This window comes from Agrobacterium burrii, from assembly GCF_017313405.1.
In the GTDB taxonomy this organism is placed as follows: domain Bacteria; phylum Pseudomonadota; class Alphaproteobacteria; order Rhizobiales; family Rhizobiaceae; genus Agrobacterium; species Agrobacterium burrii.
The window spans coordinates 228537-280356 of the sequence record NZ_JAFLNA010000009.1; the positions used below are offsets into that span (position 1 = coordinate 228537).

Annotated in this window: 47 protein-coding genes; 33 read left to right on the forward strand and 14 right to left on the reverse strand. The window is 59.8% G+C overall.

Annotated features, from left to right (window positions below):
• Nucleotides 1-290: 290 nt before the first annotated feature.
• Complete coding sequence (locus JZX89_RS17850; RefSeq protein ID WP_207134899.1) at nucleotides 291-947, forward strand: hypothetical protein; 657 nt, start codon at nucleotides 291-293, stop codon at nucleotides 945-947.
• 76 nt (nucleotides 948-1023) lie between these two features.
• Here JZX89_RS17850 and JZX89_RS17855 read toward each other — a convergent pair whose 3' ends face one another.
• The gene (locus JZX89_RS17855) at nucleotides 1024-1482 is read right to left on the reverse strand and encodes a nucleoside deaminase (RefSeq protein ID WP_153513243.1); all 459 of its coding nucleotides are present in this window, start codon (nucleotides 1480-1482) and stop codon (nucleotides 1024-1026) included.
• Nucleotides 1483-1553: 71 nt separating this feature from the next.
• Here JZX89_RS17855 and JZX89_RS17860 point away from each other — a divergent pair, with 71 nt between their 5' ends.
• From JZX89_RS17860 to JZX89_RS17870, 3 genes are all read left to right on the forward strand, one after another.
• Entirely contained in the window at nucleotides 1554-3566 is a 2013-nt protein-coding gene (locus JZX89_RS17860) for a pseudouridine synthase (RefSeq protein WP_207134900.1), read from the forward strand.
• Nucleotides 3547-4104 carry a 16S rRNA (guanine(966)-N(2))-methyltransferase RsmD gene (gene rsmD / locus JZX89_RS17865; protein ID WP_153513245.1) on the forward strand — a complete coding sequence of 186 codons (558 nt, stop codon included), beginning with the start codon at nucleotides 3547-3549 and terminating at the stop codon, nucleotides 4102-4104. The genes JZX89_RS17860 and rsmD overlap by 20 nt, the downstream gene beginning before the upstream one ends.
• Nucleotides 4105-4190: 86 nt before the next feature.
• Nucleotides 4191-5117 (forward strand): patatin-like phospholipase family protein, encoded by a 927-nt coding sequence (locus tag JZX89_RS17870; RefSeq protein ID WP_207134901.1) that lies wholly within the window; start codon nucleotides 4191-4193, stop codon nucleotides 5115-5117.
• Between the two features lie 199 nt (nucleotides 5118-5316).
• Here the strand turns inward: JZX89_RS17870 and JZX89_RS17875 are convergent, their stop codons facing one another.
• Nucleotides 5317-7143 carry a monovalent cation:proton antiporter-2 (CPA2) family protein gene (locus JZX89_RS17875; RefSeq protein ID WP_149898669.1) on the reverse strand — a complete coding sequence of 609 codons (1827 nt, stop codon included), beginning with the start codon at nucleotides 7141-7143 and terminating at the stop codon, nucleotides 5317-5319.
• A 116-nt stretch (nucleotides 7144-7259) separates the two neighbouring features.
• Here JZX89_RS17875 and JZX89_RS17880 point away from each other — a divergent pair, with 116 nt between their 5' ends.
• The 6 genes from JZX89_RS17880 to lpxK all read left to right on the forward strand — a co-directional run bounded on the left by JZX89_RS17880 (nucleotide 7260) and on the right by lpxK (nucleotide 13261).
• On the forward strand, nucleotides 7260-8606 hold the full coding sequence (locus JZX89_RS17880; protein WP_207134902.1) for a TldD/PmbA family protein: 1347 nt from the start codon (nucleotides 7260-7262) through the stop codon (nucleotides 8604-8606).
• 93 nt (nucleotides 8607-8699) lie between these two features.
• The gene (locus JZX89_RS17885; protein ID WP_207134903.1) at nucleotides 8700-9506 is read left to right on the forward strand and encodes a 3'(2'),5'-bisphosphate nucleotidase CysQ; all 807 of its coding nucleotides are present in this window, start codon (nucleotides 8700-8702) and stop codon (nucleotides 9504-9506) included.
• Nucleotides 9507-9567: 61 nt separating this feature from the next.
• A complete protein-coding gene (locus tag JZX89_RS17890) occupies nucleotides 9568-9807 on the forward strand; it encodes a DUF4170 domain-containing protein (protein ID WP_046800695.1) in 240 nt (79 codons plus the stop codon).
• A 216-nt stretch (nucleotides 9808-10023) separates the two neighbouring features.
• On the forward strand, nucleotides 10024-11346 hold the full coding sequence (gene waaA / locus JZX89_RS17895; protein ID WP_149898672.1) for a lipid IV(A) 3-deoxy-D-manno-octulosonic acid transferase: 1323 nt from the start codon (nucleotides 10024-10026) through the stop codon (nucleotides 11344-11346).
• Complete coding sequence (locus tag JZX89_RS17900; protein ID WP_149898673.1) at nucleotides 11340-12077, forward strand: HAD family hydrolase; 738 nt, start codon at nucleotides 11340-11342, stop codon at nucleotides 12075-12077. Before waaA ends, JZX89_RS17900 begins: the two co-directional genes overlap by 7 nt.
• Before the next feature lie 137 nt (nucleotides 12078-12214).
• A complete protein-coding gene (gene lpxK, locus JZX89_RS17905) occupies nucleotides 12215-13261 on the forward strand; it encodes a tetraacyldisaccharide 4'-kinase (RefSeq protein ID WP_207134904.1) in 1047 nt (348 codons plus the stop codon).
• 201 nt (nucleotides 13262-13462) lie between these two features.
• On the opposite strand, the gene JZX89_RS17910 is transcribed toward lpxK, so the two are convergent.
• Nucleotides 13463-13684, reverse strand: a complete 222-nt coding sequence (locus JZX89_RS17910; RefSeq protein WP_149898675.1) for a DUF2093 domain-containing protein — start codon at nucleotides 13682-13684, stop codon at nucleotides 13463-13465.
• Nucleotides 13685-13823: 139 nt separating this feature from the next.
• The gene (gene mutL, locus JZX89_RS17915; RefSeq protein WP_207134930.1) at nucleotides 13824-15656 is read right to left on the reverse strand and encodes a DNA mismatch repair endonuclease MutL; all 1833 of its coding nucleotides are present in this window, start codon (nucleotides 15654-15656) and stop codon (nucleotides 13824-13826) included.
• A gap of 405 nt (nucleotides 15657-16061) precedes the next feature.
• On the opposite strand from mutL, the gene JZX89_RS17920 reads away from it, so the two are divergent.
• Both JZX89_RS17920 and JZX89_RS17925 read left to right on the forward strand, forming a co-directional pair.
• Complete coding sequence (locus JZX89_RS17920; RefSeq protein WP_207134931.1) at nucleotides 16062-17681, forward strand: response regulator; 1620 nt, start codon at nucleotides 16062-16064, stop codon at nucleotides 17679-17681.
• Nucleotides 17682-17821: 140 nt separating this feature from the next.
• Nucleotides 17822-19174, forward strand: coding sequence for a putative bifunctional diguanylate cyclase/phosphodiesterase (locus JZX89_RS17925; RefSeq protein WP_149898677.1), 1353 nt, complete (start codon nucleotides 17822-17824; stop codon nucleotides 19172-19174).
• Nucleotides 19175-19226: 52 nt separating this feature from the next.
• Here the strand turns inward: JZX89_RS17925 and JZX89_RS17930 are convergent, their stop codons facing one another.
• Genes JZX89_RS17930 through JZX89_RS17945 form a run of 4 tightly spaced genes read right to left on the reverse strand, consistent with a single transcriptional unit; the run spans nucleotide 19227 to nucleotide 22447 of the window.
• The gene (locus JZX89_RS17930; RefSeq protein WP_207134905.1) at nucleotides 19227-20114 is read right to left on the reverse strand and encodes an SMP-30/gluconolactonase/LRE family protein; all 888 of its coding nucleotides are present in this window, start codon (nucleotides 20112-20114) and stop codon (nucleotides 19227-19229) included.
• A gap of 4 nt (nucleotides 20115-20118) precedes the next feature.
• Nucleotides 20119-20748 carry a 2-dehydro-3-deoxy-6-phosphogalactonate aldolase gene (locus JZX89_RS17935; RefSeq protein WP_207134906.1) on the reverse strand — a complete coding sequence of 210 codons (630 nt, stop codon included), beginning with the start codon at nucleotides 20746-20748 and terminating at the stop codon, nucleotides 20119-20121.
• A gap of 14 nt (nucleotides 20749-20762) precedes the next feature.
• Nucleotides 20763-21677, reverse strand: a complete 915-nt coding sequence (locus JZX89_RS17940) for a 2-dehydro-3-deoxygalactonokinase (RefSeq protein ID WP_207134907.1) — start codon at nucleotides 21675-21677, stop codon at nucleotides 20763-20765.
• Nucleotides 21677-22447 (reverse strand): SDR family NAD(P)-dependent oxidoreductase, encoded by a 771-nt coding sequence (locus JZX89_RS17945; protein ID WP_246746761.1) that lies wholly within the window; start codon nucleotides 22445-22447, stop codon nucleotides 21677-21679. Before JZX89_RS17945 ends, JZX89_RS17940 begins: the two co-directional genes overlap by 1 nt.
• An 82-nt stretch (nucleotides 22448-22529) precedes the next feature.
• On the opposite strand from JZX89_RS17945, the gene JZX89_RS17950 reads away from it, so the two are divergent.
• The 13 genes from JZX89_RS17950 (at nucleotide 22530) to JZX89_RS18010 (ending at nucleotide 36415) form a co-directional block, all read left to right on the forward strand.
• On the forward strand, nucleotides 22530-23399 hold the full coding sequence (locus JZX89_RS17950) for an IclR family transcriptional regulator (protein ID WP_207134909.1): 870 nt from the start codon (nucleotides 22530-22532) through the stop codon (nucleotides 23397-23399).
• A gap of 209 nt (nucleotides 23400-23608) precedes the next feature.
• Nucleotides 23609-24349, forward strand: coding sequence for a helix-turn-helix transcriptional regulator (locus JZX89_RS17955; RefSeq protein WP_149898683.1), 741 nt, complete (start codon nucleotides 23609-23611; stop codon nucleotides 24347-24349).
• A 78-nt stretch (nucleotides 24350-24427) separates the two neighbouring features.
• Complete coding sequence (locus JZX89_RS17960; protein WP_207134910.1) at nucleotides 24428-25651, forward strand: CmpA/NrtA family ABC transporter substrate-binding protein; 1224 nt, start codon at nucleotides 24428-24430, stop codon at nucleotides 25649-25651.
• A gap of 129 nt (nucleotides 25652-25780) precedes the next feature.
• Nucleotides 25781-26935 (forward strand): Mrp/NBP35 family ATP-binding protein, encoded by a 1155-nt coding sequence (locus JZX89_RS17965; protein WP_207134911.1) that lies wholly within the window; start codon nucleotides 25781-25783, stop codon nucleotides 26933-26935.
• A 338-nt stretch (nucleotides 26936-27273) separates the two neighbouring features.
• Nucleotides 27274-28251: a magnesium transporter CorA family protein gene (locus JZX89_RS17970; RefSeq protein ID WP_207134912.1), complete on the forward strand. Its 978-nt coding sequence runs from the start codon at nucleotides 27274-27276 to the stop codon at nucleotides 28249-28251.
• Between the two features lie 15 nt (nucleotides 28252-28266).
• Nucleotides 28267-30186 (forward strand): potassium transporter Kup, encoded by a 1920-nt coding sequence (locus tag JZX89_RS17975; RefSeq protein WP_149898686.1) that lies wholly within the window; start codon nucleotides 28267-28269, stop codon nucleotides 30184-30186.
• Between the two features lie 165 nt (nucleotides 30187-30351).
• Complete coding sequence (locus tag JZX89_RS17980) at nucleotides 30352-31515, forward strand: cell wall hydrolase (RefSeq protein WP_207134913.1); 1164 nt, start codon at nucleotides 30352-30354, stop codon at nucleotides 31513-31515.
• 270 nt (nucleotides 31516-31785) lie between these two features.
• The gene (locus JZX89_RS17985; RefSeq protein ID WP_207134914.1) at nucleotides 31786-32151 is read left to right on the forward strand and encodes an AtpZ/AtpI family protein; all 366 of its coding nucleotides are present in this window, start codon (nucleotides 31786-31788) and stop codon (nucleotides 32149-32151) included.
• 60 nt (nucleotides 32152-32211) lie between these two features.
• A complete protein-coding gene (locus tag JZX89_RS17990) occupies nucleotides 32212-32961 on the forward strand; it encodes a F0F1 ATP synthase subunit A (RefSeq protein ID WP_006309767.1) in 750 nt (249 codons plus the stop codon).
• A 73-nt stretch (nucleotides 32962-33034) separates the two neighbouring features.
• A complete protein-coding gene (locus JZX89_RS17995) occupies nucleotides 33035-33262 on the forward strand; it encodes a F0F1 ATP synthase subunit C (RefSeq protein ID WP_003494147.1) in 228 nt (75 codons plus the stop codon).
• Between the two features lie 80 nt (nucleotides 33263-33342).
• Nucleotides 33343-33981, forward strand: coding sequence for a F0F1 ATP synthase subunit B (locus JZX89_RS18000; RefSeq protein WP_207134915.1), 639 nt, complete (start codon nucleotides 33343-33345; stop codon nucleotides 33979-33981).
• Nucleotide 33982: 1 nt separating this feature from the next.
• Nucleotides 33983-34468: a F0F1 ATP synthase subunit B gene (locus JZX89_RS18005; protein ID WP_207134916.1), complete on the forward strand. Its 486-nt coding sequence runs from the start codon at nucleotides 33983-33985 to the stop codon at nucleotides 34466-34468.
• A gap of 345 nt (nucleotides 34469-34813) precedes the next feature.
• Entirely contained in the window at nucleotides 34814-36415 is a 1602-nt protein-coding gene (locus JZX89_RS18010) for a hypothetical protein (protein ID WP_207134917.1), read from the forward strand.
• Between the two features lie 223 nt (nucleotides 36416-36638).
• Here the strand turns inward: JZX89_RS18010 and rnhB are convergent, their stop codons facing one another.
• Both rnhB and JZX89_RS18020 read right to left on the reverse strand, forming a co-directional pair.
• Nucleotides 36639-37292, reverse strand: coding sequence for a ribonuclease HII (rnhB, locus tag JZX89_RS18015; RefSeq protein WP_207134932.1), 654 nt, complete (start codon nucleotides 37290-37292; stop codon nucleotides 36639-36641).
• Between the two features lie 337 nt (nucleotides 37293-37629).
• Complete coding sequence (locus JZX89_RS18020) at nucleotides 37630-38787, reverse strand: PA0069 family radical SAM protein (RefSeq protein WP_207134918.1); 1158 nt, start codon at nucleotides 38785-38787, stop codon at nucleotides 37630-37632.
• Nucleotides 38788-39092: 305 nt separating this feature from the next.
• Here JZX89_RS18020 and JZX89_RS18025 point away from each other — a divergent pair, with 305 nt between their 5' ends.
• Together JZX89_RS18025 and JZX89_RS18030 are read left to right on the forward strand one after the other, a co-directional pair.
• Complete coding sequence (locus tag JZX89_RS18025) at nucleotides 39093-39611, forward strand: glycosyl transferase (RefSeq protein ID WP_207134919.1); 519 nt, start codon at nucleotides 39093-39095, stop codon at nucleotides 39609-39611.
• A 161-nt stretch (nucleotides 39612-39772) separates the two neighbouring features.
• Nucleotides 39773-40633, forward strand: a complete 861-nt coding sequence (locus JZX89_RS18030) for a glycoside hydrolase family 75 protein (RefSeq protein WP_207134920.1) — start codon at nucleotides 39773-39775, stop codon at nucleotides 40631-40633.
• 71 nt (nucleotides 40634-40704) lie between these two features.
• Here JZX89_RS18030 and JZX89_RS18035 read toward each other — a convergent pair whose 3' ends face one another.
• The 3 genes from JZX89_RS18035 to JZX89_RS18045 are packed head-to-tail and all read right to left on the reverse strand — an operon-like array spanning nucleotide 40705 to nucleotide 43830.
• On the reverse strand, nucleotides 40705-42135 hold the full coding sequence (locus JZX89_RS18035; RefSeq protein ID WP_207134921.1) for an FAD-binding oxidoreductase: 1431 nt from the start codon (nucleotides 42133-42135) through the stop codon (nucleotides 40705-40707).
• A gap of 48 nt (nucleotides 42136-42183) precedes the next feature.
• The gene (locus JZX89_RS18040; protein ID WP_207134933.1) at nucleotides 42184-43161 is read right to left on the reverse strand and encodes an L-threonylcarbamoyladenylate synthase; all 978 of its coding nucleotides are present in this window, start codon (nucleotides 43159-43161) and stop codon (nucleotides 42184-42186) included.
• Between the two features lie 60 nt (nucleotides 43162-43221).
• Nucleotides 43222-43830: a DUF6656 family protein gene (locus JZX89_RS18045; RefSeq protein ID WP_188355965.1), complete on the reverse strand. Its 609-nt coding sequence runs from the start codon at nucleotides 43828-43830 to the stop codon at nucleotides 43222-43224.
• A 331-nt stretch (nucleotides 43831-44161) separates the two neighbouring features.
• On the opposite strand from JZX89_RS18045, the gene JZX89_RS18050 reads away from it, so the two are divergent.
• The 4 genes from JZX89_RS18050 to JZX89_RS18065 all read left to right on the forward strand — a co-directional run bounded on the left by JZX89_RS18050 (nucleotide 44162) and on the right by JZX89_RS18065 (nucleotide 47881).
• Nucleotides 44162-45406, forward strand: a complete 1245-nt coding sequence (locus tag JZX89_RS18050) for an aromatic ring-hydroxylating oxygenase subunit alpha (protein ID WP_174373134.1) — start codon at nucleotides 44162-44164, stop codon at nucleotides 45404-45406.
• 7 nt (nucleotides 45407-45413) lie between these two features.
• Nucleotides 45414-46496 carry an FAD-binding oxidoreductase gene (locus JZX89_RS18055; RefSeq protein WP_149898697.1) on the forward strand — a complete coding sequence of 361 codons (1083 nt, stop codon included), beginning with the start codon at nucleotides 45414-45416 and terminating at the stop codon, nucleotides 46494-46496.
• Nucleotides 46497-46673: 177 nt separating this feature from the next.
• On the forward strand, nucleotides 46674-47138 hold the full coding sequence (locus JZX89_RS18060; RefSeq protein WP_153513272.1) for a BA14K family protein: 465 nt from the start codon (nucleotides 46674-46676) through the stop codon (nucleotides 47136-47138).
• A 221-nt stretch (nucleotides 47139-47359) separates the two neighbouring features.
• A complete protein-coding gene (locus JZX89_RS18065; protein ID WP_174372997.1) occupies nucleotides 47360-47881 on the forward strand; it encodes a BA14K family protein in 522 nt (173 codons plus the stop codon).
• Nucleotides 47882-47938: 57 nt separating this feature from the next.
• Here JZX89_RS18065 and JZX89_RS18070 read toward each other — a convergent pair whose 3' ends face one another.
• The gene (locus tag JZX89_RS18070) at nucleotides 47939-48934 is read right to left on the reverse strand and encodes a transporter (RefSeq protein WP_149898699.1); all 996 of its coding nucleotides are present in this window, start codon (nucleotides 48932-48934) and stop codon (nucleotides 47939-47941) included.
• Between the two features lie 223 nt (nucleotides 48935-49157).
• Here JZX89_RS18070 and JZX89_RS18075 point away from each other — a divergent pair, with 223 nt between their 5' ends.
• Together JZX89_RS18075 and JZX89_RS18080 are read left to right on the forward strand one after the other, a co-directional pair.
• Nucleotides 49158-50942, forward strand: coding sequence for an acyl-CoA dehydrogenase family protein (locus tag JZX89_RS18075; protein WP_207134922.1), 1785 nt, complete (start codon nucleotides 49158-49160; stop codon nucleotides 50940-50942).
• 10 nt (nucleotides 50943-50952) lie between these two features.
• Nucleotides 50953-51711, forward strand: a complete 759-nt coding sequence (locus JZX89_RS18080; RefSeq protein WP_207134923.1) for a crotonase/enoyl-CoA hydratase family protein — start codon at nucleotides 50953-50955, stop codon at nucleotides 51709-51711.
• Nucleotides 51712-51820: the final 109 nt, after the last annotated feature.

Consider the following 51820-nt stretch of genomic DNA (forward strand, 5'->3'; position numbering starts at 1 on the left):
GTTTTTTTTACTGTTCGTAACGAATGTAATACTATACCGGAAATGTGACGCGATGATAAATGCAATCATAAATTACAGTATTTTTTTAAATTCTCCATAATGTAGTAGAGCGTTGGCTTTGCTAAAAATGCTTGCGGCTCTGGCATAATGAAAATGGCCGGATGAATTGCGCTTTGCCTCTTCATCCGGTACACCTGCCTGAAAATGGCCGGATTTGCACGGCAATGCGGGTTACCGCCTGCCGAAAGACGATGTCTGGCGCAGTGGGACGGACGGCTGGAAGGGTTTTTATGACGACGATGAAGGCTTTTGGGCAGGTTAATGCGCAGGGTTTTGGCATGTTTCGCACGGTTGCAGGCATCACGGCCATAGGCGTGCTGCTGGGCGCCTGCACCAGCCCGACCTACGGGACAGGCAAGACGTCGGCGGAACAGCTGGTCGACGATCTCGGCAATGCGACCTCGATTACCGGCAACGACCAGGAAAAGCGCAACCTGAAATACAGCCCGCGCCCGGGTCTTGTCGTTCCGGCCCAGTCCCGCGCCGAACAGCTGGCCTCGCCGCAGCAGAACATGGCCAACCGCGAATCTAATCCGCAATGGGTCGAATCGCCGGAAGAAACCCGCGAACGCCTGCGCGATGAAGCGGATGCCAACAAGAACAACCCGCATTACCGCTCACCGCTGCTCGCCGGCAATGGCACGGCTGGTCAGATGACCGAAACCCAGAAATGGGAAGCCTTCCGCAAGGCCAAGGCCGATGCCCAGGGCGGCTCCGTCGTCAACAACCAGCGCAAGTTCCTCACCGATCCGCCGGCCGAATATCGCAGCGTTCCGCAGGATCAGCTGACCGATCTCGGCGAGCCGGAACAGAAGAAGGAAAAGCGCCGCAAGAAAGAAGCGGCCGTGGCAAACACCGGTAAGAGCTGGTGGAACCCTTTCCAGTAAAAGCTGGCCAATAAAAACAGGCCAATTAAAAAATGGCTGATGGTCGGCGGGAGGCTTTGTCTTTCCCGCTCGCCGCTCAATCCTCGAGACGTTTGTCGCGAAAGAACTGTCGCAGAATGTCAGCACTGTCGCTTTCCGCCAGTCCCGAATAGACATCCGGCGCATGGTGGCATGTCGGCTGGCTGAAGAAGCGCACGCCACTCTCCACCGCGCCGCCCTTGGGGTCTTGCGCGCCGTAATAAAGGCGGCGAATGCGGGCAAAAGAGATCGCCGCCGCGCACATGGTGCAGGGCTCCAGCGTGACGTAAAGATCGGCACCGGGCAGGCGTTCCTGTTCCAACGCCTCGCATGCCATGCGGATCACGGCGATTTCGGCGTGCGCCGTCACATCGTTCAATTCACGGGTGCGATTGCCGGATCGGGCAATGACGCGGCCGTCCAGAACCAGTACGGCGCCGATCGGAACCTCCTGTCGCTCAGCCGCGGCACGGGCTTCCGCAAGCGCCAGTTCCATGAAATGCGTCGTTTCGGCCATTGCGTTTCAATTTCCTCTTAACCCTCGTGCTTGGACCTGATAGGACAGCCCAAACAACAGGCAAACAACAAATGACTTTTAAAGACAAGCCGAAGCGTGACGGTGGCAAGACGTTTAGCCGCGACAACAAGCCGAAAGGCCCCGGTAAACCCGCTGCAGAGCGTGAAAAGAAACCGGCGGAAGCCAAGGCTGCCCCCGTGGGCGAGATCGTTGGCGGCACCAAGCCGGAACGTATTTCCAAGATCATGGCGCGTGCCGGTGTCGCTTCGCGACGCGATATCGAGCGCATGATCATGGAAGGTCGCGTGTCGCTGAACGGCGTTCTGCTGGACAGCCCGGTGGTCAACGCCACGCTGTCCGACAAGATCGAAGTGGATGGCATGCCGATCCGCGGTGCGGAGCGCACGCGCCTGTGGCTGTACCACAAGCCCGCCGGTCTGGTGACGACCAACTCCGACCCGGAAGGCCGCCCGACCGTTTTCGACAATCTGCCCGGTGAATTGCCGCGTGTCCTGTCCATCGGCCGTCTCGATATCAACACCGAAGGCCTGCTGCTGCTGACCAATGATGGCGGCCTTTCCCGCGTTCTGGAGCTGCCGACCACCGGCTGGCTGCGCCGTTACCGCGTGCGCGCCCATGGCGAGGTCGATCAGGCCGCACTCGACAAGCTGAAGGACGGCATCGCCGTCGACGGCGTGCTTTATGGTGCAATCGATGCGACGCTCGACCGCACCCAGGGCCACAACGTCTGGATCACCATGGGCCTGCGTGAAGGCAAGAATCGCGAAATCAAGAACGTGCTCGGTGCGTTAGGTCTCGAGGTCAACCGCCTGATCCGCATCTCCTACGGTCCGTTCCAGCTTGGCGATCTGCCCGAGAGCAAGGTGCTGGAAGTGCGCGGCCGCATGCTGCGCGACCAGCTGGGCCCGCGCCTGATTGAAGAGTCCGGCGCCAATTTCGATGCGCCGATCTACACCAATGCGCCTGCCGAAGACGAAGAAGACAACGCGCCCAAACGCGCGCCGAAGTCCGAATGGGCAAAGGGCGGCGACGCGCCGGAAGGCAAGCCGCGTTTTGAGAGATCGGCCGGCAAACCGGAAGATCGCCGCGAAAAGGCGCTCGGCCGTCTCGACACCAAACGCGGTGATAAGCCAGCCGGCAAGTTCGGCGCGAAGCCTGCCGGAAAATTCGCTGGCAAGGGCCGCAAGGAAGATGACGGCGAAGAGCGCCGCAGCCCCCGCCAGCCCGCCGGCACCAGCCGCACCGCCAATGTGTGGATGGCGCCCGGTGCAAGGCCGACCCGCGACGGCAAGGAGCGCAAGTCGTCTGCCCGCGCCGAAGCCGAAAACCTGTTCAAGAAGCCGTCCGCCCAGGACGAAGCGCGCCGCAGCCTCGTGCGCCATGCCGATGAAGAGGGTGAGTGGATCCGCTCGGAACCCACCCGCGAGGATGATCGCGCCCCCGGCCGTGGCGACCGCTCGGCACGCGGCGAAAAGAGCTTTGGCGATCGCGGTGGACGCGGCGGCAAATCCTTTGGCGGCAAACCGTCCGGCGACCGGCCTTTCCGGGATCGCCCCCGTGAAGACGGCGACCGCCCCCGTGGCGAGCGTCCTGCACGCAGCGGCGCAAAGAGCTTCGGTGATCGTCCGGCGCGCGGCGACAAACCCTTCGGTGACCGGCCGTTCCGGGACCGGCCTCGCGAAGATGGTGATCGCCCGCGCAGCGACCGTCCGCGTGGCGAGAAGAGTTTTGGCGATCGTACCGCGCGTGGTGAAAAGCCATTCAGCGAACGGCCGTTTCGTGACAAGCCCCGCGAAGAAGGGGATCGTCCCGGCAGCGATCGTCCCCGTGGCGACCGGCCTTTCGGGGACAAGCCCCGTGGTGCAAAGCCGGGCGGCAGGCCCGCATCCGGCAAGCCGTCCTTTGGTAAGTCGGGCGAGCGTGGCGAGCGTTCGGGTTTTTCGGGCAAGGGTAAAGGCCCCGGCGGCAATGGCCCCGGCGGCGGCAAGCCGGGCGGCAAAGGCCCGGGTGGCAAACCGACTGGTGGCAGGGGAATGACACGTAATGCGGATCGTAGGCGGTGAGTTTCGCGGCCGAAATCTGGCCGCGCCGAAAACAAATTCCATTCGTCCGACCATCGACAGGACGCGGGAAAGCCTTTTCAACATTTTAAGTCACGCCTATCCGGAAAGTCTTGATGGTACGCGCGTTCTGGACGTTTTCGCCGGAACGGGCGCGGTGGGGCTGGAGGCTTTGTCGCGTGGCTGTCGTGTGGCGCTCTTCGTCGAAAACGGCGTTGAGGGCAGGGGGCTGCTCTGGGAAAACATCGATGCGCTGGGGTTGCACGGGCGTGCCCGTATCCTGCGTCGTGATGCCACCAAGCTTGGTGGCGTCAACAATATCGAGCCCTTCGATCTTCTCTTCGCCGATCCGCCCTATGGTCAGGGCCATGGTGAGAAGGCTTTCGCTGCCGCCCATGGCGGCGGCTGGCTGGCGCCCGGCGCGCTCGCCATTCTGGAAGAGCGCGGCGATGTCGCGGTCACCGTCGATGCGGCGTTCAAACTTCTCGAAAGCCGTATCTTCGGCGACACGAAAATGCATTTCTACCGCTACGAACCCTGACGGGAAGGCCTTCCCGTCACGCCACGGTCTTGTCTTGTTTGCGCAATAGGCAGGATTTTTTCTGCGGAAAGAATTTGGGTATTCGCATGGAGCAGGGTGTAAACGAGGGTGTCACGATCGTGCATGCCGGGGAAGATGTCCTCGAAGGCGCCGGCGCGGGTGGCCATGAGCCGACATTCGGACTGGCGCTCGGCGGTGGCGGCGCACGCGGTATCTGCCACATCAACGTCGTCGAGGCCTTCGACGAACTCGGCATCCGCCCGGTGGCGTTGTCCGGCTCCTCCATCGGCTCCATCATCGGCGCGGGTATGGCGGCCGGCATGAGCGGCCGGGAAATCCGTGAATACACCCTCGAACTCATGGGGCGCAAAGGCTCGGTTGCAAACCGGCTCTGGAGCCTCGGCCCAGCCTCGATGCGCCATGCGGTCGATGGTTTTCGCCTCGGCCAGTTCAATCTCGAACTCATCCTGCACGCCCTGATGCCGCAGGCCCTGCCGAAGGATTTTTCGGAACTCGCCATCCCGCTGAAGGTGCTGACCACGGATTATTACGCCCAGACCGAAGTGGTGGTGGAAACCGGCGAAATAATCCAGGCGCTGGCGGCATCCGCCGCCATTCCGGCGCTGTTCATGCCGGTGCGTATCGATGGTCGCATCATGATCGATGGCGGCATCTTCAATCCGGTCCCTTATGAACATCTGCTGGACAAGGCCGATATCGTCATCGGCGTCGACGTTGTCGGCGGCCCGGAAGGTGACGGCACCACCATGCCCAACCGGCTGGAAAGCCTGTTCGGCGCCAGCCAGTTGATGATGCAGGCGGCGATTGCCCTGAAGCTGAGACTACGCCCACCCCACATTTTCCTCCGGCCGCCAGTTCACCGTTTCGGCGTGCTGGATTTCCTGAAGTCCGAAGAGGTGCTGAACGCCTCCGCGAGCATCAAGGACGATCTGAAGCGGCAGATAGAGATGCAGGTAGAACTGTTTCATCGCGGGCAGGGCGTGGAGGCTTGAGCGCTACTCCCTAAGTATTCGGGAGCGAGCGGGTGCCACGTGTTTCTTCTCCCCGTCGGGGAGAAGGTGGCCCGAAGGGTCGGATGAGGGGGCAACGTTGCCGTATCTCACTACCCTTGCCCCCTCGTCCCGCTGCCGCGGACTTCTCCCCCTTGAGGAAAAGAAACAAGCGGGCCCCTCTTAGCCAGTGCCGCGAAGTTCACAACGACACTTCCGTCTCGCTGTCCTCCATATCCTCTTCCTCCCGCTTCTCCGCCTTGTTCTTCGGCTTCATCAGCGGCTCCGGCTTCACCTCCCGCACTGGCTTGTTGTGCAGCATCTGCCGGCCGGCGGCGAGGCCTTCCACGGCTTGAAGCTGCAGCCGCTCCTCGTCGCGTTCACGAATGTCGTCGGAGATCGCCAGCGCCCGCTCGCCATCCATATCCAGCCCCTCCAGAATGCGTCGGCCGAATAGCAGGCCGGATTCCAGCGTCTCGCGCAGTTCATATTCCACGCCCTTTTTTCTGAGATCGAGGGAGTGCACGCGATCATAAGAGCGGGCATAGATGCGTACGCTTGGAAATTCCGACTGGATCATGTCGATGATGCGGTCGGTCACTTCCTTCTTATGGGTGCAGACTGCCACCAGATCGGCCCGTTCGATGCCGGCGGCGATCAGCACGTCCTTGCGGGTGCCGTCACCGAAAAAGATGCGGAAACCGAAACGTGCGGCCTGACGCACGCGGTCGGCGGAACTGTCGATGACCGTCACGTCACGCCCGCCTGCGAGAAGGATCTGTGAGGCGATCTGGCCGAAGCGCGAAAAGCCGATCATCAGCACGTCCGCGCCAGCCCCGTCGAAATCTTCGTCCAGCGTGTCTTCGGCGGCGTCCTCCGCCGTCAAACGGCGCGATATCACCGCCAGAAGCGGCGTCAGCGCCATGGAAAGCGTGACAATGGCGACGAGGATTGAGGCGGTCGCCTGTGGAAACAGCCCGGAGGCGGCAGCGGTGGTGAAGAGCACGAAACCGAATTCGCCGCCCTGAGCCAGAAGCAGCGCGATACGGCTCGATGCATAACGCGAAGAGCCGGCAATGCGGCAAAGGCTGTAGATCACCGCTGCCTTCACCGCCATCATTGCCGGCACGGCGATCAGGATGAGAACAATATGCTCATAGACGATGTTGACATGCAGCGACATGCCGACGGCCATGAAGAATAGCGCCAGCAACAGCCCACGAAACGGCTCGATATCCGCCTCCAGCTCATGCCGGTAGGAAGATTCCGACAGCATCAGGCCCGCAAGCAACGCCCCCATGCCCATCGACAGCCCGACAGCCTCCATGATGGCGGCAGCGCCGATGACGACGAAAAGCGCCGCCGCGATCATTACCTCGCGTGCACCCGTGCGGGCAATGATCTGGAACATCGGCGTCAGCAGGAAGCGTCCGGCCAGCACCATGCCCGCCACCGCAACGACCGAGGCGACGAGATCGTAAACCATCGAATCCGACGCCACGTCCGGCCGGTTGGAAAGAATGGTGACGAGGGCGAGAAGCGGCACGATGGCAAGATCCTGAAACAGCAGGATCGAAAACGAGCGGTTGCCGTGCCGCGTGTTCATGTCGCCGTCGTCTTCGAGGATTTGCAGCGCAAAGGCGGTGGAGGACAGCGCAAGGCCGAAACCGGCGACGAGGCTGCCGCGCGCGTCGATCAAGCCGGCCCACCAGGCAATCGCCGCCAGCGCGCTGCCCGTCACCAGCACCTGCGCCAGCCCGAGCCCTAAAATATCGCGGCGCATCTGCCAGATGCGCGATGGCTTCAGTTCCAGACCGATGATGAACAGCAGGAAAACCACGCCCAGTTCCGAGACATTGAAAATGTCTTTCGCATCTGTGACCAGATGCAGGAACGGCCCGATGATGATGCCGGCCACCAGATAACCGAGCACGGTGCCAAGCCCGAGCTTGCGGAAAACCGAGGCCGCGATGACCGCGCCGGCCAGAAGCAGCAATGGTTCGGAAAAGAGAGCGTCGTGCTCGGTCATGCGGACGGACTTTCGAATATGGTGGCGATAGAGCCTTGCCGATTGAGAAAGCGGCGTTTCGCCCTTGATGCGGGGTTGCTGGCACAATAAATGGAACAGGAATGAAAGGCCAACTCATGTCCTCAGAAATAGATTCTTCCAAACTTCTCGATCGCGCCAGCGAACTTGTCGATCTTGCCCGCGCAGCGGGCGCGGATGAGGCGGATGCCGTTGTCGTCCGCTCCCGGTCTCAATCGGTCGGCGTGCGGCTTGGCAAGGTGGAAAGCACCGAATCCTCCGAAAGCGATGATTTTTCGCTCCGCGTTTTCGTCGGGCGGCGGGTGGCCAGCGTTTCGGCCAATCCCGGCTTCGATCTGAAGACGCTGGCCGAGCGGGCGGTGGCCATGGCCAAGGTTTCGCCGGAAGACCCCTTCGCTTGCCTCGCCGACAAGGAACGGCTGGCGATTTCCTATGATGATCTCGAGCTTTTCGATGCCACCGAGGTCTCTGCCGATCAACTGCGCGAGGCGGCACTGGCTTCGGAAGAGGCCGCACTTGCCGTCAAGGGTGTCAGCAACTCTTCCGGCGCCGGTGCATCGAGCGGCATGGGCGGCCTCGTGCTCGCGACCTCGCACGGTTTTTCCGGCAGCTACATGGGCAGCCGCTTCAGCCGCTCCGTCAGCGTCATCGCTGGCGAAGGCACGAAGATGGAGCGCGACTACGATTTCGACAGCCGCCTTTATTATGCCGATCTGGATGCAGCCGAAGAAATCGGCCGCCGCGCCGGTGAAAAAGTCGTGCGGCGGGTAGGACCCCGTCAGGTCGATACGGGCAGCAACATTACCGTGGTGTTTGATCCGCGCATCGCCCGTGGATTCGTCGGTGCGATCGCCGGCGCAATCAACGGCGCTTCGGTCGCCCGCAAGACCAGCTTTCTGCGCGACAAAATGGGCCAGCAGGTTCTGAAAAAGGGCCTTTACCTCACCGACGATCCGCAGATCGTCCGCGGCCCGTCCTCCCGTCCTTTTGACGGTGAAGGTGTCCGGGGCGAGAAGATGACGATGATCGAGGACGGGGTGCTGAAACACTGGTTCCTCTCCACCTCGGCGGCGCGCGAACTCGGGCTTGAAACCAACGGGCGCGGCGTGCGTGGCGGCACGTCGGTATCGCCGTCCTCCAGCAATCTGGCTCTGGAACCGGGCGATATCTCGCCTCAGGATTTGCTGCGACAGGTTGGAACCGGCTTTTACGTCACCGAACTGATCGGCCATGGCGCTAACATGCTCACCGGTGAATATAGCTGTGGCGCGAGCGGCTTCTGGATCGAGAACGGCGAAAAGACCTTCGCGGTGTCCGAAGTGACGATCGCCTCGAACCTCAAGGACATGTTCATGCGGGTCACGCCGGCCAATGATATTGACCGGAAATACGGCGTCGCCGCACCAACGCTTGCCATCGAAGGCATGACGATCGCCGGCAAGTAAGGCGACCCGCGGGTTGTTTTCGTCGGTACTTTGTGTGCAAGTGCGAAGAGAAAAGCAGGCGCGCCGTTTGAGGCGCGCGGAAAAGACGGCAAAATGAACGATATGGCTGAGGCCCGCTGGGCCTCCGATTTGCGGCTGGTCCTCGAAGCCGCGCGCAAGGCGGGCGAGACGGCCCTCGGTTTCTTCCGCAAGGACCCCGAGGTCTGGTGGAAGAATGGCGGCCTCTCACCGGTCAGCGCCGCCGACTACGCCGCCAACGAAATTCTCGAAACCATCCTGCGTTCCGCCCGGCCGAATTACGGCTGGCTTTCGGAAGAGACGGATGATGACACGGACAGGCTTTCCCGCTCCACTGTCTTCGTCGTTGATCCCATCGACGGAACCCGCGCCTTCATCGGCGGCAGGGATACCTGGTGCGTCAGCGTTGCTGTTGTGCATGAGGGTCGTCCCGTGGTTGGCGTCCTCGTGGCGCCAGCGCTTGCCGAGGAGTTCACCGCGCTTGAGGACGGTGAAGCCCTGAAGAACGGAGAGCCGGTTTTCGCCGTGCGTGAAAATGCCGGCATCTTCCATCTGGCTGCGCCGGAAGATGTGATCACCCATCTGCCGGAAGAGGTGCGTGCTGGCGTCAAGCGCATTCCGCATGTGCCTTCGCTCGCCTACCGGCTGGCGATGGTGGCGGATGGCCGTATTGACGGAACGCTGGTCAAGGCCAATTCGCACGAGTGGGATTTGGCCGCCGCCGACCTCATTCTGGAAAGAGCGGGCGGGCAGCTTGTCGGCCTCGATGGAAAACCTCTGATGTATAATCGTCGTGAGGTGAACCACCCCGCATTGTGCGCCGCAGCAAATTATGCGCTGCCAGCGCTTTTGAATGCGTTTTCACATCTCTCCGACGGTTGACGTTTGCCCGGAAATCCCGCAGATGAAGGCCTCTCTCAGCGTTTAAGAAAGAGATAAAGACATGACGGAATCCGGCAAACCAAAACAGCTGCTGCACCTCGTCTTCGGCGGCGAACTGGAAAACCTTCAGGATGTTCAGTTCAGGGATTTGAATGCGCTCGATATCGTCGGCATCTATCCTGACTATGCTTCAGCCCTCACGGCATGGAAATCCAAGGCGCAGATGACGGTCGATAATGCCCATATGCGTTATTTTATCGTGCATATGCACCGTCTTCTCAATCCCGACGACAAAAATTGAGTCCTTTTGCCCTTGCGTTGTAATACTATTGGGTGAAGGCGAGCTTTTCCGTGATTCCTGCCATTCAACGCAGGCCGGCAGTTCCGGCACGAGAAAATGTGATCGCGCTTTCGTTTCCGATGATAAAAAATGACGCAATTTAAGAAGAAGTAGGCGGCGACAACAACAACAAGAACAGGGGCAGACTTTGCGCGGAATGATCAAGGGCAGAATGTCATGAGCAGCCGTATCGCACGTTTCGCTCTTTCGGGTTACCGGATCGCCGGTATCGCCGCCTATCCCTTTGCCCGACCCTATCTTTCCTGGCGGGCTGCGAAGGGCAAGGAAGACAAGCGCCGCCGCTTCGAACGTTTCGGTTACGCCAGCGCCGAGCGCCCGCGCGGGCCGCTCGTCTGGTTCCATGCCGCAAGTGTGGGCGAAACGCTTGCCCTCATCCCGCTGATCCGCGAAATTCGCAAGCGCGATATCTTCGTGCTGCTGACCACCGGCACCGTCACCTCGGCCGAACTGACCCGCACCCGGCTTGGCGACGATGTGATCCACCAATATGTGCCGCTCGACATCAAGATCGCGGTCAACCGCTTCCTAACCTATTGGGCACCGGATGCCGCCATCACCGCTGAATCGGAAATCTGGCCGGTGACGATGATGGAGCTGGAGCGCCGGCACATTCCGCAGATAAGGGTGAATGCCCGTCTGTCCGACCGTTCCTTCGACCGCTGGAAAAACCGTCACGATATTGCGGAATCGCTGTTTTCCAAGTTGGCGCTGGTTGTAGCGCAATCCGATCTCGATGCCGAACGTTTCCGTGATCTTGGCTCCTGGCCGGTGGTGATATCAGGCAATCTCAAGGGCGATACCGACCCGCCGCCCTGCGACGAGGCGCTGCTGGAGACCTATCGCAAGCAGGTAGGCAATCGCAAGACATGGGCGGCGATCTCCACCTTCGATGGTGAGGAAAAGGCCGCCGCCACCGTGCATGCGGCGATCAAATCGCGCAACGGCCAGTTGACCATCATCGTGCCGCGCCATCCCGAGCGTGGCGATGATGTGGAAGCCATGCTGAAGGGCATGGGGCTGACGGTGGCGCGCCGTAGCCGCAACGACGTGATCACGCCGGAAACCGATATTTTCCTTGGCGATTCCATCGGCGAGATGGGACTTTACCTGCGGCTGACCGAGCTTGCCTTCGTCGGCCGCTCGCTGACGGCGGAAGGCGGGCAGAACCCGCTGGAGCCGGCCATGCTCGGCTGCGCCGTATTGTCGGGCGCGCATGTGCAGAATTTCCGCGAGGCCTATCAGAAGCTCATCCGCGCCGGCGGCGGGCGCATCATCCGCGATGTCGAGATGCTGGCGAAGGCCGTGCATTATCTGCTGGTCAACGACAATGAGCGTTACAAGATGATCGATGCCGGCAACCGGGTCATTCAGGATATGCGCGGTGCGCTTTCCTCCACCGTCAAAGCGCTGGAGCCCTATATCAATCCGCTCACCGTTTCGGCCAAGCTGCAACCGCGGAGCGCCATCGGTTCATGGTAGCGGATATCAAAATTGACGCGACGCCGTCGATTGCCGCGGTGCTTTTCGACAAGGACGGAACGCTTTTAGGTTATGACGCCAGCTGGGGACCGGTAAACCGCGAGCTTGCGGCGATCGCAGCCAAGGGCGACGCGGCGCTTGCCGACCGGCTTCTCATCGCCTGCGGCATGGACCCCATCACCGGCCATGTGGTGCCCGACAGCCTGCTGGCCGCCGGCAATACGGCGGAAATCGCCGCCGGTCTGGTCGCCGCCGGCTCGCCCTGCGATGTCGGTGAACTGACAAAGCGCCTCGACCGGCTCTTCACCGAGGCCGCGGATAAATCCGTGCCCGTCACCGATCTCAAGGCGTTTTTCGCAAGGCTCAAGGCACGCGGCTACAAGCTCGGCATCGCTTCCAGCGACAATGAAAATTCCATTCGCCAGACGGCGATCCGCTTCGGTTTCGAGAGCGATATTGATTTCGTCGCGGGCTATGACAGCGGTTATGGCACGAAGCCGCAGCCCGGAATGGTTCTCGGTTTCTGCGAAGCAATCGGGTTTCCGCCGGAACGTGTAGCCGTGGTCGGCGACAATAACCACGATCTGCATATGGCGAAAAATGCGGGTGCGGGCCTGCGTATCGCCGTTCTGACGGGAACCGGCTCACGCGAAAGTCTCGATGCGGATGCGCATTATTGTTTCGATGATATTACCGCGCTTGAAGCGCTGCTGCCGGAACGGGTTGTTTGAGCCTGGCCCTGGAAAGCGGAGAGTTTATTCGATCCGTCTATTCCAATTTTGCAATTTACGGTTTTTTCTGGCAAACAACCCCTGACGTGTAACATCCGAACGAATGCCGTGGGCGACGCGGCCGGGAGCGGGCATAGATGGTTTCTGAAGCGCCGCCATTCTGGTGGCAGAAAGCGGGCTGGCAGGCATGGCTCCTGTCGCCTTTCTCGCTTCTTTACGGCAAGGTCGCCGGACGGCGGATGCGGACGGCAAAGCGGGCAAGCGTATCCGTTCCGGTGATCTGCATCGGCAATTTCACCGTCGGCGGAGCGGGCAAGACACCGACGGCGATGGCAATCGCCCGGGCTGCTACCGCTAAAGGCCTCAAACCCGGTTTCCTCAGCCGTGGTTATGGCGGCACGCTCGATGTCACCACCCTTGTTGATCCGCAGCACCATCGCTCCGCCGATGTCGGTGACGAGCCGCTGCTTCTGGCGCGCGAGGCGGTGACGGTCATTTCGCGCCGACGTGTGGAAGGGGCTCACCGGCTGGTGAAAGAGGGTGTCGATCTCATCATCATGGATGACGGTTTCCAGAGCGCCCGCCTGACGCTGGATTATGCGCTTGTTGTCATTGATACGATGCGTGGCATCGGCAATGGCCATCTTGTGCCGGGCGGTCCGGTGAGAGCGCCGCTTGCCGAACAGATGCGGCAGATGACTGGTCTTCTGAAAGTGGGCAATGGCCATGCCGCCGATCCGCTGGTGAGACGGGCGGCAAAGGCCGCCAAACCCGTCTTCGTCGCGGCGATCACGCCGCAGGAGCCGCAGGATTTCAGGGGAAAGCGCGTATTGGCCTATGCCGGCATCGCCGATCCGGCCAAGTTTTATCGAACCGTCGAGGCGCTTGGCGGCGACATCGTGCAGCAGCGTTCCTTCCCGGACCATCACCACTTCAGCGACGACGAGGTCGCCGATCTCCTGCAGGATGCGGGCAAGGAGAACTTGCAACTGGTGACGACGGCCAAGGACGCCGTGCGGCTCAACGGGCATCATGGTCGGGCAGAGGAACTGCTGTGGAACAGTCAGGTTGTCGAGATCGACATGGTGTTTGACGACCCCAATGCGGCCGCGACGATCATCGATGCCGCGATCCAGCATTGCCGCGCCCGCCTGCTGCGGGAAAATGCGCGGACGTCATTCTAGAGGTTGTCAGAAAGGTCCGGAAACCTCTCCTCCGTCATGCTCGGGCCTGTCCCGAGCATCTGCAACCTATCGATTTATGAGACATCAGCAGATCCTCGGCACAAGGCCGAGGATGACGTCGAGTGAGGGTATCAGCCGCCTCTGCAACTGCTCCTGAGAAAGCCGCTTGGCATGGAAACGCTTCAGCAGGCCGTTTCCGGCTCACGCCGGCAGATTGCCGGCCTTTCGTTCAGCTTCCAGCGAAGCGGCCGCGTCCACATAGGCTTCCTGCCGCGCCACGCTCCAGTAGCGTAATTCGTCGAGCGGAATGGTCTTGCCGGTCAGGGCGCAGACGACATGCGAGCCGGTTTGCACGATCCGGAAGTCACCGTCGAGGTATTCGATGACGGCGAGACGATTTCCGCCTCCCTCAAATCTGTTCATCCGTTTTCGTCTCCTGCTCTGTCCTGTCCGCGCACCCAGTCCGAAACGGCGTAGCGTTTTCCTGAACAATCCGGATGCTCCAATGTCCTAGATTTATATCGTTCGGCGCGGCTCAAGGCCAGCCCTGCCGGGTTGCACCTCAGCTTCGGCCGAAGAGCCGTTCTATATCGGAAAGTTTCAGCTCGATATAGGTTGGCCGGCCGTGATTGCACTGTCCCGAACCAGGTGTGTTTTCCATCTGCCGCAGAAGCGCGTTCATCTCCTCCGGCCGCATGCGCCGGCCGGAGCGCACGGAACCGTGGCAGGCCATGGTGGCCGCGACATATTCGAGCTTATTGGCAAGCGTCGAGGCGGCGTCCCATTCGGCGATCTCGTCGGCAAGCTGCCGCACCAGCCCCTGCACATTGACCTCGCCGAGCATCGCCGGTGTTTCCCGAACCGCAACCGCTCCCGGCCCGAAACGCTCGATGACGAGGCCCAGCGCATCGAAACCGGCGGCATGATCCATCAGCCGGTCGCAATCTTCCTCTGGCAGATCGATGATCTCGGGGATCAGCAGCACCTGCGACGGCGGACGCCGGGAATGCAGGGCATTGCGCATTTCCTCAAACACCAGCCGCTCATGTGCGGCATGTTGGTCGACGATGACGAGGCCGTTTTCCGTCTGCGCGATGATGTAGTTCTCGTGCAGTTGCGCCCGTGCCGCTCCAAGCGGATACAGCACCGACTCCGGTGAAGGGCTTGCGGAAGCCTCATAGGTCTCACGCGGTTCGGCCCGCGCCGTCGGCATGGTAATGTCGGAAAAGCGCGATTGCACCGCTTCCGCAAATTGCATGTCCCCGGAAACGGCGAGCGGCCGTGAAGGCGAGGTGGCGGCGGACCATGGCGCGGACGCCGGCATGGAAGGGGAGGGCCGCAGGCCGGACGGGCTGTAGCCGGGGCGGAAGGCGTTCATCATCTGGCTCGCACCCGTCGTCGCTGCCCTGTCGCCGTCGCGCGTCAGCGCCTGTCGGATCGCGCCGACGATCAGCCCGCGAATGAGGCCGGGATCGCGAAACCGCACGTCGGATTTCGCCGGATGCACATTCACATCCACAAAAGCGGGATCGAGCGTGATGGAGAGCACCGCGACCGGATATCGCCCGTGCGGCACGGTTTCGGCATACGCGCCGCGAATGGCGGATAAAAGCAGCTTATCCTGCACCGGGCGGCCGTTGACGAAGACATATTGATGCGCCGAGTTGCCACGGTTGAAGGTCGGCACGCCGGCAAAACCGGAAAGCGTCACATCCTCGCGCCCGGCATCGATCTCGATGGCGTTATCCTTGAAGTCCGCGCCGAGAATCTGCGCCATGCGGGCCAGATGATCATCGCCGGTCGAGGGGATTTCGAGCGTCGAACGGTCGGTGCCAGACAGCACGAAGCGGATATGCGGAAAGGCGATCGCCATCCGCTTGACGACCTCGGTAATGGCGGCTGCCTCCGCCCGTTCCGTCTTCAGGAATTTCAGCCGTGCGGGTGTTGCGAAGAACAGGTCGCGCACCTCGACGATGGTGCCGGCATTCGAGGCGGCGGGGCGCACGTCCGAAACCTTGCCGCCGGTGACCGAAATCACTGAACCCTGTTCCGCGCCCTGTTGGCGGCTGGTGATCGAAAGCTTGGCGACCGAACCGATGGAGGGCAGGGCCTCGCCGCGAAATCCAAGCGTGCGGATGTCATCCAGCGTCGTGGATATTTTCGAGGTGCAATGACGCCTCACCGCAAGCTCCAGATCGGTGGGTGACATGCCGGAACCGTTATCGGTAATGCGCACCAGCCCCTTGCCGCCGCCCGCCGTGGCGATCTCGATCCGGGTCGCGCCGGCGTCGATGGCATTTTCCACCAGTTCCTTCGTGGCGCTGGACGGTCTTTCGATGACCTCGCCGGCGGCGATCTGGTTGATGAGGGTTTCTGAAAGCTGCTTGATGGCCATGATCGTCATTTTCGCGGATTCGCCATGGCTTCGAAAGCAAAAAACGCCAATTGCGGCACTTTGCACATGTTTTGTGGACTTCCGGGCATTTGATCATTTCCGTCAACATCTGGGTAAGCGTTAATCCGCTTTTAATCGGCCCTGATTATGGTGGGGCGGCTTGAAATGACCGCAGGCAAGAGGCCCCCTTTTTGGGTGGTGTGTGACGTCGACTATGGGTGAACGTCATCTTCTCCTCAAGACTGCTTCAAGTGGCGAACCCTGATGTCTCTTTTTCGGAATTTGTCGTTTCATCCCGGCATCTGCCCTGAACGATTCCAATAGAAACATAAGCCTGACCCATTAACAGGCGGGAGTTTGCAGTTGAGTGATTTGGCGCCCACCGGCGCGGGCGTTCATACGGTGATGCTTGATGCCCTTTGCGACGCGCTTGGCGCGGCGATCGTCGTCTACGACCGTAACGATCACATTATTTTCGCAAGCCGGAAACTGTTGAATTTTTTCCCGCTGGAAGAGGCCGTTGTCGGCCCCGGTGCGCGGCTGCGCGACTATCTGAGCGCGCTTTACGATTGTTATCTGCTGGAGACGGAAAACCTCGCCGCCAATGCCCGCCAGCTCGGGCGGGACGAATGGATCGGCGAGCGGCTGGCGCTGCACTGGAAGGAAAGATCGGAAAAAACCGAACGTCTGAAGGGCGAGCGTTTTCTGCGTTTCGTCATGAACCGCCTGCCATCCGGGCTCGGTATCAGCGTCATCGCCGATATTTCCGAACAGAAGAAGAGAGAAGAACAGTGGCGCATCGACCTTGAGCGCGTGCAGCTGATCGAGGACATTCTCGACAATCTGCCGTTTCCCGTCTTCGTCAAGGATCGGAACATGGCCTATGCGGCCGTCAACAAATCCGCCTGCACCATGGTTGAAACCAGCGCCGAGAGCATTCTCGGCAAGACGGTTTTCGATCTGCATTCACGCAAGGTCGCCGCGCAGATCGATGCGGCCGACCGCGCGGTCATGGACAGTGGCACGCCGAGCCTCATTCCCGAAAGGGTGAAACGCCTGAATGGCGAAGAGGTGCTGACGATTACCCGCAAGCAGCGCGTGGGCCGCCCGGGCCGGCATTTTCTGGTGACGACCATGGAGGATGTCACCGCACTTGCCACCGTCGATGCGGACGGCAGGCCCGTCATCCCCTCGCTCGAACATGTCGCCTTCGTCGCCTCCTCCTATGGAAAGGACGAAGGGGACGCGCCGGCCAAAGAGCTGCTGAAAAGCAAGGCGGTGCTGGTCGTCTCCGAAAGCGGGCGTTTTGCCGAAGCTGCCGGCCGCCGGTTGACGGCAGGCGGCATGGATCATGCGGCAGTGACGAGCGAGGAAGAACAGCAGGCATTCATCGATATCGCCACCTCCGCCGGCGTGGACATCGATGTCGTCGTGGTCGATGCCCAGATGAGCGTCATATGTCTCGATATCGCCGCTGCGCATGACCTGCCAGTCGTCACCATCGAGGAAGAGGACATCGACGCATCCCTGCTGAATTACGTCGCCATTGGTCTCAGTTCATCTCCTGGCGAGAAATCGCCGGAGGAAGACTGGGAGATCATGACGGAAGACCTGCCCAAGACCCTCAAGACGGGCGGTGTCTGCGAGATACTTCTCGTTGAGGACAACCGGGTCAACCAGATCGTCTTTTCGCAGATACTCGAGGGACTGGGGCTTTCCTGGCGGCTGGCCACCTCGGGTGAGGAGGCCTTGCGGCTTTTTGCGGAGCAGGCGCCCACCGTCGTGCTGCTCGACACGACGCTTCCCGATATCGACGGTTTCGAGGTCGCCCGCCGCATGCGGGAACTGGCCGGGGACCAGAACATTCCCATCGTCGGGGTCATTACCCACGCCTTCGAGGGCGATCTCGACAAATGCCTGGCGTCCGGAATGAACGACATGCTGCTGAAACCCGTCAGTCCTGACATGGTCGAAGCGGTTTTCCTGCGCCTTTTCGGCACGGATGCGGTGCGGCTGCAGGCCTGAAAGCCCACTGACCGGGCCGTTTTTCGCAAGCTGTAGACTTTCCGAAAATGCCGCCGCGTTTTTGGTTCGCGACTCTATGGTTTTTTTAATACTTGCCCTGCATTGTGAGCGCGTTCACACAGGATTAACGAGATGCAGGAATGAAACGGGCAGAACCGCAATCGTTGCAGGTCAGCCAGAACGAGCTGCAGGCGATGGCCTACAGCGACCCTCTGACGGGGCTCGGCAACCGTTACCGTCTGCGGGACAAGATCCGTATGCTGGCAAGCGAACGCTCCAGCGACCCCGCGCCCTTCACCGTCGGCATCGCCAATATAGACGGTTTCAAACCCATCAACGATCTTTTCGGTGTGCAGGCGGGCGATGAAATCCTGTGTCAGGTCGCGCACCGGCTGAAGGCCTGCATTCCCGATGGCGCCATCGTAACGCGCCATGACGGCGACGAATTCGCCTTCGTGCTGCCGCTGGTGTTCGAGCGCACCGGCGCGGAGCGCATCGGCAACATGATCAAGGATGTGCTTTCGGCCCCTTACGATCTTGGCGACCGTAACGTCCGGCTTTCCTCCTCCTTCGGTTTTGCCATCTATCCCTTTGCCGGCGATGACTTCGAGGATCTGCTGAAAAGTGCCGAGACGGCGCTTTACCGGTCGAAGCGGCGTGGTCGCGGCCAGATAACGGTCTATTCGCGTGAGATCGCGCAGGAAATGAAGCGCGCCACGCAGCTGGAGCAGGCTCTGCGAAACGCCATCATCACCGATGCGATCGATGTGCATTTCCAGCCCATCGTCCGGCTGGAGGAGGCGAAGGTCATTGGTTTCGAAGCGCTGGCCCGCTGGAACGATCCCGATCTCGGCTTCGTGTCGCCGGCCGTCTTCGTGCCGCTCGCCGAAGAACGGGGTTTCATCGACGCGCTGTCGGAAGCCCTGCTCCGCAAGGCGGCGGAAGCAGCACTCTTCTGGCCGCGCGAGCTGTTCCTGTCTTTCAACCTGTCTTCCGCGCAATTGATGGACCCGAGCACCGCCGACAATATTCTTTCGATCCTCGCCCGCGTTGGTCTCGATCCGCACCGGCTGGAGCTTGAAATCACCGAAACGGCTGTCATGACGTCCGCCGAGACCGCGCAACGCATCATCAGCGAGTTGCAGAGTGCCGGCGTTCGCATTTCGCTTGATGATTTCGGCACCGGTCAGTCGAGCCTCGGCCGCCTGCGCGATTTCTCCTTCGACAAGGTGAAGATCGACCGCGCCTTCGTCTCGCGCATCAGCAGTGACCGCCCCTCGGAACACATCATCAAGGCCATCGTCGCCATGTGCGACGGACTTGATCTCGAAGTGGTGGCCGAAGGCATCGAGGAGCGGGTGGAAGAGGAAAAGCTGCGCGCGCTCGGTTGCGCCATGGGGCAGGGCTATTTCTACGGCCGCCCCGCCGATGCTGCCGCGACCCAGCGTTATCTGCACGAAAACTATCGCGAAATCCTGTCGGATATTCCCTGAGACATTCCGGGTGTTCGACATTCGCGGGCTAACCGCGAATGTCTGAAATGCTCTAGAGCCGGTAAAGCGGCTCGAACCGGCCCTTGACCTCAATGCCGAGGTCGAAGGTCAGGCCATGCTGCGGATTGGCGGCAAGCGCGTCGGCATCCAGACCTTCCCGTGCCGAGGTGACGAGCAATCGCGATGCGTCGGGGCCGATGAAGGCCGGGCAGGTCGTCTGTCCCGCCGGGACTTCATAACGGGCGATGTGCTTGCCGTCGGTATCGTAGCGATCAACCACGCCGATGCCCCAGCGGGCATTCCAGATATGCCCTTCGGCATCACAGACCGACCCGTCGATGCCGCCTTTGACGCCGGCGGAATCAATGAACACCTCGGCCTTGCCCGTTGGAAGGCCCGTTTGCGCATCGAGCGGCACCCGCATCAGCTTGTTCACCTTGGTATCGACGTAATATCCCGTCGCGCCATCCGGTGAGAAGCAGATCGAATTGGGAATGCTGACCTCGGCAAACAGCTTCGTCACGACGCCTTGGGCAACGTGATAGATGCTGCCGGCACCCGTTTCCGCTTTCCTGCCCATGGTGCCGATCCACAATGCACCGGAGGCATGCATGCGCCCGTCATTGGAGCGGTTGCCGGGCAGGTCTTTTTCCAGTTCCGCATGCAATGTCAGCACGCCGGTCGCCGTATCGCGCAGGAAAAGCCCGTCATCAGAGGCGATCAATTGCTTGTGGTCGCTGATCTTTGCCAGTGCGCTGCCCATGAAGGGCAGGGCGTAAACGGTTTTGCGGCCGGAAGCGAAATGCAGTTCGTGCAACTCGCGCTCGACGATGTTGAACCACCAGGCGGTGCCGGTCGCGGGGTCGAAGGTCGGGCCTTCGCCAAGCATCATCGGCGTTTCGTCAAGCACATGTCCGGCAAAGGGAAAAACGGTTGCCAAGCTCTTATCCTCCGATGGCTGCGTCATAGGCCGATAGCGTGACGGTAGCGCGCTCACGCACCTCGGCCGCCGTCATGCCCGGCTTGTAGAGGCTGGTTCCAAGCCCGAAAGCCAGGATGCCGGCCGAGGTATATTCGGCAAAATTTTTGTCGGAAACGCCACCCACGGCGGCAATGATGAGATCCTTCGGCAGGATCGTTCTGATTGCATTGATGCCGGCGGGGCCGATGATGCTGGCGGGAAAGAATTTCAGCCCCGTCGCCCCGGCCTTTGCCGCCACCAGCGCTTCGGTGGGGGTGAGAACGCCGGGCATCGTCACCATGCCCTTGACGCGGGCGGCGACGATCACCTCGGCATCGGCATTGGGGCTGACCATCAGCTTGCCGCCGGCGGCGTCCAGCTTATCCACGTCTTCTACGCTCAGCACGGTGCCTGCGCCGATCAGGCAATCGGCCGGCGCCATTTTCGCGGCGATCTCGATCGAGCGGAACGGATCGGGCGAGTTGAGCGGGATTTCGATGGCGCGGAAACCGGTCTCGATCAGCGCGCCAACGACGCCTTCGGTTTCCTCAGGCTTCAAACCGCGCAGGATGGCGATCAGCGGATATTTCATGGCAGGGAAGGGGATACGCATGGTGGGTCTTTCTTTTATGACCAGATGGTATTGGCGGCGGCCAGCAATCCGCGCCGCACGGCCTCGTCTGCGTCGATGACCGTATATTGGATATCAAGGGCCGTGAAGGCGCCTTCGTAAAGCGCACCAAGCGCGCCGGAGCCGATCAGCACGACAGGCGTATCCCGCCGCGCATTGGCATGCGCGCCGGCGATTTCCAGCCCGATCATGATGCCGGAAAGCTTGGCCTTGGCATCTGTCGCGGTGAGGCCATGCAGCAATTGCCCGGAGCGCAGGGTAAACAGCCGGTTGGTGGCGAGCTGCGGATTGGCGTAGATGTCGCGCACGGCAGCCCTGAAGGTCTCGTGTTCGCCGGTGAAGGCATCAGCTTCGGCCACCGCATGAGAAAGGATCGTCTGCTTGGAGACGACCTCGAACAGTTCGCCGGTCATGAAGGTGGCAAAGCCGGTCACGTCGCCGCCTTTGACCGTCACCCATTTGGAATGTGTGCCCGGCATGCAGACCAGCTTTTCACCGGCGTCGGTGGAGGCGAGTGCGCCGAGCAGCTGCGTTTCTTCGCCGCGCATCACGTCGGGTGCATTTTTATCCCGCTGCGCCAGCCCCGGCAGAATGCGCACATCCCGCGCCTGACCCGGCACGCGAACCGCGCCGTCGAGAACCGCTGAAAGCGATGCCGGCACGTCGATATAACCCGCCTCAACCCAGCCCTGCCGCGCCCCCGCCATGCCGCAGACGAGAACCGGCAGATTGTCCGGCGCGCCGATGGTGTCAAGATGCGATTGCAGCACCTCGGCAAAGCCGGTGCGCATGGCGGTCGTCATGCCTTCCGCGCTTCTGCGCTCAGCCAGCACCGCGCCCGAACGGCTCAGAAGCCAGAGCCGGAAACTGGTTGTGCCCCAGTCGACGGCGATAAAAGCGGGTTCAGACATTATAGAAGGCCTCCGTCTACGATGATGGATTGCGCCGTGATGGCGCTTGATGTCGATGATGCGAGAAACAGGCACGGCCCGGCGAGATCGGCGGCGACGAGCGTGCGCTTGAGACATTGCCGCGCCGTGGTTGCGGCGATGCCCTCGTCGGTCAGCCACAGTTCTTTCTGCCGCTCCGTGACGATCATGCCCGGCAGGAGCGTGTTGACGCGGATATTGTCAGGTCCCAGCCTGCCGGCAAGGCTCTTCGTCAGTCCGATAATGCCGGCCTTGGCCGCCGCATAGGACGGTAGATCGCCCATGTTCAGCAGAAATGAGATGGATGAAAAATTGACGATGGATGCGTCCTTCGCCTGTCTGAGATAGGGCAGCGCGGCCTGAACGGTGAAGAACATCTGCTTGAGATTGACGGCCTGATTGGCGTCCCAATAGGCTTCCGTCACCGTGTCGATGTCGTGGCGGTCATCCCACGCGGCATTGTTGACCAGCACCTTGATGCCGCCGGTGGCGGAGGCCGCCGCATCCACTGTCCGCCCGATGGCGGGAACGTCGCTCAAGTCGGTCTTGAAAAAATGCACCGGATGGGGAGCCACTCCTGCGAGCCGCTGGACAAGTGCGGCGCTCGGTTCCTCGGCGATGTCGATGAAGGCGACCCTCGCCCCCTGCATCGCGAAGGCTTCCACCAGCGATGCCCCGATGCCGGAGCCGCCACCGGTAATGAGCACGCCCGCATCCTTGAGGTCGGGAAATTGGGCTTGCGTCATCGACATCGTCTCATCCATGAGGGCTTGATTGTTCCAATATATGGAACTAGATTTTACTAAATGGAATTATTCTCTTGGCGTCACACTTATGTCAAGGCAGATGACGGTGGATGTTGCCATGCCCGATAATAAAACGCCCAATGCTCAGCAACGTGACCCCGTTCCCGGTCACGCCCGAAAAACGGAAAGCGAGACCGGCACTCTTGGAAAGGCCGTCTCGCTTCTGGAGCTTATCGCCTTTGCGGAAAAACCGATGCGTTTTACCGATGTGGTCGAGTCGAGCGGCCAGCCGCGCGGCACGGTTCATCGCCAGCTCGCCCATCTTCTCGCCGAAGGCCTGATCGACCATGCCCCCGACCAGACCTATGCCGTCGGCCTGAGATTGTTGCAATTTGCGGCGAAAGCCTGGAGCGGCAATGATCTGCGCAGCGTCGCCGCCCCGCATCTGGCCGCGCTGCAGGATGCCACGCAGGAATCCGTGCATCTCGCCGTTCTGAACGGCGGGCAAGTCACCTATCTCGACAAGATCGAGGGCAGACATACCCTGCGGATGCATTCGCAGGTCGGTAAAACCTCGCCGGCCTATTGCACGGGCGTGGGCAAGGCGGCGCTGTCCCTGCTGTCTGCTGTTGCGCTGGCAGACCTCGCTGCCGGATTGGCGTTCCACCGCTTTACGGAAAACACGATCGTAACGCCGGAGGCGCTGGTAACGGATGTGTCGGCCATCCGCGTGAATGGTTATGGTTTCGACCTTCAGGAACACGAGATCGGCATTCATTGCGCCGCCGCGCCGGTCCATGCGCCGGGACGCAATTTCCTTGCGGCGATTTCCGTCACCGGCCCCGCCTATCGGGTGGATGTGGAGCAGCTTTACAAATGGGCGCCGCTCGTGCGCGAAACCGCGGACAAAATTTCAGCGGAGCTTGCCTGCCGATTATCGCCGGTTGCCGATGGTTGAGGAAAAATGCAGGCGCTGCTCCGTTGTTTTCGCGGCCGGGCAGACGTGTTTAACGTCAAATTGCGCGAGTTAAATCTTATTTTCGACTATTCTGAATTAAGTTTTCAACTTTTGTTTGCATGAATCATTTTGGTGAGTAACATCCCCGGCAATTTCCGGGCAAAGGTGGCCTTTGCGACGGCATTTCTCATTCTCGAAGAACAGCTTTCATGCAGAAAACAGAGACGGACGCCGTTCAGGCGATTGGTGTTGATTGCGTTCGCGAGATCGCCGGTCTGAACACGCAATTCGACATATTCCGGTTCTTGAAACGGTTGACGGAGGCCTGGGAGTTCAGGGCCTTTATGGTGCTTGACCTGTCATCCGAACTGGCGAGCGAGCTGTCGCAATATACCATCATCACCAGTTGGCCGGCCGAGCTTCTGCAGCGGTACGACGAAGAGGGGATGCTGCAGAACAGCAAGGTGATGGCGCAGCTGAAAAAATCGACGGTGCCCTTTTCCGTTGCCATGGATTTCCTGGATGGAGGCAACGAACCGATCGCCAAAAAGAACGTGATCGGCCTGTTCGAGCGATTTGAGATGATCAACTCCGTATGGTTTCCCGTTCACGATGTCACCACCACCCGGGGCGCGGTGTCTTTCTCCGGCAACAAGACGATTTTGCCGGCAAGCCGGCTGGCGGAACTGTTTTACATTTCCAGCCATGTCTTTGCCCGGCTATCGGAAATCCGCCGTCTTGATCTCAGGGTTCCCGAAACATTGAGCGAGCGGGAGATCGATTGTCTGAACTGGACGGCGGCCGGCAAGACCAGCGCCGAAATCGCTGAAATCATGATGTTGTCGGAACATACGATCAATCATTACCTCAACCGCGCGACCAAAAAACTCGACACGGTTAACCGCACCCAGGCTGTCGCCAAGGCATTGCGGGTCGGTTTGATAAAATAGCGAAATCGTAATTTTATCATTGTGATAAACCCTTTCCTGGGCGATCCTTCTTTCGAATCACCGGAAAGGAGAAATCGTTTGCCGGAACGGCATAAGGTAAAAGCGGGATTTTCTCCGACTGTCGATTGCGCCGTGCTGATAGTCGCTGCCGAAAAAGGCTTTGCTGCCGATGAAGGCATAGAACTGCAACTCGTCCGAAAACAATCCGCACGCGCTGTTTTGACGGCACTTGCCGAGGACGAGGTTTACATCGCCCATCTGCCCGCTCCGGTGCCGGTCGGTTCCGCAGCCGGCCTCGATGAGCTGCCGGCCGATATTATCGGCGTTTTCACACTTTCCCTCGGTGGATCGGCAACTACCGTTTCGCACGAATTTTACGATGAGCTTTACCGCGAAGGCCTGAAGCTTCCGGACCCTGCGGCCTTCGGGCGAGCCATGGCCCGCGTCTGCACGGCGCGGCGGGCGGCAGGTAAAAACCCGCCGGTCTTTGCGGTCGAAGATATCGTGTCCACACCGTTTTATATGTTGCGTTATCTGCTCGGCAGCTGCGGCGTGCTGCTTGGCCGCGACATGGAAATTGTCGAAGCCCTGCCGAAAGCCATGCCCGGCCTGCTGGAAAGCGGCAAGGTCGATGCGCTCTGTACAGCCGAACCCGCAGGCAGCGCCGCCGTGCTCGGTGGTACGGGACGGATGGTGACGACCGGGGCGCTGATCTGGCACAATGCGCCGGAAAAGATACTGGCCGTGAAGCGGCAGTGGGCTGAGGAGAACGCCACCCTGCTGGAAGGGCTGCTGCGTGCGCTCTACCGCGCTGGCGAATGGTGCGCCAATTCCGCCAATATCGAGGAATTGACCGGTATTCTCGCTGCTCCTCATTATATGGACGAAAACGGCGAATTCCTGCTGCCGGCGCTGACGGGCTATATTTCCACCTCGCAGAAGGACATGCGGCGTTATCCGGAATTTTTCGTGACCAGCGCCAAGGCTGCGAATTTTCCGTGGCAGAGCCAGGCGCTGTGGTTCTTCAGCCAGATGTTGCGTTGGGGCGAGGTTCCCGCCGAATGTCGGTTCGACGCGGCCGTGGTGGAGGCCGCGCGCAACGCCTATCGGCCGGATATTTTCCGCAAGGCGATGAAGCCGCTTTTCGTGCCGGTGCCGGGCGCCAACCTGAAACTCGAAGGCACGCTCCGGGAGCCGGTGCATGTCGGTGCGTCGCGCACGGGTCTGGTCCTCGGTCCTGACTGTTTTTTCGACGGCCGGGTCTTTGATCCTGAAACGCTCGATATGGACGATGAAATCTGAAATGGCAGCGGTGAATCGTCGCTAATCTCTTCTGTTTGCGCTTTGCCATTGGCGAAGCGCTCCCGCTTGTCTATGGATGGCGCGGAAGAATGCCCATATCCGGCCGGACCATGTATACGGAGTAAGACAATGGCAGAAGTCAGCAAGAACCAGGTGGAAAAGGCTCTGGAAGCCGTCATCTATCCCGGCAGCGGCAAAAGCATCGTGGCGCTCGGCATGGTCTCGGAAATCTTCATCGCCGATGCGAAAGCCTATTTTTCAATTACCGTTCCGTCCGACAAGGCAGCGGAGATGGAGCCGTTGCGGCTCGCAGCTGAAAAGGCGGCCAAGGGTGTTCCTGGCATCGTCGGGGCAGTCGTTGCGCTGACGGCGGATCGCAAGCCCGGTCAGCCGCAACAGTCGGCACCGGCACGCCCTGCGGCGGCAGCCGGTCGGCCCGCCGCCGCAACCGGCCGGCCCGCCGCGCAGCCCGGCTCCTCCAAGGTCGGTGTTCCCGGCGTCGGCGCCATCATCGCGGTGGCCTCGGGCAAGGGCGGGGTCGGCAAGTCGACAACCGCCGTCAATCTGGCGCTCGGCCTTCAGGCGCTCGGCCTCAAGGTCGGCATGCTCGACGCCGATATTTACGGCCCGTCGCTTCCCAAACTCCTGAAAATTTCCGGCCGCCCGCAGCAGCAGGAAGACCGCATTATCCTCCCCATGGAAAATTACGGGCTGAAGGTCATGTCCATGGGTTTTCTGGTGGATGAGGAAGCGGCAATGATCTGGCGCGGGCCGATGGTGCAGTCCGCCCTGATGCAGATGCTGCGCGAAGTCGCATGGGGCGATCTGGATGTGCTGGTGCTGGACATGCCGCCCGGCACGGGTGACGCGCAGCTGACCATCGCCCAGCAGGTGCCGCTCGCCGGTGCTGTCATCGTCTCCACGCCGCAGGATCTGGCGCTGATCGATGCGCGCAAGGGCATCACCATGTTCCGCAAGGTGGAAGTGCCTTTGCTCGGCGTGATCGAGAATATGAGCTATTTCATCGCCCCGGATACCGGTGCCCGCTATGATATTTTCGGCCATGGCGGGGCAAAGGCCGAAGCCGAGAGGATCGGCGTGCCGTTCCTCGGCGAGGTGCCGCTCACCATTTCCATCCGTGAAACGTCGGATGCCGGAACGCCGGTCGTCGCCGTCGAGCCGGATGGCCCGCAGGCGAAAATTTATCGCGATATCGCGCAAAAAGTCTGGGCGCGCATCGGTGCGGGTGAGAGAAAAGCCGCGCCGAAGATCGTTTTCGAATAACGCAACGGCTTTCGGCATAAACCGAAGAGGCGTCTGTCGATCTTGAATAGTCTTTTTAAAACAGAAGATTAATCGTCAGTATCAGGTAAGTTTTCTGGATTTGAACATCGAGAAATGCTTCGCCTGCAATGCTGTCGAGAAAAAATATTGCTTGATTGCATCTCGCTTTGGGCGCATACGCCTGCGCCGTTTGGCTCTTGGTCCATCGGGCTGGCGAGATATGAAATCCCGCTCGTTCCGGCGTGCCCTGAAGTGTCGTCCAAAGGTTTGCCGACCGCAAACAGGATATGTTAAGCAGCATTGCGGCTGAAGCTTGCGATGTGGACCGGAGAAGCGGATTGATAAAAGCCTATCGCGCCAATTGCGAGGCGATCAGCCTGTCGCCAGACGACGGCTCCGGACAGATTCCCGACGACATCGTCTGGATCGACATCGTCAATCCCGACAGGGCGGAAGAGCAGCATGTGGAAAAACTGCTGGGGCTCGATCTGCCCACCCGTGAGGATTTGAAAGATATCGAACCCTCCAGCCGCCTGTATATGGAAGACGGCAATGTCTTTATGACTGCCTCTCTGGTGTGGAAGGCGGATTCGGATGATCCACGCCTCACGGATGTCGCTTTCATTCTTGCCGGCAAACGCCTCGTGACGATCCGTTATGCCGAGCCGAAGTCCTTCCACCTCTTCATCGCCGCCATTACCCGCGTGCCGCACGAAATGCGCAGCGGCACGGCCCTGCTTTTAAAACTGCTGGAAACCATCGTCGACCGCACGGCGGAAATTCTCGAAAACTCTGTCGCCGGCATCGACAATCTCGCCGCCGACATTCTCGGCAGTCAGGCCCGGTCCAAACGCAAGGCGCCGCGCTATCTCGAAGACCGCCTGACCAACATCGCCGCCTATCACCGGCTGATCTCGAAGGTCCGCGTCAGCCTCGCATCGCTGGCGCGCCTGCAGACCTTTCTGTCCACCAGCGATCAGGCTCGCGGGGACAAGGAAGCGCGGGAACAGGGCAAGTCGATCGGGCGCGATATCCAGTCGCTGAACGAACATGCCGCCTTCGTTTCCGGCAATCTGACCTTCCTGCTGGATGCGTCTCTCGGCATCATCAATATCGAGCAGAACGGCATCATCAAGATATTCTCCATCGCCTCGGTGGTGTTCCTGCCGCCGACGCTGGTGGCCTCGGTTTATGGAATGAACTTTCAGCTCATGCCGGAGTTGAACTGGACATTTGGTTATCCACTCGCGCTCGTCATCATGCTGATGTCCGCAATCATTCCGTTTCTCTTTTTCCGTTGGAAGGGCTGGCTCTGAGGAGCCAGAATCAACATGTCTCAGATCGTTGACAAGGATCTTGCCGAGAAACCGGATGCGGACGACAAACATCAGAACAAGGGGCTTTATGCCGCAATCCTTGGTTCGATCGGTGTCGTATACGGCGATATCGGCACCAGCCCGCTTTACGCCTTCCGCGAAGCCCTGCGGCCGATCGCCTATGATGGCGTGACGCGAGAGGAAGTCATCGGCCTGACATCCCTGATGCTCTGGTCTTTGACGATCATCGTGACGTTCAAATATATCACGCTTCTGTTGCGCGCCGACAATGACGGCGAAGGCGGCACGCTCTCGCTGCTGGCGCTGCTGATGAAGACGGCGGGCACCCATCGCGGCGTTCTCATCGTGCTCGGTCTCATCGGTGCGGCCCTGTTCCTCGGTGATGCGATGATCACGCCAGCACTTTCGGTGCTGTCGGCGGTGGAGGGTCTCAAACTCGTCACGCCTGCCATGGATGACTTTATTATTCCGATATCCGTCTGCATCCTCATCGGCCTCTTCGCCATCCAGTCGCACGGCACGGGAGTGGTGGCGAAATTCTTCGGGCCGATCACGGCCGTCTGGTTCCTCGTCATGGGTGTGGTGGGCCTCGTTCATATCGCCGATGATTTCGGCATTCTCTTCGCCTTCAACCCGTGGCACGCGGTCGAATTTCTGGCGAATGAAGGCTTTTATGGCATCGTTGTGCTCGGCGCGGTTTTCCTGACGATCACGGGTGCCGAAGCGCTTTATGCCGATCTCGGCCATTTCGGCCGCCGCCCTATCCAGTGGGCGTGGTTCTGTCTGGTTTTTCCGGCGCTGACGCTGAACTATCTCGGCCAGGGCGCGCTGGTGCTCAAAGACCCGGCGGCAATGTCCAATCCGTTCTATCTGATGTTCCCGCAATGGGCGATCCTGCCGGCCGTCATTCTGGCCACCGCCGCCACCATCATCGCCAGCCAGGCGGTCATCACAGGCGCATTTTCGCTGGTGCGTCAGGCCATCCATCTCGGCTACCTGCCGCGCATGGAAATCCTCTTCACCTCGGAAACCAATACCGGGCAGATCTACCTGCCGGCCGTCAACACCATCCTGCTGTTCGGCGTCGTCGCGCTGGTGCTCACCTTCAAGAGTTCCGATGCGCTGGCCACCGCCTATGGTATTTCCGTCACCGGCGCCATGGTCGTCACCAGCTTGATGTTCTTCGAATTCGTGCGCAAACGCTGGCAATGGTCGGTCTGGCTCGCCCTTGCCGTACTGGCGCCGCTTCTGTTGCTGGAACTCGTGTTCCTCGGCGCGAATCTGCTGAAGATTCATGATGGCGGCTACGTGCCGGTGATGCTGGCGATTGCCTTCACCATCATCATGACCACCTGGCAGCGCGGTTCGAAAATCCTCTTCGCCAAGACCCGCCGCAGCGACGTGCCGCTGAAGGCTTTCGTCGCCTCGGTGGAAAAGGAAAGCGCCCATGCGCCGGTGCGTGTGCCCGGCACGGCGATTTTCCTGACCGGCGATCCGGAGGCAGCGCCAGCGGCCCTGCTGCACAATCTCAAGCACAATCACGTCCTGCATGACAAGAATGTCATCCTGACGATCCGCACAGAGGATCAGCCGCGCGTCCGCCCGGAGAACAGGTACACGCTGACGAAACTCAGTGATCGTTTCGCGGTGGTGGAACTGCATTTCGGCTTCATGGAAACCCAGAACGTCACGCAGGCGCTGGGTTATCTCAGGCGCACCGGCTACAAGTTCGACATCATGTCGACGTCGTTCTATCTCGGTCGCCGCAAGCTGGTGCCGGATCCGAAATCCGGCATGCCGGGCTGGCAGAACCGCCTGTTCATCGCCCTTGCCGAAACCGCCGCCGACCCGTCGGACTATTTCCGCCTTCCGGCCAACCGTGTGGTGGAGCTCGGTTCTCACGTCGTCGTGTGATTATTCGCTTGTCTTTTGACTATTAGAAGGTGGTTACACATTAACGTGAAGCCACGTCCGCTCGCGGCGTTAACCAAGCATCAAGGTTAATAAGAGATTCTCGAACACCTGTAGAAAATTGTGTTGTCGGTGTTCGGAGTGCTGGTTTTGCGTTCGAAAAGTGTAATGCGTCGTCGGTCCCCTGCGTCCCTTCAGGCATGGACCGCCAGATGGGCCTCACCCGTCGTCTTCGGCCTTGCCGCCTGGCTCGTCTTTCCTTCTCTCGCCGCGCGCGCGGATCTGGCCTCGCTCTTGGCCGGGCTGGATAATGGCGGCGAGCAGTGGCGCATGGTGCTGACCGCCTCTCCGGCCGGTTCGGTGCACAACGCCTCGCTCACCTTCAATGATGCGGCAGGCGAGGCGGCGCTGCATGGCAGCGGCATGACCCTGCCCAATGGCAGCAAGGTCGCCTTTGTTACCAACAAGAGGGGCGAGGCCACGACGCCGGACAGCGAGCGTGTCAACCGGGCCGCCAAGAAGGGCCGCATCGTCGCAACCGAAATCATGCAGCCGCCAAAGGCTTTCACCGCCGGTTCGGTCCTTCAGCGGACCAGCATGCTGGATATAGAGCCGCTGAAGCGCAAGGACCGCACGGCTTTTGTGAAGCCGAAACGCGGCAAGGACGTAGAACTCGCCTCCTTCTATTTCCGCCGCGACGAAAAGAAGGCAGACAAGAGTGTGTCGCCGATGCTGGCGGAACTCATCACCAACCGTACCCCCGACATTCTCGCCACGGCCTACGCGCCGGCCACGCCGGATTTCGCCCGCGAATCGCCCTTCGACGCCATTCTCAAAAAGCCGGAGGCCGGCCGCTTCGTGCCGCAGATAAGCCCGGAAGATCACGCCTGGGCGGCGACCCCGCTGCCGGCGGAGGTGTTTTCTGCAGCCGAGCAGCAATGCCTGGCATCCGGCATCTATTTCGAAGCGCGCGGTGAATCGGTCAAAGGACAGGCGGCAGTGGCGCAGGTCATCCTCAACCGTGTGCGTAACCCTTCCTATCCGAAAACCATCTGCGGCGTGGTCTATCAGAACAAGGACTGGCGCAACCGCTGCCAGTTTTCCTTCGCCTGCGACAATATCAAGGACCGCGTGAATTCCGAACGCCACTGGAAAATGGCGCGCGAAGTGGCCATGGCCACCACCGCCGGAAAAATCTGGCTGAATGAAGTTGGCTCAGCAACTCATTATCATGCCGTCTATGTACGTCCCGCCTGGGGCCGGACGATGAAGAAGGTCGGCCGCATCGGTCTGCACGTGTTTTACCGTACCTATGGTGGCGGCTGGAGCTGATACCACCGCCAATTTGTCGCATTTTGCGTGTCAAAAATGCCGATTCCCTCGCGAAACATCGCCGCCAAACAGCGATTTGGCATCAAGTCATTGTTTTTCAATGATTAATTTGTGTTGAAACAAGCTGCCGCAGCGCCTTGACTAGAGAAGCCCCTAAAACTATGTTGCGCGCGACTTCAGAGCGGGCTGGAACAGGCTTAATCCGTCACCGTTTACAACTCCAAAGGGTTCTGGCATGGCTGGAACGGAGAAAATGGGTGGGATTCTAAGATGACTGGCAACCGTGACGATAGTCTGGACGAGCGTCGCAAACGCCTTGCTGATGAGTTGGCAAAGGTGAAAGCGGAGGATGAGGCGGACGTGAGGGCGGAGACCAACGCTGCGGAAAACCGGAAAGGTTTTGCGATGGCGGTGAAGCTCTCATCGGAGTTCATTTCGGCCATCGTGGTCGGCGCTATGCTGGGTTATCTTCTGGATTATTTTGTCGGCACGACGCCGTGGGGGATGATCGTTCTTCTCCTTCTCGGTTTCTGCGCAGGCGTATTGAATGTGTTGCGCTCGACCGGCGCGGTGGCCAAGCCGCCGCTGCTGGACAAGGCGGACAGGCAAGACGAGGGTGGAAAAGGCGGCGTTTAAGCTGTTTTTTCTTGCAGTTGAGATGCCGCCAGGTGCGGCAACAGGTAAAAAGGGCAGCCGGTGGCAAACGATCCGACCCATCAGTTCTTGGTGCAGCCGATCATTCCGATCGAAATTGGCGGCGTTGATTTTTCCTTCACCAATGCGTCGCTTTTCATGGTTGCGACCGTGGCCGCCGCATCCGGTTTCCTTTATTTCGCAACGTCGAACCGCGGTCTGATCCCGACCCGCATGCAGTCCGTTGCTGAAATGTCCTATGAATTCATCGCCTCCATGCTGCGCGAAGGCGCCGGCAAAAAGGGCATGGTGTTCTTCCCCTTCGTCTTTTCGCTGTTCATGTTCGTGTTGACGGCAAACCTTCTCGGCATGTTCCCGTATTTCTTCACGGTCACCAGCCAGATCATCGTCACCTTCGCGCTCGCCTGCCTCGTCATCGGCACGGTCATCGTTTACGGTTTCTACAAGCACGGGCTGCATTTCTTCGGCATCTTCGCCCCCTCGGGCGTGCCGAAAGCGCTTTTGCCGCTTGTCGCGTCCATTGAAATGATTTCGTTCCTGTCGCGTCCGATCAGCCTTTCCGTTCGTCTCTTCGCGAACATGCTGGCCGGCCACATCACGCTCAAGGTTTTCGCGGGCTTCGTCGCCTCCATGGGTGCGCTCGGCGCGCTCGGCGTCGGCGGCGCGGTCCTGCCTCTCATCATGACGGTCGCAATGACCGCTCTCGAATTTCTCGTTGCCTTCCTGCAGGCTTATGTGTTCGCGGTACTGACTTGCATGTACCTGAACGACGCCGTGCATGGTGGTCACTGAGAAGTAAAGTCGCTGGCCCCGGCAACGGGCGCCAAAAAACAGCCGCAACAACCAATATCTCAAGGAGTCTCACATGGAAGCGGAAGCAGCAAAGTACATCGGCGCAGGTCTCGCATGCCTCGGCATGGCTGGTACGTCCCTCGCACTCGGCCGTATCTTCGGTGATTACCTGTCCGGCGCACTGCGCAACCCCTCTGCTGCCGACAGCCAGTTCGGCCGTCTGGTATTCGGCTTCGCCGTTACGGAAGCTCTGGGCATCTTCTCGCTGCTCGTTGCTCTCCTTCTCCTGTTCGCTGTCTGATATCGGCATCAGGTCTGGATCACGGCCCGCACTGTAGCGTGTCGTGATCCTTCGCATTTGCAGTCCCCCTGGAGGTGAGCATGTTCGTGACCGAGGCTTTTGCCCAGTCAGCACCGACCGTAGGTGAAACGCATACGGAAACTCCGGCTGTTGGCCAGCCACAACCGGCAGCCACGCACACGGAAACCGGTGTCGCACATGGTTCCGAAGGTGCTTCCGGCGTATTCCCGCCGTTCGATCACACTACTTATGCATCGCAGGTCCTTTGGCTGGCGATCACGTTTGGCCTTTTTTATCTGCTCATGCAGAAGGTCATCGTTCCTCGCGTCGGCGGTATTCTCGAAAACCGTCATGGACGCATCGCACAGGATCTCGACGAAGCAGCACGGCTGAAAAGCGAAGCTGACGCAGCCGTCGAAACCTATGAAAAAGAACTCGCGGCAGCCCGCGCCAAGGCAAGCTCGATCGGCTCCGCGGCACGTGACGCCGCCAAGGCCAAGGCTGATGCCGACCGCGCCACCATCGAGGCAGGACTTGCTGAAAAGCTGGCCGCCGCCGAAAAGCGCATTGCGGGCATCAGGGATCAGGCTTTCGCCGATGTCGGCGTCATTGCCGAGGAAACCGCGACCGCGATCGTCGACCAGCTGGTTGGCGCCAAGGTCAAGGATACCGACGTCAAGGCCGCAATCGCCGCCGCTTCTAGCGTGAAGGGAGCCTGACATGGCATTTGATGCATCATTTTTCGCTCTCGTCGGTCTCGTCCTTTTCTTTGTCCTGATCGCCTATCTCAAGGTTCCGGGCATGCTCTCCAAGTCTCTGGACGAGCGCGCCCAGAACATTCAGGACGAGTTGGCCGAAGCCAAGCGTCTGCGCGAAGAGGCCCAGCACCTGCTGGCCGAATATCAGCGCAAGCGTAAGGAAGCCGAAGCCGAAGCGGCGGGCATCGTTGCCGCCGCTGAACGTGAAGCTGCTGCCCTGACGGAAGAAGCCAGGCAGAAGACGGAAGAATTCGTTGTCCGCCGCACGGCTCTGTCGGAACAGAAGATCAAGCAGGCCGAAGAAGACGCCATCGGCGCCGTCCGCGCCGCCGCCGTCGACATTGCCATTGCCGCTTCCGAGAAGCTACTGGCGGAAAAGACTACGGCTGCCGCAAAGGCCAAGCTTTTCTCCGACACGATCGGTGAAGTGAAGTCGAAGCTGAACTGAGATTTATCTCGGTATTGTTCAAAACCCCTCCGGCGGGAGCCGTGAGGGGTTTTTTCGTTTAGGCTTTAGAGGCCAGTTTAGGATGCGTCGCCAGGGCAATCATTGGCAGCTCCTTTTGCGCTCCCAATGCGTACATCCAGTTACACCTCCGCTTTGATCCCTCATTTCAGTCGCTGCCTAGTACTTAAAATGCTTGGAGCAGAGTTGTTATGCTACCGTTGATATACGTGATCGGAAGGAAGCGAGCTGTGGAGCCTATTAATCTACTCGCGAACGCGGCAAAAATTGCAATCTTCCGGCTATTTCAGTAAGCAGACTGAAATCTGAAATTGCATAGAGTTCCTCATGCTTAGCTTCTTCAAGAAAAATATCTGGCCTCCTAACAAACAGAACCCACCTTGGGGAAGCGCTGCGTCTATCTATGCCCATATCGCTACACATATTGATCCGGAGAAACCGACAGGCTTGTCGGAAGAGGGTTATCGGCTTCCCGATGAGCCCGCTGGTAATCCGAATGAAATTTCATTCGCACCGGGTGCCATGGACGGGGTGATGAGCCATCATGGCGCTTCCAAACCGGAAGGCCAGATTGTCTCAGAACTATATGCGGCCTTGAAGTTAGCTACTGAAAATGCGTCAGAAAGTAACATAAGAGCCTTGTATTTACTGATCAAGGACGGCTCGGCCCTTAGCGTCATCGATCCACTCGTCGAGAAAATGCGGCTTGAAAGGGCTTTGGACGCTGGCCGGCTGTACGAGATCGCGCATTGGTTCACGACGCACGCCGCTCACAGAGAGCCAGTGAAGTTCTCAATGGCATTGCTGGGCCTGTTAAGGGACAGCGATGAAACGGTTACTTTTCTGACTCTTGGTCGGCACGACGAGTTTACACTTTATGCGGCAGCAGCAATCTCTGGTAACGATAGCTACGGCGAAATAGTACTGTGGAAATTGGCCGAGGCCGCTGAAGGATGGGGACGAATTCACGCAGTCGAACGGCTTGTCGGTACAGTTGATCCCGAGATCAAGGGTTGGCTAATTCGTGAAGGCTATAAGAACGCAGTAATGTATGAATATCTGGCTTGTATTTGTGCCAGAGCGGGTGACCTTCACATTGCACTTCAGGCGGCGCAAATAGATGACGACTTGCTCAATTCAGCCTGCGAAATCGTCGATACCCTGATACTCGGTGACGGTGGGCCGGCTGAGGGATTCTCTGACTACGAACACGGTTGCGCGGTCGTTGGTGCACTGTTGGAGCATGGAAAAGAAAGATTTGATTCCGTTTCACACTATTCTTTCATTTCTCGGCTTCGAGACAGGCTCGATGAGCATTATTCCGGTGAACGGAAACTGCAGCACGATTGGTCCGCCGACGCGGTCGATCACGTATCCAGAAGTGTCTCTGACCTGCTCGCGAAAGATCATTGGAAGCCCGCGATATGCGGTGCTTTGGACGTCGGTGACAGGCAAGAATTCTGGAACGCAAGCAGGGTAAGCCAGAAATTTGGTATCGATCCATGGCCTTACTTCTATGCTCGCACGGAAGCGGGTGAGGAATATTGGTGGGATTTGATGCGTAGCTCCGATGTAGATCGTATTGATCAAGTGCTCAAGCTTGGCTTGAAATGCATTCCTCTCGGTGAAATTGCGAAAGGCCCGAGCACCGAAATGGGCCTCGGCCCAGGATACTCAGCGCATGCCGCTTTAGATTTCATTTTACAGGATCTTGGAAAATTTCCCGGAAAAGGTTGGGCCTTCATTTCTGCCGGCTTGCAAAGCCCAGTGGTAAGAAACCGTAACATGTCAATTCGGGCTCTATCCAGTTGGGATCGAAAACAATGGCCGCATGAAGCACTTGTTGCATTAAGGCGGCTGAAGGAACTTGAGACGGATGATGACATAAGGCAGCGGATCGAAGATCTGTTAGCGGCAAAAGAGATTTAATAGACCACAGACAGGACCATTAAAAAAACCTGTTTCATACCTGAGAGGAAATTTGCAGAACTGAACTTCTTAGTCGAGGGAATCATAGCCAGTCGAAGGCAATGGGCCGGAAGTGGTTGTTGCGGTGAATGACGACCAGTTCTTCTTCGGTGCTTAAAACCGGACCGCAGAACAGCGATCTAATAACGGAGGTTATAGCTTGACCTCAAATTCCCAGTCCGAATCAATCCCGCTTCAACGGCCGAAAGCTCATCCTATGCAGCGCGCAAGGGCCGTGGCTTTCAATGGCGCGCAAGTGGGCCGGTGTGCCGTAACCCGCATGGCCCTCAAAGCCATAGGACGAATGCACCACGCCGGCGCGCTCCATCATCCGGTCGCGGGTCACCTTGGCGATGATCGAGGCGGCGGCGATGGAGAGGGAGCGGGAATCGCCCTTGATGACGGCTTTGGCTTCGCAGGTGATGCCCGGCGGCTTGTCACGGCCGTCGGCGAGCACGAGGGCGGGGGAGGTTTCGAGGCCGAGTACGGCACGGCGCATGGCGTCGAGACTGGCGCGCAGGATATTCATGGTGTCGATCAGGCCGGGGCCGGAGGAAGCGACCGATACGATCGATGTTTCCATGATCTGGACGAAGAGGCTTTCCCGTTTCAGCTTCGTCAGCTTCTTGGAATCATCCATACCCTCAGGGATATTGTCCGGATCGAGAATGACGGCGGCCGCAACCACCGGGCCGGCGAGCGGCCCGCGGCCCGCTTCATCCGTGCCTGCCACGGGCCAGAGGCCTTTCTTTTTTGCCTCAAGCTCGAAAGAGAAATCCGGGCCGGTATCGGCAAGATCGAAGAGGGCAGGAGAATCGGGTGCGGTGCGGCGTTTCATGCGGCGAAACTTGCACACACACCCGATCTCCTGCAAGCCCCCGGAGGCGGGCGATGACAGCACGGTGAGCCGGGTCGAGGGGCATGGCTCACTGTGCCTTCGAGGTCATCATGACCTTTGATCCTCCAGCGGGGCGGCGGAGGAAAAATGATCGCACGCGAGGCGGCGGTTCCGGGGGGGCGATGTCCGGCTGGCCAGGGAAAACCCGCCGGGCATTTCATGGGGAGTGTGGCCGCTAGAAGGGAAGAGGCCAGCGCTCCTTGTCGTGTTCTGCCTGATATCGCCGCACGCGCTGTGTGGTGCTTCGATCAGGCAGGATGTTTTCAGCGTCCGTTTTTCAAAGCAGCGACAATTGCACCCCTGCACCGCCCGGCGGCACAAAGAGATCGTCGCGCAGGTGAATGCCTCGGCGGATGAGGCCAAGCCGTTTCGTCGCCATTTCGAAACGCCTGCCGATCTGCCAGGCGTAAGGGCCGGCGCCCTTCATGCGTTTCCCGAATTCCGCGTCGTAGTCCTTGCCGTCGCGCATGGAGCGCACCAGTGACATGACGTGACGATAACGGTCCGGATAGTTGCGCAGCAGCCAGTCGCGGAAGAGCGGGCTCACCTCCAGCGGCAGGCGCAGCAGCACGTAAGACGCCTCGGTCGCGCCGGCGGCCTTGCCGGCTTCCAGGATCCGTTCGATCTCATGATCGTTGAGCGCCGGAATGACAGGCGCCATCATCACGGCGACCGGAATGCCGGCTTCCGTCAGCGCCTTGACCGCTTCCAGCCGCTTCTCCGGGGTGGCGGCGCGTGGCTCCATATTGCGCGAGAGCTTGCGATCCAGCGTCGTCACGGAAATGCCGACCTTGGCGAGACCCTTTTTGGCCATCGGCGCCAGAATGTCGATATCCCGCTTGATCAGCGCCGATTTGGTGACGATGGCGACGGGATGGTCGGCCTTGGCCAGCACTTCCAGTATCTGCCGCATGATGCGCCACTCGCGTTCGATCGGCTGATAGGGATCGGTATTGGTGCCGATGGCGATCACCCGCGGCTTGTATCCCGGTTTCGCCAGTTCTCTTTCCAGAAGCTTGGCCGCATCCGGCTTGGCGAACAGCTTCGACTCGAAATCCAGCCCGGCTGAAAGACCCATATAGCTGTGTGTAGGCCTCGCGAAACAATAGATGCAGCCATGTTCGCAGCCGCGATAGGGGTTGATGGAGCGGTCGAAGGGGATGTCGGGGGAATCGTTGCTGGTGATGATGCTGCGCGGCTTTTCCACCTGCACCTCGGTGCGGAATTCCGGCATGTCTTCGAGTGTCTGCCAGCCATCGTCGAAAACCTCGCGCTGCAGGGCCTCGAAGCGTCCATCCGGATTGATCCCGGCACCACGGCCGCGACGACGGTCGATCTCGATCCGCAGGCCCGATGCATCGGCCAGCGCATTGGCAATATCTGGCATATGGCTCGGCTGGAAGGCAGCCTGCCTCGAAAGCGTATGGTTTCTCATCTGGATGCTCCCGAGCGCCGCGCGCCTGAAGGCCCGCAAAACACCCTAAACCGTTTCCGTTCGAGCAGGCTTTCATCACCTCTTCGATGATTAAATTCCTAACTCAAGAATGAGAACAATACAAGAACAAAAAACACAAATCCGCTCTCATTCCATATTGTGTCAGAGATGCCCCATATTGTGTGCGAGATGCATTGCGGGCTGATCCAGCAGGTGGGTGGGATGGTGGTCCGTATGGAAAATGGCGGATTTTACCGTGACGGGTGCAGTGGCAATTTATTGTGCGATGCGTTAGAGCTATGCATATGTTGACAGTCATAATGGAATGCCGGGATCAGGAACCGGAGTTGGCGCATACCTTGTCTGCGCTTGTAACCGGTGCCGTGGAAGGGCTTGTAAGCGATGTGGTGATCCTTGATCACGGTTCGCGCGATGGATCGTCGCGTGTCGCCGATGCCGCCGGTTGCCGCTTTTATGGGCAATGGGACATTGAAGATGTCATGCGCTCTGCGCGTGGACAGTGGATATTGCTGGTGGAGCCGGGTGGGCGGCCGCAAAGCGGCTGGATTGAGGAAATACTGGAATATGTGACGGTATGTGCGGAACCGGCGCAGTTTTCCCCGTCCCGTTATCACAAACGTCCGTTTTTCAGCCGAATCATGCGCCGCCCGCCGCCGTTGGAATATGGCTACCTGATGCCCAAGAAACATGCGGTGGCGATTGCCAAATCCGGCATGGGCCTGACGCAGTTCGTCCATGCGCAAAAACCTCGCCGCCTGAATGCGGAACTGGTTCCCGCCTGGACCGCCCGGCCGTCGGGCTAGCCCGCAATCCTGAAGCTTCTGGAAGAAGTAATTCTGAAGAGCTGAAGATTGAAACGGGCGGAAATGGCGTGGAGACACCAGATTCTGACCCTGAGTAAGACTGGACTCGACTTCTGAATGAATAAATGCAACCTATACATGTTTTGTAGGGGGAGGGTTGCATGTCATACGGATTTTTCAAGTCGAATTCTTCGAAAATTCACGCTGTCTTTTGCGCTGCCACACTATTGGCGCTGCCAACGACTGCCCTGTCTCAGGCCCTGTGCGGAACGGGAGGCGTCGTTTTTTCCACAAAGGAACTCAAGGTCGATGCCGATGGGGCGCCCAACTCTTATCTCGTGAACGGGGAGGGGCTGTCTTATACTTGCGACGGGCTGACTGCTGTCGGTTCAACGCCCGATACGGACCCGAAGGGATGGCAAAAAAAATGCCAGGATGCCTGGAAGAAAGCCGTTGCCACGGGCGATTATTCGAAGGTCAGGATATTTGGCTTTTCGAAAGATGAGAACAATAAGCCGATAATTCAAAAAGCTGGCGATCCCTTGCCGGGCAAGGCTTTTATCACCGAAACATCTGTTTCGGTTCCCGATGGACCGGCAGGAACACAAAGGCATTGGGTCGATGCCAACGAAATTCCCTATGTTGTTTTGTCCAGCAGCTTCGTGAAGAAATATGGCGTGAAGGACGGCGATATCGCCGTGGTCTATCGCCCGGCGACCAAGCGCTTCGCTTACGGGGTTTATGCTGACGGCGGCAAGCTCGGTGAGGCTTCCGTGCGCTTCCATCAGGATATCGGCAACAATCCGCTGGTGAACAAGGGTGGCGTTCTGAGAGCGAAATCGGGCATTGCCGACCAACGCAAAAATAAAGATCCAATCCCGGTTATTACGGTGGTGTTTCCCGGAAAGACGTCTCATCCGACCGTTGACGCTAAAAAATGGCGGGCTGAAATTGCAGCAATGGGAAAAACGCATTTCGACAATTGGGGCGGTCTTCAGAAATTGATCGAATGCGCCCGTTAGTTTGAACTGGCCCTATCGTCACGAAAAGCGGGCGGCGAAAACCGCCCGCGTCAACCCTGCCAATCGCCTATCTACCCGGCGGCAAGCACCTTGCCGGGGTTCATGATGCCGGCGGGGTCAAAGGCGTGTTTGATGCGCCGCATCAGGTCCATTTCGATGCCGGGCCGAATGGCGGCCAACTCGTCGCGTTTTAGCTGGCCGATGCCATGTTCGGCGGAAATGGAGCCGCCAAGCGACAGAACGATACCGTGGACGATCTCGTTCATGTCCCGCCAGCGGCCGAGGAACTCGGCCTTGTCGGCACCCACCGGCTGGGAAATATTGTAATGGATGTTGCCATCGCCGAGATGGCCGAAGGCGCAGACGCGGGCACCGGGAATAGCGGCAATCACCGCTTTTTCCGCCATTGCCATGAATTCCGGTATTTTCGAGACCGGGACGGAAACGTCATGCTTGATCGAGCCACCTTCCGGCTTTTGCGCATCCGACATGCTTTCGCGCATGTGCCACAGCGCCTGTCGCTGGGCTTCTGACGCGGCGATCACCGCATCTGCCACCAGCCCAGCCTCAAAACCGCGCTCCAGCAGCGATTGCATCATCGTCTCGGCTGTCTCCGCCGAATCGGAGGTGGAGATATCGATGAGCGCGTACCAGTCATGCGGCGTTTGCAGCGGGTCGCGCACGCCGGGAATATGTTTCGTAGTGAATTCGACGCCGATGCGCGGCATCAGTTCGAAGCCGGTCAGCGCCGTGCCGCAGAGGTTTGAGGCCATTTCGAACAGCTTCAATGCGTCTTCGGTGGAGCCGAGCCCGGCAAAAGCCACCTGATGACCGAGCGGCTTGGGGAACAGCTTCAGCACCGCGCCGGTGATGACGCCGAGCGTGCCTTCCGAACCGATGAAGAGATCGCGCAGATCGTAACCCGTATTGTCCTTTTTCAGCCGGCGCAGCCCGTTCCAGATTTCGCCGGTCGGCAGGACGACTTCAAGCCCGAGGCACAGCTGGCGCATATTGCCATAGGCAAGCACCGCCGTGCCGCCGGCATTGGTGGCGAGATTGCCGCCGATGCGGCAGGAGCCTTGCGAGCCGAGCGACAGCGGGAACATCCGTTCCACCGTCTCCGCTGCCTTATGGATGTCATCGAGAATGCAGCCGGCATCGGCGACGATGACATTGGCGACCGGATCGATATCGCGGATGCGGTTCATGCGCTCCAGCGACAGGATGATGTCGGTGCCTTCCGCCCGGGGTGTCTGGCCGCCGACAAGCCCGGTATTACCGGTCTGCGGCACGATGGGTGTGCCGGTCTCGCTGGCGAGCTTCAGGATGGCGGCAACGTCTTCAACCGAACCGGGTTTCAGCAGCAAGGGTGAGACGCCGCGATAAAGCCCGCGATTTTCCACCAGACGCAGCGCCATTTCCGCCGGGTCGCGCACCGCATTTTTCTCACCGACAATGGCGGTGAAGCGGTCGAGGATGTCGGAGGAGGGGATGGTGGTCATGGGCGTCTCGCTGTCGTTTGAAACATGGGCGAAAGGGGTTGAGTGCCGTCAGCCTCTCGGCGCGGCGGCGCGGGAAAGGCGGTCGTTGATAGCCTCTCCGAGACCATGCGTGGGAATGGCGGTAATGGCGATGGTTTTCGCGCCGGTCGCATCGGCGGCTTTCAGATAATCGAACAGATTGGCGGCGGCCTCGGCAAGATCGCCGGCGGGGCTGAGATCGAGAACGGTGCGGGCGGTCTCTTCGCCTTTAACGGCAATGCCGCCGAACCGGATCAGTGCTTCACCGGGGAAAACCGATGCGGCATCGAGGCGCACAGTGGCGCCCGGCGCATAGTGCGACGCCAGCATTCCGGGCGCTTCAATGGCGGCAGAGGCTTTTTCGGGCCGTTCCAGCCGCAGGCCGGCAACGCTCTCGATGTCTTCGGTGACGATACCGCCGGGACGAAGCAGCCGCACCCGGCCATCCTCTTCCACCTTGACGATGGTGGATTCGACGCCGACGGAGGCTGCCCCGCCATCAAGAATGAGATTGATCTTCTGGCCGAGATCGGCCTCCACATGGGCGGCACTTGTCGGGCTGATCTTGCCGGAACTATTGGCGCTGGGGGCGGCCAGCGGCCTGTCGAACCGGCGGATCAGGTCACCGGCGAAACCCTGCGGCACGCGGATGCCGACCGTATCAAGCCCGGCCGTCGCCAGCGAGTGAATGCCGCTTTCCGGTTTCAGGGGCAGAACCAGCGTCAGCGGGCCGGGCCAGAAGGCCTGCGCAAGCTTCAGCGAAATGGGGTCGAAAACCGCATAACGCTCCGCCATGGCAATATCGGCCATATGGCAGATCAACGGATTGAACTGCGGCCGGCCTTTCGTCTCGTAAATGCGGGTGATGGCAGCCGGATTGGTCGCGTCGGCGGCAAGGCCATAGACGGTTTCCGTCGGCAGGGCGATCGGTTGGCCGTCTGCAAGCTCCGCCACGGCTGCCTGCAACGCGGTTTCCCGCTCGTTTTCGATGTTGATATGACGCGCCATGATGCTGCCTTTCAGCGCGCTCAATAGCGTATTTCTGGCCGGGATGGAAAGCGCTATCGTTTATATCGCCTTGATGATCCTGCGCATCTCCTCCGAGCGCGCACCGAGCAGCAGCACATTTTTCAGCGCCACGCGCGGATCATGCGTCTGGAACAGCAGGCCACCGCGATGGAAGGAGGTATCGACGGCAAATTCCTTATCGGGAAGCGCATTGATGGCGACGGCAAAATACATCCGCGAATAACGCGCATCGATATTCTCGAAGAAGTTTTCGGCACCGCTCAACTCGGCGAAGAAATTCGCGAAATAGAAGGACCAGAGCACGTGGCGTTCAGCGTCGAAACTGGTTTTCGCCGCCGTGACATGACAATAACCGAGATGCGGCCGGTCGTTGAGCAGATGGTGGGAGACCATCTTGGGAAAACGGATGGATTGGTGAAAGGTGTTGAGGCGGCTATGGGTCGCATCGGCGGCGGCTTCGAGCTTGCGCCCGGTCATCGCCGCCACCTCATCATGGCTGTAATAAACGCGCTCCCTCGGCAACCAGCGTTCTTCATAACGGCTGATCCGGCCGGTGCGCAGGAAATCCGAATGCGCGGTCTTCGACCGTATCGGCATGATCGAATGTCTGGCCGCATCGAAATAACGTATGCGTGTCGCCTTCTCCACCAGGAACGCCCTCGTTGCCTTTGATCAGGCAAGATAATTTAGTTCGCGTTAATACTCCGTTGCGCCGCACCCCCTGTTTTTTGATGGGTGGACAGGCAATTGCGCACATCATGCGTCATATTGCGACGTGGTTTTGTTCACCGAATAGCTGCCGGATTTAGCAGCGGAATGGGCTGTGGCAGGCATTCGCGCATGTCGCAATTTGTCGCCAATGCGGAAGCCGATGTCGCTGTCTGTGCTGCTGCAAATCACCGCCGGTGTTTAGATGGGATCATGGTTCCGCAGCCCGGTAAATGGTGTCGGGCAGGGCGGTTTGATCGAGGATTTGGCCATGGAATTGCGTGAGACCGTATTGCGCCAGCTGAAGAACCGCCGCGAAGGCTTCAGCCTGGAACAGCCTTTCTACACGGACCAGGATTATTTCAAGCTGGATATGGAAACCATCTGGTATCGCGACTGGCTGTTCGTTGGCCATGATTGCGAAGTGCCCAAATCCGGCAATTATTTCACCGTTCAGGTCGGCTCCTATTCCGTCGTCATCGTCCGGGGACGCGACGGCGAGATCCGCGCCCTTCACAATTCCTGTCGCCATCGCGGTTCCCGCGTCTGCTCCGCCCACAAGGGCCAGTCCGCCCGTCTCGTCTGTCCCTATCACCAGTGGACTTACGATCTGGACGGCAAGCTCTTGTTCGCCCGCCATATGGGCGAGGAGTTCGACAAGGCGGAATTCGGCCTGAAGCCGGTCGCCTGCGAGACCGTTGCCGGTTACGTTTTCATCTGCCTTGCCGACCAGCCGGCGGATTTCGCGCCCATGCGGGCCGAAGTCGAAAGCTACATGGCCCCGCACCGTATCCGGGAAGCCAAGGTCGCGCATGAAAGCACGATCATCGAAAAGGGCAACTGGAAGCTCGTCTGGGAAAACAACCGCGAGTGCTATCACTGCGCCGCCAACCACCCGGAACTCTGCCGCACCTACCCCGAAAACCCCAGTGTCACGGGCACGGATGGCGGCGCGAGCGACCCCGAGATCGGCGGCCACTGGGCGCGCTGCGAGGCCGCCGGCCTGCCGAGCCGTTTCAAGATGGATCCGAATGGCCAGTTCCGCGTCGCCCGCATGCCGCTGATCGGCGAGGCGGAAAGCTACACCATGTCGGGCAAGCGCGCCGTGCGCCGGCCGCTGTCCGAAGATGTCAGCATCAGCCATATCGGCGCTTTGCTGCTGTTCCATTATCCGACGACCTGGAACCACTTCCTTGGCGACCACACCATTTCCTTCCGGGTGCTGCCGCTCAATGCCAATGAGACCATGGTCACTACCAAATGGCTGGTGCACAAGGATGCGGTGGAAGGCGTGGATTACGATCTGGAAGACCTGACCCACGTCTGGAACGAAACCAACGATCAGGACCGCCGCATCGTCGAGGAAAACGCCTTCGGCATCCGTTCACCTGCGTACCAGCCCGGCCCTTATTCGATGGAAGACGAGGGGGGCGTGATGCAGTTCGTCAACTGGTATTCCGATTTCATGATCGACCGGCTTTCCGGCGACAAGGCCCGGCTTTCGGCAGTAGCGTGACGCGAAGATGAATATGGTTGTGACCTATAAGCACATAGACGAGATGAAGCCGTGGAGCGACAAGCTCCAGCTGCTGGAGTGCATTTCGGTGACACCCGAAACGCAGGATGTGATGACGTTCCTGTTCCGCTCCGAAGACCAGAACTGGTTCCGGTATCTGCCGGGCCAGTTCGTCACACTGGAACTGCCGGTGGGCAAGGAGCCGCTCTATCGCACCTACACACTGTCCTCCAGCCCGTCACGGCCCTATGCGCTTTCGGTCACGGTGAAGGCGCAGGCCAACAGCATCGGCACGCGCTGGATGTTCGACAATCTGAAGCCCGGCATGAAAATCCGGGCGCTCGGCCCGCTCGGCGATTTCTCCTATGTGCGGCACCCCGGTGACAAATATCTGTTCATTTCGGCAGGCTCCGGCGTCACGCCAATGATGTCGATGGTGCGCGATATGAGCGACCGTGCGCCGCAGAGCGACATTGCCTTCATCAATTGTTCGCGCTCGCCGTCCGATATCGTCTTCCGCCATGAGCTGGAATATCTCGCCCGCTTCATGCCGAAGCTGTCGCTCGGTTTCATCGTGGAAAATTGCGGCCGCACCGATCTCTGGTCCGGCCTGAAGGGCATGGTCGACAAGGCCAAGATCGCGCTTCTCTCCCCTGACTTCATGGACCGCACCGTGTTCTGCTGCGGGCCGGAGCCGTTCATGGCCGCCGTCCGTTCCATGCTCGATGCGTCCGGTTTCGACATGAGCCGTTACCATCAGGAAAGCTTTTCTCCTGCCGCCCCGGTCAAGGTCGGCGAGAGCGTTCTCACCGATGTGGATGGTGAAGCGCTGTCGATGGTGGGCTTCACGCTGTCCGGAAAAGAAATGGCCTGCCAGCCCGGCCAGACGGTTCTGATGACGGCGCGTGCCGCCGGGGTGCGCATCGGCGCGGCCTGCGAATCGGGCATCTGCGGCACCTGCCGGGTGCTGAAGCTCTCGGGCGAGGTGGAGATGAACCACAATGGCGGCATTCTCGATGACGAGATCGAGGAAGGTTATATTCTCGCCTGCTGCTCGCGGCCTCTGACCGATGTGAAGGTTGAAGCCTGACGCGTGTTATCTTCTTGCCCTTCGCCGGATAGTTGTCATGGAACTAAATTTCCCTAAACTCGTTTGCACGTCATCGAATTCTTTTCGGGTGCAGAAACGGGGCTGACCCTTATCTCCGACAAGAGCGAGTGCGTGAAAAGGCGCGGTCCAACGCGCTGAAGCAAACGGAGGAAGATCATGATGAGTTTCCGGACAACGAGCATCGCCACGGCGATGATCGTGTTCATCACAAGCTTTACGCCGTCTCAGGCGTTCCAGGTGCCTGTGCCGATGCCCAAGCCGGCCGTTTCGACCGACAATGTGGTGCAGGTGCAGTACCGTGAATGGGACCGCCGCAATGACCGCAGGCACGGCGACCGCATGTACCGTCCGCGCCCGTCGCGTGACGGCTACTACAACGGTCACCGCGGCTATCGTGACCGTCGGGCGGGCTACCGTTATCACAACGGTTACTGGTTCCCGCTGGCCGCTTTCGCCACCGGCGCCATCATTGGCGGCGCGATGCAGAGGCCGGCACCTGCCTATGGCGGCAGCCATGTTTCATGGTGTCAGAACCGTTGGCGCTCGTATCGCGCTTACGACAATACCTATCAGCCGAACAGCGGTCCGCGCCGCATATGCGTATCGCCTTACAGCCGATAACAGGATTTTCGAAAGCCCGGATATTGATCCGGGCTTTTGTTTTCCGGCCGCCGGACTAAGTAACCGAAGCGTGATGGGATCGTTAATGCTGGGTTCAGGCGAAAACGCCTAGCCTGCAACCTCTAATGTTCCAGCCAGATCGAAAACTGGCCGAGTGAGAAGAAAAAGTGCTATTATTCACGGAGAACGGCCTGTTGACCGTCGTGAATGGAGGAAGTCAGATGAGAAACTATATGAAGAATATCTTGGCTGTCGGTCTTTCTGCGATTGTGGTTGCAGGAGCGATCGTTCCGGCAGAAGCAGCAATGCCATTGCCGATGGCGCCGAAGAGCGTCGAGGCCACGGGCAGCGATGCCGGCAATATCGTCAATGTGCAATATTGGCGCGATCGTGGTGGTCGCGGCGATTGGGGTGACCGTCGTGGCTGGTATGGCGGCCATCGCGGTTATCGCGATTATCGCCCCGGCTATCGTCACCATGACGGTTACTGGTTCCCGCTTGCAGCCTTTGCGACGGGCGCAATCATCGGCGGCGCCCTGTCGCAGCCGCGTGAAGTCTACCGTCCCGTGCCGGAATATCGTCCGCGCCCGGTCTATCGCGAATATCGCCCGGTCCGCCGTGGCGGCATGAGCCAGGCGCATGTGAACTGGTGCTATGGCCGTTATCGTTCCTACGATGCCTATAGCAACACGTTCCAGCCTTACCACGGTCCGCGTCAGGCCTGCTATTCGCCTTACAGCTGATAGAGCGCCAGGCTGAAATTGACAGAGCCGTCCGGTCATCACCGGGCGGCTTTTTTATTACAAAATCCGTGCCCGTTTGAGCACGAACCAGGCAAGCACGACCGAAATCACGATAAAGACGCCGGCCGACAACGTGCCCCCGGTGCCGACTGTAAACGGCAGCTCATCGGTATTCATGCCGAAAAAGCCTGTCACCAGCGAGGGCGGCAACAGGAATGCCGTCATCAGCGACAGGATATAGAGGTGCCGGTTGGTTTCCGACGAGAGTTTGGAATCGATTTCTTCGTGCAGCAGCCTTGCGCGCTCCTGCAGGGCATAAACATCGTGATCCACCGCTTCGAGGCGACCCATCAAGCGTGAGGCGACATCTTCAAAACCGTCAGGCATCTCGTCCTCATCGGCGGCCGAAGCGCGTCGCATCAGGGTGAGAACGGTGCGCAGATGCCGGTGCAGGCGAACCACCGTGCGGCGCAGCGGGGCAAGCCGCCGCCGTTCGTCACGGTTCTCGCTGTCATAGACCATGTCCTCGATGGCGTTCAGTTCTTCGGTCGTCTCCATCACCAGATTGATGAGCGAGCGCTGGAATTCCGCAACCAGCCCCTCGAACACGTGTGATGGCGTGAGATAGCGGTTGGAATTCTTGTCAACCGCCGCCTTCAGCCGGTCCACCGAGTGCAGCGGTTGCAGGCGGGTGGTGATGATGAAACGGTCGCTCACCGCAAAATGCAGCCAGCCGAAATCCCGGGTCTCCTTGTCGAATTCCCGCTGGAAATCGACCAGCGTACCATAGAGCGATTTTTCATCGACCACGATGGATGGGTGCGTTTCATGGGTGGTGAGGCTTGCCCGCGCCGCCGGATCGAGGCCGTCGATGGTTTCCAGAAAACCCGCCACCCGCTGGTCCGCGAGATTGAGATGCAGCCAGAAGAAACCTTCGCACTCGGCCATTTCGTGAAAGCGCGCATCGGCCGCCAGCCGGCGGCAGGGGGCTGTGCCGGGGTGGAACTGATAGGCCCAGACAAGGCCGGGAATATTGGGCGTTATGAGATCCATCGTGGCAGTCCTGACCGGCTGGATGGGAGGAGGGAGGCGTCCGTCGCCCCGGTGTGGGAACGGCAGCGGCGGCATTGCGCCTTTCAGCGCATGCTGAGCAAATTCATATGACAGTTTTATAACAAACCTGCCGAAATGGTGGGAATTTTCAAATTGACGTTTACGTAAAAATCATTTAGCCCGAAGAGCAGCACGATAGGCAAAAGCTTCGGGAGGAGGCAGCATGTATAGCGCGCCGGTGGATGATATCGCCTTTACACTCAAACATGTAGCGGGTCTTGAAGACGCGTTGGCAAAGGGTGTGCTGGGCGATCTCGGTGAAGATCTGGTGGATGCCATTCTCCAGGAAGCCGGTCGTTTCGCCACGGAACAGGTCGCGCCGCTCGCCGATATCGGCGACCGCCAGGGCGCGAAGCTTTCCGACGGCAAGGTGACGACACCGGATGGCTGGGCCGATCTTTACCGCCGCTGGGCGCAAGCCGGCTGGAACAGCTTGACGGCGCCGGAGGAATTTGGCGGCCAGAACCTGCCGCATATGCTGAATGTCGCAGCACTCGAAATGTGGAATTCCGGTTCCATGGCCTTTGCGCTGGCCCCGACGCTGACCATGGGTGCGGTGGAAGCCATCGTCACTCACGGCAGCAACGATCTGAAGCGGATCTATCTTCCCAAACTCGTCTCCGGTGAATGGACCGGCACGATGAACCTCACCGAACCGCACGCGGGATCGGACCTTGGTGTCCTGAAGACCCGTGCGGAGCGCAATGGTGATGGCACCTATCGTATCTTCGGGCAGAAGATTTTCATCACCTGGGGCGAACACGACGCGGCTGACAATATCATCCACCTCGTTCTTGCCCGCCTGCCGGATGCGCCGGCCGGAACGCGCGGCATCTCGCTGTTTCTCGTACCGAAATTCCTGCCCGACGAAAACGGCGCGCCGGGCAGCCGCAACGATCTTTTCTGCCACTCGCTGGAACACAAGCTCGGCATTCACGGCTCTCCCACCTGCACGATGATTTTCGGCGATGGCAGGTTCGGTGAAGAAAAAGGCGCTCTGGGCTGGCTGATCGGCGAGGAGAACAAGGGTCTCGCCTGCATGTTCACCATGATGAACAATGCCCGTCTTGCCGTCGGCATGCAGGGCGTGGCGATCTGCGAAGCAGCGACCCAGAAGGCAATCGAATACGCCAAGGAGCGCACGCAGGGCAAGGCGCCCGGCTGGCAGGGTTCCGGCATGAGCCCGATCATCGAACATCCTGACATCGCCAGAACGCTTCTGACGATGAAGGCGCTGACGCAGGGGTCGCGAGCGATCTCCTTCAGTTGCGCTCACGCCATCGATATGGCGCATGCGAGCGAAGATAAGGCAGAGCGCGCCCGCTGGCAGGAGCGTGCTGCCCTTCTGACGCCGATTGCCAAATCCTTCTCCACCGATGCCGGTGTCGATGTTGCCTCCATGGGCATTCAGGTGCATGGCGGCATGGGTTTCATTGAAGAAACCGGGGCGGCGCGTTATCTGCGTGATGCACGCATCGCCCCGATCTACGAAGGCACAAACGGCATACAGGCCATCGATCTGGTGCTGCGCAAGCTGCCGCTTTCCGATGGCGCACAGGTGCGGGGTTTCATCGCCGAACTGCGCGAGATCGCTGCCCGAACAGCCGCTTCGAACCGTGATGATCTCGGCGAGACCGCCCGTTATCTCGAAGCCAGCCTCAACGATCTGGAAACGACAACCGAATGGCTGCTGGACCGCATCAAGGCCAGCGAAACCGAAACCGCACTCGCCGGCGCGACACCCTATCAACGTCTCTTCGGTCTGGCGCTGACAGGTACCTATCTCGCCAAGGGCGCATTGGTCTCCGTCGATGATGGCAGGGGCGCACATCGCGCGGCACTTTGCCGTTTTGCGGCGGAAAACCTGCTGGCGGAAACGGCAGCGCTGAAGGATCGCGTCATATCAGGCGCGGCAAGCCTTGCCGCCGCCCGCACCGTATTGGCCTGAGGAGATTCAGATGTCGGACGATCATATTCTCGTCGAGCGGGTCAGCCATGCGCCGGAGGTGCTGACCATCCGCTTCAACCGGCCGGAAAAGAAAAACGCCATCACCGATGCGATGTATCTGCGCATGGCGCAGGCGCTGCAGGCCGCCAATGACGACCCGGAAATTCGCGTGGTCGCGTTTCTCGGCACGGAAGGCTGCTTTTCTGCCGGTAACGATATGGCCGATTTCCTTGCCTTCGCCATGTCCGGCGCAAAGGGCAAGCTTGCGGTGCTCGATCTCCTGAAGGCGCTCGCGACCTTCGAAAAACCGCTGGTTTCGGGCGTTGACGGCCTTGCCATCGGCATCGGCACGACGTTGAACCTGCATTGCGATCTGACCGTCGCCTCCAATCGCAGCGTGTTCAAGACACCTTTCGTGGATCTGGCGCTGGTGCCGGAAGCCGCCTCCAGCCTGCTTGCGCCAAAACTCATCGGCCACCAGCGCGCCTTTGCGCTGCTTGCCATGGGCGAGGGCTTTTCCGCCGAACAGGCGTTGCAGGCCGGTATGATCTGGAAAGTCGTCTCCCCGGAACATGTGGAAACTGAGACGCTGGCGCTCGCGACACGGCTCGCCGCCAAGCCGCAACAGGCGTTGAAGATCGCCCGCGATCTGGTTCGTGGCAAGCCCGAAGATGTGCTGGCCCGCATCGACGAAGAAGCCCGCCATTTCATCGCGCAATTGCAGAGTGCAGAAGCCCGCGCCGCCTTCGAGGCATTCATGCGCCGCTAGGCGTTTCGAGAATCTGGGAGCGCGCCACTCGTTTCTTCTCCCCGCCGGGGAGAAGTCCGCGGCAGCGGGATGAGCGACTGTCTTTTGTGTCAAGCGTTTTGCCATGGTT

Bases quoted from the DNA above. Each gene is read 5' to 3' on its own strand.
- JZX89_RS17955 (WP_149898683.1), top strand. From the start codon at position 23,609: ATGCAGAAAACAGAGACGGACGCCGTTCAGGCGATTGGTGTTGATTGC.
- JZX89_RS18065 (WP_174372997.1), top strand. From the start codon at position 47,360: ATGAGAAACTATATGAAGAATATCTTGGCTGTCGGTCTTTCTGCGATT.
- JZX89_RS17965 (WP_207134911.1), top strand. From the start codon at position 25,781: ATGGCAGAAGTCAGCAAGAACCAGGTGGAAAAGGCTCTGGAAGCCGTC.
- JZX89_RS17885 (WP_207134903.1), top strand. From the start codon at position 8,700: ATGAACGATATGGCTGAGGCCCGCTGGGCCTCCGATTTGCGGCTGGTC.
- JZX89_RS17945 (WP_246746761.1), bottom strand. From the start codon at position 22,447: ATGTCGATGACGCAAGCCCAATTTCCCGACCTCAAGGATGCGGGCGTG.
- rsmD (WP_153513245.1), top strand. From the start codon at position 3,547: ATGCGGATCGTAGGCGGTGAGTTTCGCGGCCGAAATCTGGCCGCGCCG.
- JZX89_RS18020 (WP_207134918.1), bottom strand. From the start codon at position 38,787: ATGAGAAACCATACGCTTTCGAGGCAGGCTGCCTTCCAGCCGAGCCAT.
- JZX89_RS17985 (WP_207134914.1), top strand. From the start codon at position 31,786: ATGACTGGCAACCGTGACGATAGTCTGGACGAGCGTCGCAAACGCCTT.
- JZX89_RS18055 (WP_149898697.1), top strand. From the start codon at position 45,414: ATGAATATGGTTGTGACCTATAAGCACATAGACGAGATGAAGCCGTGG.
- JZX89_RS17975 (WP_149898686.1), top strand. From the start codon at position 28,267: ATGTCTCAGATCGTTGACAAGGATCTTGCCGAGAAACCGGATGCGGAC.
- waaA (WP_149898672.1), top strand. From the start codon at position 10,024: ATGAGCAGCCGTATCGCACGTTTCGCTCTTTCGGGTTACCGGATCGCC.
- JZX89_RS17995 (WP_003494147.1), top strand. From the start codon at position 33,035: ATGGAAGCGGAAGCAGCAAAGTACATCGGCGCAGGTCTCGCATGCCTC.
- JZX89_RS18000 (WP_207134915.1), top strand. From the start codon at position 33,343: ATGTTCGTGACCGAGGCTTTTGCCCAGTCAGCACCGACCGTAGGTGAA.
- JZX89_RS17870 (WP_207134901.1), top strand. From the start codon at position 4,191: ATGGAGCAGGGTGTAAACGAGGGTGTCACGATCGTGCATGCCGGGGAA.
- mutL (WP_207134930.1), bottom strand. From the start codon at position 15,656: ATGGCCATCAAGCAGCTTTCAGAAACCCTCATCAACCAGATCGCCGCC.
- JZX89_RS17860 (WP_207134900.1), top strand. From the start codon at position 1,554: ATGACTTTTAAAGACAAGCCGAAGCGTGACGGTGGCAAGACGTTTAGC.
- JZX89_RS18030 (WP_207134920.1), top strand. From the start codon at position 39,773: ATGTCATACGGATTTTTCAAGTCGAATTCTTCGAAAATTCACGCTGTC.
- JZX89_RS17920 (WP_207134931.1), top strand. From the start codon at position 16,062: ATGCTTGATGCCCTTTGCGACGCGCTTGGCGCGGCGATCGTCGTCTAC.
- JZX89_RS18035 (WP_207134921.1), bottom strand. From the start codon at position 42,135: ATGACCACCATCCCCTCCTCCGACATCCTCGACCGCTTCACCGCCATT.
- JZX89_RS17910 (WP_149898675.1), bottom strand. From the start codon at position 13,684: ATGAACAGATTTGAGGGAGGCGGAAATCGTCTCGCCGTCATCGAATAC.
- JZX89_RS17925 (WP_149898677.1), top strand. From the start codon at position 17,822: ATGAAACGGGCAGAACCGCAATCGTTGCAGGTCAGCCAGAACGAGCTG.
- JZX89_RS18050 (WP_174373134.1), top strand. From the start codon at position 44,162: ATGGAATTGCGTGAGACCGTATTGCGCCAGCTGAAGAACCGCCGCGAA.
- JZX89_RS18005 (WP_207134916.1), top strand. From the start codon at position 33,983: ATGGCATTTGATGCATCATTTTTCGCTCTCGTCGGTCTCGTCCTTTTC.
- JZX89_RS17850 (WP_207134899.1), top strand. From the start codon at position 291: ATGACGACGATGAAGGCTTTTGGGCAGGTTAATGCGCAGGGTTTTGGC.
- JZX89_RS17980 (WP_207134913.1), top strand. From the start codon at position 30,352: ATGCGTCGTCGGTCCCCTGCGTCCCTTCAGGCATGGACCGCCAGATGG.
- JZX89_RS18025 (WP_207134919.1), top strand. From the start codon at position 39,093: ATGTTGACAGTCATAATGGAATGCCGGGATCAGGAACCGGAGTTGGCG.
- JZX89_RS17935 (WP_207134906.1), bottom strand. From the start codon at position 20,748: ATGCGTATCCCCTTCCCTGCCATGAAATATCCGCTGATCGCCATCCTG.
- JZX89_RS18080 (WP_207134923.1), top strand. From the start codon at position 50,953: ATGTCGGACGATCATATTCTCGTCGAGCGGGTCAGCCATGCGCCGGAG.
- JZX89_RS18010 (WP_207134917.1), top strand. From the start codon at position 34,814: ATGCTTAGCTTCTTCAAGAAAAATATCTGGCCTCCTAACAAACAGAAC.
- JZX89_RS17890 (WP_046800695.1), top strand. From the start codon at position 9,568: ATGACGGAATCCGGCAAACCAAAACAGCTGCTGCACCTCGTCTTCGGC.
- JZX89_RS17880 (WP_207134902.1), top strand. From the start codon at position 7,260: ATGTCCTCAGAAATAGATTCTTCCAAACTTCTCGATCGCGCCAGCGAA.
- JZX89_RS17950 (WP_207134909.1), top strand. From the start codon at position 22,530: ATGTCAAGGCAGATGACGGTGGATGTTGCCATGCCCGATAATAAAACG.
- JZX89_RS17900 (WP_149898673.1), top strand. From the start codon at position 11,340: ATGGTAGCGGATATCAAAATTGACGCGACGCCGTCGATTGCCGCGGTG.
- JZX89_RS18070 (WP_149898699.1), bottom strand. From the start codon at position 48,934: ATGGATCTCATAACGCCCAATATTCCCGGCCTTGTCTGGGCCTATCAG.
- JZX89_RS17940 (WP_207134907.1), bottom strand. From the start codon at position 21,677: ATGTCTGAACCCGCTTTTATCGCCGTCGACTGGGGCACAACCAGTTTC.
- JZX89_RS18060 (WP_153513272.1), top strand. From the start codon at position 46,674: ATGATGAGTTTCCGGACAACGAGCATCGCCACGGCGATGATCGTGTTC.
- rnhB (WP_207134932.1), bottom strand. From the start codon at position 37,292: ATGAAACGCCGCACCGCACCCGATTCTCCTGCCCTCTTCGATCTTGCC.
- lpxK (WP_207134904.1), top strand. From the start codon at position 12,215: ATGGTTTCTGAAGCGCCGCCATTCTGGTGGCAGAAAGCGGGCTGGCAG.
- JZX89_RS17855 (WP_153513243.1), bottom strand. From the start codon at position 1,482: ATGGCCGAAACGACGCATTTCATGGAACTGGCGCTTGCGGAAGCCCGT.
- JZX89_RS18075 (WP_207134922.1), top strand. From the start codon at position 49,158: ATGTATAGCGCGCCGGTGGATGATATCGCCTTTACACTCAAACATGTA.
- JZX89_RS18040 (WP_207134933.1), bottom strand. From the start codon at position 43,161: ATGGCGCGTCATATCAACATCGAAAACGAGCGGGAAACCGCGTTGCAG.
- JZX89_RS17875 (WP_149898669.1), bottom strand. From the start codon at position 7,143: ATGACCGAGCACGACGCTCTCTTTTCCGAACCATTGCTGCTTCTGGCC.